This window comes from Viridibacillus sp. KH_047, from assembly GCF_057838945.1.
Window position 1 is genome coordinate 2,883,576 of the sequence record NZ_CM174479.1, and the last position, 57,671, is coordinate 2,941,246.

Annotated in this window: 52 protein-coding genes and 2 pseudogenes (2 of these 54 cut by a window edge); 12 read left to right on the forward strand and 42 right to left on the reverse strand. The window is 35.0% G+C overall.

All coding sequences use genetic code 11. The features are described 5' to 3' along the window. Positions 1-449, reverse strand: the 5' portion of a protein-coding gene (locus AC3IS5_RS14245; protein ID WP_489425016.1) for an N-acetylmuramoyl-L-alanine amidase. 274 nt of this gene lie to the left of the window's left edge; only the first 449 of its 723 coding nucleotides appear in the window; its start codon is at positions 447-449; its stop codon lies off the left edge, out of view. 338 nt (positions 450-787) lie between these two features. Next, complete coding sequence (locus AC3IS5_RS14250) at positions 788-1,978, reverse strand: hypothetical protein (protein ID WP_489425017.1); 1,191 nt, start codon at positions 1,976-1,978, stop codon at positions 788-790. A 297-nt stretch (positions 1,979-2,275) separates the two neighbouring features. Between AC3IS5_RS14250 and AC3IS5_RS14255 the strand changes: the two genes are divergently transcribed. Then, entirely contained in the window at positions 2,276-3,244 is a 969-nt protein-coding gene (locus AC3IS5_RS14255) for a carbohydrate kinase family protein (RefSeq protein WP_489425018.1), read from the forward strand. Between the two features lie 48 nt (positions 3,245-3,292). Here the strand turns inward: AC3IS5_RS14255 and AC3IS5_RS14260 are convergent, their stop codons facing one another. Beyond that, positions 3,293-3,709, reverse strand: coding sequence for a PH domain-containing protein (locus AC3IS5_RS14260; protein WP_489425019.1), 417 nt, complete (start codon positions 3,707-3,709; stop codon positions 3,293-3,295). Between the two features lie 140 nt (positions 3,710-3,849). Further along, complete coding sequence (locus AC3IS5_RS14265) at positions 3,850-4,425, reverse strand: GNAT family N-acetyltransferase (RefSeq protein WP_489425020.1); 576 nt, start codon at positions 4,423-4,425, stop codon at positions 3,850-3,852. Between the two features lie 388 nt (positions 4,426-4,813). Here AC3IS5_RS14265 and AC3IS5_RS14270 point away from each other — a divergent pair, with 388 nt between their 5' ends. Beyond that, positions 4,814-4,996, forward strand: a complete 183-nt coding sequence (locus tag AC3IS5_RS14270) for a hypothetical protein (RefSeq protein ID WP_489425021.1) — start codon at positions 4,814-4,816, stop codon at positions 4,994-4,996. 73 nt (positions 4,997-5,069) lie between these two features. Here AC3IS5_RS14270 and AC3IS5_RS14275 read toward each other — a convergent pair whose 3' ends face one another. The 11 genes from AC3IS5_RS14275 to AC3IS5_RS14325 all read right to left on the reverse strand — a co-directional run bounded on the left by AC3IS5_RS14275 (position 5,070) and on the right by AC3IS5_RS14325 (position 16,184). Next, positions 5,070-5,285 carry a hypothetical protein gene (locus AC3IS5_RS14275; protein WP_489425022.1) on the reverse strand — a complete coding sequence of 72 codons (216 nt, stop codon included), beginning with the start codon at positions 5,283-5,285 and terminating at the stop codon, positions 5,070-5,072. Between the two features lie 283 nt (positions 5,286-5,568). Continuing rightward, entirely contained in the window at positions 5,569-6,693 is a 1,125-nt protein-coding gene (locus tag AC3IS5_RS14280; protein ID WP_489425023.1) for a conserved virulence factor C family protein, read from the reverse strand. A 14-nt stretch (positions 6,694-6,707) separates the two neighbouring features. Next, positions 6,708-8,591: an ABC-F family ATP-binding cassette domain-containing protein gene (locus AC3IS5_RS14285; protein WP_489425024.1), complete on the reverse strand. Its 1,884-nt coding sequence runs from the start codon at positions 8,589-8,591 to the stop codon at positions 6,708-6,710. After that, positions 8,588-9,190, reverse strand: coding sequence for an HD domain-containing protein (locus AC3IS5_RS14290; protein ID WP_489427900.1), 603 nt, complete (start codon positions 9,188-9,190; stop codon positions 8,588-8,590). The genes AC3IS5_RS14285 and AC3IS5_RS14290 overlap by 4 nt, the downstream gene beginning before the upstream one ends. 100 nt (positions 9,191-9,290) lie before the next feature. Continuing rightward, positions 9,291-10,421, reverse strand: a complete 1,131-nt coding sequence (locus AC3IS5_RS14295) for a bifunctional cystathionine gamma-lyase/homocysteine desulfhydrase (protein ID WP_489425025.1) — start codon at positions 10,419-10,421, stop codon at positions 9,291-9,293. Continuing rightward, positions 10,422-11,357 carry a PLP-dependent cysteine synthase family protein gene (locus AC3IS5_RS14300; protein WP_489425026.1) on the reverse strand — a complete coding sequence of 312 codons (936 nt, stop codon included), beginning with the start codon at positions 11,355-11,357 and terminating at the stop codon, positions 10,422-10,424. Positions 11,358-11,389: 32 nt separating this feature from the next. Next, on the reverse strand, positions 11,390-12,028 hold the full coding sequence (locus AC3IS5_RS14305) for a class I SAM-dependent methyltransferase (RefSeq protein WP_489425027.1): 639 nt from the start codon (positions 12,026-12,028) through the stop codon (positions 11,390-11,392). A 210-nt stretch (positions 12,029-12,238) separates the two neighbouring features. Beyond that, a complete protein-coding gene (locus AC3IS5_RS14310) occupies positions 12,239-13,918 on the reverse strand; it encodes a formate--tetrahydrofolate ligase (RefSeq protein ID WP_489425028.1) in 1,680 nt (559 codons plus the stop codon). Between the two features lie 433 nt (positions 13,919-14,351). Continuing rightward, the gene (locus AC3IS5_RS14315) at positions 14,352-14,480 is read right to left on the reverse strand and encodes a hypothetical protein (RefSeq protein ID WP_489425029.1); all 129 of its coding nucleotides are present in this window, start codon (positions 14,478-14,480) and stop codon (positions 14,352-14,354) included. A 95-nt stretch (positions 14,481-14,575) separates the two neighbouring features. Beyond that, positions 14,576-15,289 (reverse strand): polysaccharide deacetylase family protein, encoded by a 714-nt coding sequence (locus AC3IS5_RS14320; protein ID WP_489427901.1) that lies wholly within the window; start codon positions 15,287-15,289, stop codon positions 14,576-14,578. A gap of 478 nt (positions 15,290-15,767) precedes the next feature. After that, complete coding sequence (locus tag AC3IS5_RS14325) at positions 15,768-16,184, reverse strand: hypothetical protein (RefSeq protein ID WP_489425030.1); 417 nt, start codon at positions 16,182-16,184, stop codon at positions 15,768-15,770. A 496-nt stretch (positions 16,185-16,680) separates the two neighbouring features. Here AC3IS5_RS14325 and AC3IS5_RS14330 point away from each other — a divergent pair, with 496 nt between their 5' ends. Further along, positions 16,681-17,103 (forward strand): helix-turn-helix domain-containing protein, encoded by a 423-nt coding sequence (locus tag AC3IS5_RS14330; protein WP_489425031.1) that lies wholly within the window; start codon positions 16,681-16,683, stop codon positions 17,101-17,103. A 91-nt stretch (positions 17,104-17,194) separates the two neighbouring features. Here AC3IS5_RS14330 and AC3IS5_RS14335 read toward each other — a convergent pair whose 3' ends face one another. The 4 genes from AC3IS5_RS14335 to AC3IS5_RS14350 form a co-directional block, all read right to left on the reverse strand. Next, positions 17,195-17,644: a helix-turn-helix domain-containing protein gene (locus tag AC3IS5_RS14335; RefSeq protein WP_489425032.1), complete on the reverse strand. Its 450-nt coding sequence runs from the start codon at positions 17,642-17,644 to the stop codon at positions 17,195-17,197. 289 nt (positions 17,645-17,933) lie between these two features. Continuing rightward, a complete protein-coding gene (locus AC3IS5_RS14340; protein ID WP_489425033.1) occupies positions 17,934-18,233 on the reverse strand; it encodes a hypothetical protein in 300 nt (99 codons plus the stop codon). Between the two features lie 127 nt (positions 18,234-18,360). Beyond that, positions 18,361-18,699: a hypothetical protein gene (locus AC3IS5_RS14345; protein WP_489425034.1), complete on the reverse strand. Its 339-nt coding sequence runs from the start codon at positions 18,697-18,699 to the stop codon at positions 18,361-18,363. A 242-nt stretch (positions 18,700-18,941) separates the two neighbouring features. Continuing rightward, positions 18,942-20,780 carry a DNA ligase D gene (locus tag AC3IS5_RS14350; RefSeq protein ID WP_489425035.1) on the reverse strand — a complete coding sequence of 613 codons (1,839 nt, stop codon included), beginning with the start codon at positions 20,778-20,780 and terminating at the stop codon, positions 18,942-18,944. Between the two features lie 109 nt (positions 20,781-20,889). On the opposite strand from AC3IS5_RS14350, the gene ku reads away from it, so the two are divergent. Continuing rightward, a complete protein-coding gene (gene ku, locus AC3IS5_RS14355) occupies positions 20,890-21,714 on the forward strand; it encodes a non-homologous end joining protein Ku (protein ID WP_489425036.1) in 825 nt (274 codons plus the stop codon). 360 nt (positions 21,715-22,074) lie between these two features. On the opposite strand, the gene AC3IS5_RS14360 is transcribed toward ku, so the two are convergent. Beyond that, complete coding sequence (locus AC3IS5_RS14360; RefSeq protein ID WP_489425037.1) at positions 22,075-23,400, reverse strand: alpha-glucosidase/alpha-galactosidase; 1,326 nt, start codon at positions 23,398-23,400, stop codon at positions 22,075-22,077. A gap of 179 nt (positions 23,401-23,579) precedes the next feature. Here AC3IS5_RS14360 and AC3IS5_RS14365 point away from each other — a divergent pair, with 179 nt between their 5' ends. Further along, complete coding sequence (locus AC3IS5_RS14365) at positions 23,580-24,485, forward strand: AraC family transcriptional regulator (RefSeq protein WP_489425038.1); 906 nt, start codon at positions 23,580-23,582, stop codon at positions 24,483-24,485. Positions 24,486-24,814: 329 nt separating this feature from the next. On the opposite strand, the gene AC3IS5_RS14370 is transcribed toward AC3IS5_RS14365, so the two are convergent. The 7 genes from AC3IS5_RS14370 to AC3IS5_RS14400 form a co-directional block, all read right to left on the reverse strand. Continuing rightward, positions 24,815-25,444, reverse strand: a complete 630-nt coding sequence (locus AC3IS5_RS14370) for a YesL family protein (protein ID WP_489425039.1) — start codon at positions 25,442-25,444, stop codon at positions 24,815-24,817. A 71-nt stretch (positions 25,445-25,515) separates the two neighbouring features. After that, positions 25,516-26,886 carry an MGH1-like glycoside hydrolase domain-containing protein gene (locus tag AC3IS5_RS14375; protein WP_489425040.1) on the reverse strand — a complete coding sequence of 457 codons (1,371 nt, stop codon included), beginning with the start codon at positions 26,884-26,886 and terminating at the stop codon, positions 25,516-25,518. Positions 26,887-26,968: 82 nt separating this feature from the next. After that, complete coding sequence (locus tag AC3IS5_RS14380; protein ID WP_489425041.1) at positions 26,969-28,012, reverse strand: LacI family DNA-binding transcriptional regulator; 1,044 nt, start codon at positions 28,010-28,012, stop codon at positions 26,969-26,971. Between the two features lie 92 nt (positions 28,013-28,104). Next, the gene (locus tag AC3IS5_RS14385; protein WP_489425042.1) at positions 28,105-29,871 is read right to left on the reverse strand and encodes a glycoside hydrolase family 36 protein; all 1,767 of its coding nucleotides are present in this window, start codon (positions 29,869-29,871) and stop codon (positions 28,105-28,107) included. Positions 29,872-29,946: 75 nt separating this feature from the next. Next, a complete protein-coding gene (locus tag AC3IS5_RS14390; RefSeq protein ID WP_489427902.1) occupies positions 29,947-30,777 on the reverse strand; it encodes a carbohydrate ABC transporter permease in 831 nt (276 codons plus the stop codon). Positions 30,778-30,859: 82 nt separating this feature from the next. Beyond that, entirely contained in the window at positions 30,860-31,840 is a 981-nt protein-coding gene (locus AC3IS5_RS14395) for an ABC transporter permease (RefSeq protein ID WP_489425043.1), read from the reverse strand. 84 nt (positions 31,841-31,924) lie between these two features. Further along, on the reverse strand, positions 31,925-33,568 hold the full coding sequence (locus AC3IS5_RS14400; RefSeq protein ID WP_489425044.1) for a type 2 periplasmic-binding domain-containing protein: 1,644 nt from the start codon (positions 33,566-33,568) through the stop codon (positions 31,925-31,927). Between the two features lie 475 nt (positions 33,569-34,043). Between AC3IS5_RS14400 and AC3IS5_RS14405 the strand changes: the two are divergent. Both AC3IS5_RS14405 and AC3IS5_RS14410 read left to right on the forward strand, forming a co-directional pair. Then, a pseudogene (locus AC3IS5_RS14405) lies at positions 34,044-34,238 on the forward strand (transposase); the annotation flags it as partial. A gap of 1,492 nt (positions 34,239-35,730) precedes the next feature. Then, positions 35,731-35,931, forward strand: coding sequence for a cold-shock protein (locus AC3IS5_RS14410; protein WP_053417169.1), 201 nt, complete (start codon positions 35,731-35,733; stop codon positions 35,929-35,931). Between the two features lie 231 nt (positions 35,932-36,162). On the opposite strand, the gene AC3IS5_RS14415 is transcribed toward AC3IS5_RS14410, so the two are convergent. The 3 genes from AC3IS5_RS14415 to AC3IS5_RS14425 form a co-directional block, all read right to left on the reverse strand. Beyond that, complete coding sequence (locus tag AC3IS5_RS14415) at positions 36,163-37,470, reverse strand: hemolysin family protein (protein ID WP_489425045.1); 1,308 nt, start codon at positions 37,468-37,470, stop codon at positions 36,163-36,165. Between the two features lie 376 nt (positions 37,471-37,846). Beyond that, positions 37,847-39,223 (reverse strand): aspartate kinase, encoded by a 1,377-nt coding sequence (locus AC3IS5_RS14420; RefSeq protein ID WP_489425046.1) that lies wholly within the window; start codon positions 39,221-39,223, stop codon positions 37,847-37,849. Positions 39,224-39,472: 249 nt separating this feature from the next. Then, entirely contained in the window at positions 39,473-39,664 is a 192-nt protein-coding gene (locus tag AC3IS5_RS14425) for a zinc-finger domain-containing protein (RefSeq protein ID WP_053417172.1), read from the reverse strand. Positions 39,665-39,854: 190 nt separating this feature from the next. On the opposite strand from AC3IS5_RS14425, the gene AC3IS5_RS14430 reads away from it, so the two are divergent. Further along, complete coding sequence (locus tag AC3IS5_RS14430) at positions 39,855-40,259, forward strand: ribonuclease HI family protein (protein WP_193738993.1); 405 nt, start codon at positions 39,855-39,857, stop codon at positions 40,257-40,259. Between the two features lie 17 nt (positions 40,260-40,276). Here AC3IS5_RS14430 and AC3IS5_RS14435 read toward each other — a convergent pair whose 3' ends face one another. From AC3IS5_RS14435 to AC3IS5_RS14460, 6 genes are all read right to left on the reverse strand, one after another. After that, positions 40,277-41,455 carry an MFS transporter gene (locus AC3IS5_RS14435; protein ID WP_489425047.1) on the reverse strand — a complete coding sequence of 393 codons (1,179 nt, stop codon included), beginning with the start codon at positions 41,453-41,455 and terminating at the stop codon, positions 40,277-40,279. After that, entirely contained in the window at positions 41,443-41,862 is a 420-nt protein-coding gene (locus tag AC3IS5_RS14440; RefSeq protein WP_489425048.1) for a MarR family winged helix-turn-helix transcriptional regulator, read from the reverse strand. Before AC3IS5_RS14440 ends, AC3IS5_RS14435 begins: the two co-directional genes overlap by 13 nt. A 337-nt stretch (positions 41,863-42,199) precedes the next feature. Continuing rightward, positions 42,200-43,036, reverse strand: coding sequence for a type II pantothenate kinase (gene coaW / locus AC3IS5_RS14445; protein WP_489425049.1), 837 nt, complete (start codon positions 43,034-43,036; stop codon positions 42,200-42,202). Between the two features lie 108 nt (positions 43,037-43,144). Then, on the reverse strand, positions 43,145-44,707 hold the full coding sequence (locus AC3IS5_RS14450; RefSeq protein ID WP_489425050.1) for an amidohydrolase: 1,563 nt from the start codon (positions 44,705-44,707) through the stop codon (positions 43,145-43,147). A 323-nt stretch (positions 44,708-45,030) separates the two neighbouring features. Continuing rightward, positions 45,031-45,450 (reverse strand): MarR family winged helix-turn-helix transcriptional regulator, encoded by a 420-nt coding sequence (locus AC3IS5_RS14455; protein ID WP_489425051.1) that lies wholly within the window; start codon positions 45,448-45,450, stop codon positions 45,031-45,033. A 24-nt stretch (positions 45,451-45,474) separates the two neighbouring features. Then, positions 45,475-46,209, reverse strand: coding sequence for an SDR family NAD(P)-dependent oxidoreductase (locus tag AC3IS5_RS14460; protein ID WP_489425052.1), 735 nt, complete (start codon positions 46,207-46,209; stop codon positions 45,475-45,477). Between the two features lie 218 nt (positions 46,210-46,427). Here AC3IS5_RS14460 and AC3IS5_RS14465 point away from each other — a divergent pair, with 218 nt between their 5' ends. Continuing rightward, a complete protein-coding gene (locus AC3IS5_RS14465; RefSeq protein ID WP_489425053.1) occupies positions 46,428-47,249 on the forward strand; it encodes a squalene/phytoene synthase family protein in 822 nt (273 codons plus the stop codon). Positions 47,250-47,340: 91 nt separating this feature from the next. Here the strand turns inward: AC3IS5_RS14465 and AC3IS5_RS14470 are convergent, their stop codons facing one another. From AC3IS5_RS14470 to AC3IS5_RS14480, 3 genes and pseudogenes are all read right to left on the reverse strand, one after another. Then, positions 47,341-48,372, reverse strand: coding sequence for a serine hydrolase domain-containing protein (locus tag AC3IS5_RS14470; protein ID WP_489425054.1), 1,032 nt, complete (start codon positions 48,370-48,372; stop codon positions 47,341-47,343). 83 nt (positions 48,373-48,455) lie between these two features. After that, positions 48,456-48,750 (reverse strand): annotated as a pseudogene (locus tag AC3IS5_RS14475) (D-serine ammonia-lyase); the annotation flags it as partial. A gap of 164 nt (positions 48,751-48,914) precedes the next feature. Next, entirely contained in the window at positions 48,915-49,364 is a 450-nt protein-coding gene (locus tag AC3IS5_RS14480) for a YaiI/YqxD family protein (protein ID WP_489425055.1), read from the reverse strand. A gap of 195 nt (positions 49,365-49,559) precedes the next feature. Here AC3IS5_RS14480 and gdhA point away from each other — a divergent pair, with 195 nt between their 5' ends. From gdhA to pepF, 3 genes are all read left to right on the forward strand, one after another. Continuing rightward, entirely contained in the window at positions 49,560-50,933 is a 1,374-nt protein-coding gene (gene gdhA / locus AC3IS5_RS14485; RefSeq protein WP_489425056.1) for an NADP-specific glutamate dehydrogenase, read from the forward strand. 165 nt (positions 50,934-51,098) lie between these two features. Next, positions 51,099-51,785: a phosphoribosylaminoimidazolesuccinocarboxamide synthase gene (locus AC3IS5_RS14490; RefSeq protein ID WP_489425057.1), complete on the forward strand. Its 687-nt coding sequence runs from the start codon at positions 51,099-51,101 to the stop codon at positions 51,783-51,785. A gap of 143 nt (positions 51,786-51,928) precedes the next feature. Beyond that, on the forward strand, positions 51,929-53,752 hold the full coding sequence (gene pepF / locus AC3IS5_RS14495; RefSeq protein WP_489425058.1) for an oligoendopeptidase F: 1,824 nt from the start codon (positions 51,929-51,931) through the stop codon (positions 53,750-53,752). Positions 53,753-54,253: 501 nt separating this feature from the next. On the opposite strand, the gene AC3IS5_RS14500 is transcribed toward pepF, so the two are convergent. The 3 genes from AC3IS5_RS14500 to AC3IS5_RS14510 form a co-directional block, all read right to left on the reverse strand. Next, positions 54,254-54,928: a TerC family protein gene (locus tag AC3IS5_RS14500; RefSeq protein ID WP_489425059.1), complete on the reverse strand. Its 675-nt coding sequence runs from the start codon at positions 54,926-54,928 to the stop codon at positions 54,254-54,256. A gap of 170 nt (positions 54,929-55,098) precedes the next feature. Continuing rightward, positions 55,099-55,920 (reverse strand): sulfurtransferase, encoded by an 822-nt coding sequence (locus AC3IS5_RS14505; RefSeq protein ID WP_489425060.1) that lies wholly within the window; start codon positions 55,918-55,920, stop codon positions 55,099-55,101. Further along, on the reverse strand, positions 55,920-57,671 hold the 3' portion of the coding sequence (locus AC3IS5_RS14510; RefSeq protein WP_489425061.1) for a dynamin family protein. Its footprint extends 1,869 nt past the window's final position; 1,752 of the gene's 3,621 nt are visible here — the last part of the coding sequence; the start codon falls outside the window, past its right edge; the stop codon is at positions 55,920-55,922. The genes AC3IS5_RS14505 and AC3IS5_RS14510 overlap by 1 nt, the downstream gene beginning before the upstream one ends.

A 57,671-nucleotide genomic window follows, 5' to 3' on the forward strand; every position in this document is an offset into this window, starting at 1 on the left:
GCTTTACCACTTCTCATTTTAGATGGACAGTTTTTACCACTCCAATGATTGTGTTGCACAACATTACTGATGGCGATTTTTTCGTCTTTCATAATTTTAGCAACTAGAATGGCAGTATTTTCTACTGCTTTTTTGTAATTTCCATCTTCATTTACACAAATTTCAATGTGAATGGAGTTTGCATTTCCATCGCCATTTCCATCCCCTGCAGCCCAACACTGTACGCTATGATCAAATGATTGTACAGCTTCCTTATCGTCTACTGTCCAGTGCCAAGAAGCAGCACGGCTATTTCCCATTGCTTGTAAACGAGCATGTGCATTTGCATTAGCAGTTTTTCTTGTATTATCTGTCTCGTGGATAGTAATCCATTTGCGACCGTTTCCTGTCCCACTTGTTACTTTATTTGTGACTGATTGTGAAACTAAGTGTTTTCTTATTATGACCATTTATCTTTCAGCTCCTTTGATATGGATTCTTGTCCCTAGTAAAAGATTAATTGCAGTGTCATTACTACATATTAAATGCTGAACCTATCACTTTTGTGAAAAATATGAGTTTGAAGCCTACTTTTAAACTTTTAATAGGTTAATTACTGGTAAAACAGTGGTCAAAATTTTCATACATGACACGGCATGCTTATTTTAGTAGTTAGAGATATCACGTAAGCATGACAAGTCACGATTTATTCTTATCCTCCTTTACTTGTTACATAGAGTTTACAAACTTAAAGAAAGAGTTTTTTCATAAAAAAAGACCCAAATGCATTGAAGCATCTGGGTGTTCTTTACGAATGTAATAATTCTAAATTATATAAGGTAAGTTCTTTCTTTTCTTGTTTTAGTATTTTATCCAAGTTTTCTACTTTTTGCTCTTCTATCATTTCACCAGTTACAAGATCGTATTTTTCAAGAAAATAAACGTCCTTTTTCCGGTTATTTAAATAAAATAGTGATTGTCCTCTAAAATCGACTTGCTCAAATTCTGGATGAAATGTACCAGTAGGTCGGTTAAGTCGAAACTTTTTTTGGATAACATCATTTGAAGTATTGTATGAATATACTTCCCCTAACCCGTTAATATAATATAATTCCTGATTATGAAGATGCGTTGAATTATCAAAGTTAAAAGGTAAAGAGTTCGATACAATTTCTTCACTTCGATACTCAACGAGGTTTTTTACACCTAAAGTGAATGTTCGTTTATTGATGGTTGCAAGCAAAATATCTTCTTTTGCATCGTCTTCAAAATATGATAGGACAATATAATAATTTTCCTTATCTTCTAAAATAGATGAGATTGGATCCAATTCTTCAGCATGTGGTAAAGGTACTGATGCTAATTGTCTTATATTTACCTTGTTTTTTAAAGTAACAGATTTCAAATCAAAGCTTCCTTTGACTAGATCTTGAGTTAAAACAATTATTTCATCTTTCATAGTACCTGCTGTTGCTACATAAAACGGTAAAGAAGCTGTTTTAAAGCCTGATGAACTGCCATATCGTACGCCAGTATCATAATCTGCATTTTCACTAAAACCAGTGTTATACAAACTAAAAAAGATTGCTTCTGAAGAAAGATATCCAGATAGCGTATTGCGAATTTCATCACGTTCCATCGGAAATTGCTGTGCGTTTTCCCCTAATAGATAAACACTTTTTTTGGCATCTAAGTATAATTGCTCACCATTGTACTTACTCGCTCCAAATTCCATTCCAGCCATTTCCATTGCAGAGGCAGATCCTTTTTTATCGATAAATATCGCCATACTTTTTCCAGTTCCTTTTTCTAGCTGTTCTGTCGGTGATGATGCATAAAGAATGGCTCTTTTATCTGCTAAGAATTTAGGTTCTTCCATTGTTTGTTGTTTGATAAATATGGATTTTTTTTGATTTGTAGCCGATACATGAAGAAATGCATATAGCCCTAAACCAATCACCATTAAACTTGTGATGGCTACTATCAACTGCTTTTTCATCTGGACCTCCTGTTTTGCTATGTATGAATTTTAAAATTGTAAAAAATAATAGCCGTAGTTTACTTAGATAATCATACTAAAATTTCTCACATTTTACTATAAATAGTGAACCAAAATGCACTTTATACATCTTTACTACTTTGAAATAATAATTAATTCAGACCGGTTCAGTATTAGTAACGGGAAAAAAAACATATACCCGCTATTCTTTACCTATTAGAAATCAACTTAAACATTGTTTTTCATTTCCAAATAAAATAAAGTGAATATATGGCATATTGAGGGTGAGGAACCTATATGAGAACACTTTATACAATTGGAGAAGTATTAATAGATTTCATCCCAGAACAACGAGGTATCCTGTTAAAAGACGTAGCTTCATTTAAAAAAATGGCGGGTGGAGCCCCTGCAAATGTAGCGGCAACTGTAGCCAAACTCGGAGGAAACGCTTCATTAATTAGCCAAGTAGGAGCAGACGCTTTCGGTCAATTCTTAATTGACGCATTACAGCAATTAGAGGTAAACACAAATTTAATAAAAGTAACAAAAGAGGCAAACACAGCCCTTGCATTTGTGTCTTTAACTGACGACGGAGAACGAGATTTTTCCTTTTATAGAAATCCATCTGCCGATTTGTTATATAAAGAAGAATACATAAAATCAGAATGGTTCACACCTGGTGACTTATTGCATTTTTGTTCTGTTGATTTAGTTGAAAGTCCTATGAAAAAAGCCCATAAAAAAGCTATTTCCTATGCGCGTGAAAATGGTACTTTGATTAGCTTTGATCCAAATGTTCGACTCCCTCTATGGGATTCAAAAGCAAATTGTAGAGAAACTATATTAACATTTTTACCTTTTACAGATATAGTGAAAATTTCAGATGAAGAATTAGATTTCATAACTGGTATCAATGAAGTAGAGACTGCTATTGAATCTTTGTTTATAGGTCATGTAAAAGTTGTGATCTATACAAAAGGTGCTAGTGGCGCGACTCTTTTCACAAAGGATTCATCCTTCAGCGTTCCAGGTTGTGATGTTAACGTGCAAGATACTACTGGGGCTGGTGACGCATTTATTGGTGCATTCTTATATAAGCTATTAACAAGTAATGTTGAGCTGAATGAATTAGTTAATTATTGTAGACAATCCGCTGACGAATTATTGACCTTTGCCAATCAGTGTGGGGCATTAACTACAACTAAACAAGGAGCATTTGCTGCTCTACCGACATTAGAGGATATTCAAAAACGCTTTAAAAAATAAGAATCGTGTAAAAAGAGATGGTTAAAGTGATTCATAAAATCACTTTTATTACACCTCTTTTAACTTATTATCCAACTCAATTTGAGGGTTAATCTTTTTTAAGTATGTTACAAATCCACTCTTATCCTTGGGAGAAACAAGTGCCATGCCATAATCAGTTCCATAACTAATTTCAATGCGATCAAATGACAGCGCAGAAGAAGCTAATGGATTCTTCGTTCTGGTAATCTTTTTAATATCCTTTATTGGAATTCTCTTTTTTAACGGTCCGCTTTGGATTATCAGTAGTTCGTTAGAGATTCTATATCCCGTAGTAAACCAACTCCATTCTAGAAAAAATGCTAGTGGAATAGTAAAAAATAGAGCTTCATAATCTCTTTGAATTGCTACGGGTAGAAAACAAGATAATATAACACCCCAATTAATAACTCCTACCCAAACATCTTTTTTAGATGGAAAATACATTCGACTCACCGCCCTTCATTAACTATTCTACGGGTGATATGAACTATTAGTTTCAAATAATTACAATTAACCACTTAATACCCTAATTCTATGTCTTCTTTCAATCAAAAAAACGACTCCTACATATAGGAATCGTTTTTTTAGTTATTCATAACTTTACCGTAATAATACTTTTCGTACCAAGCTAGGAAATCGTCTCTTTTAATAACATTTAAGACACATGGTGTTTTTTCTTGACGCTCCATTTTTATTAGTTCTTCAGGAAATTCTTCTTCAACTGACAATGTCATATAAGGGAGTTTAGCTTGGGCTTTTTGAGAGCGAATGTTTTCTACTCTAGCACCAGCAAATACATACTCTAACTTAAAATGATTAAACGCTATAAGTAGTATCTTTTCTTTTGCCTGCTCATTATATCCAAGGCCCCAAAAAGGATCCGCAATCCAAGTTCCGATATGGCATAACTTCTTTTCATGCTCTATATCTTTGAGTGTCGTAACACCTACAATTTCAGAAGTATCATTTATAATTACACGCGATAATTGTTGATTCTCTCTTTCTGCAAGTTGCATGCCACGAATAAAATTGAGTACTCCATTAACAGACGTTTGACAATCATTCATACCTAGTGCATTTTTCACTAATTCCGAACTGATTAATGATGATATTTTTTCAGCGTACATGACATCATGTGGTACAAGTCTAATTCTGTCCATAGACGATCTCCTTTCTAATATGCCATTTGTTATTTATAAATATATAAGATTTTTTAAGCCTTTACATTTACCATCTTTTTTAGGGTTGCTGAATTACTTTTTTCAAATTAATGATGAATTTTTTTTATTAGTACAATTATAAACAAATGTTCACAAATATTTCAATATTTTTTCGATATTTATATTGATATTCTTATTCAATCCATTAACCAATCATTTAATAGACATTCTTAACATTTTTAAATCTGCTTGTAGGATTTGAAAAAATGTCTATTCTTTGAATCATTTTGATTTTGACAATTAATTTTCATACTTAATGTATAGAACTTTTGTGATACGAGAAAAATAAATGAACAATCATATGAAGTATTCAAAAGGAGTTTTCTTGATGAAGGATTTCAATACAGCTGTATTCTTTATTGTTCTAAGCATTTCCCTTTTTGTATTTTCTATCGTAGCACCTATTCAGAGTTCTGTTGTTAGAGTTATCTTATTTCTGTTATGTATACAATTTATCTATCGTAGCATGCGTATATTCTCAGCAACTGAACATAAAAACGCAATGCACTAAACTAAAGATCATTAACACTAAAAAGGACTTCCAGTTTCAGAAGTCCTTTTACATTTACATATGAATTCTTTTATTAAATCTCTTCAAATGAAATATTATGTATACCTTGTAAATGACTGTTTTCTGTTGCATATCGTTGCAGCTCCATTCTAATAGAAGGCGCAATCCATACATCGCAGTCACAAAGGGATGCTGGTATATTTTGAATATGTAGTTCTCCACCGTTAAGCTTGAAATTTTGCACAACTAAAGCTGTTTTTTTTTCACAATCGCATTTCCCACAAATCATACAATCTCTCCTGTCATCATTTAACTACTCGAAAACCCTTGTAAAATCTACAAATCATTTTTCTGTTTCTTTTTACACAACCATATCATTATACTATAGAGAGACAAAAGTCACACTATAAATGTAAAATAAAATATAAAGGAACTAATTTTCAAAAATAATTGTTGTTAAAAATAACTTCTTTTGTATTTTTCAATTATCAATAAATAACTATAGAAATTTTAATAGTTAATAAAAAGACAGCACAGGATATTAATCCCAGCTGCCTTCTTCCTTTATATATTTATCCTTTTTTTGTAGCACGAGCTTCTGTCATCTGTTTCCATACTGAACCCTTTGCTTCCTCACCTTGCGAAATACGAGCAATTGCCATTTTCACTTGTAGTTTAACTTCAAATTCACTGTCATCACTTGCTTCTTCAAGAGATTTTAGAGAGGCTTCTGTACCCGTTTCATACAAGTACATGGCAGCACGCCAACGGACAAGCTTGTTGCGGTCTTTAAGAGACTCCATCATTGCAGATTCAAACTCTACAAAACCTAAATCACTAATGCAATCCCCTGCAGTTCTACGTACGGAAGAGCTCTTATCATTTAAAGCTTGTACTAACAAAGGTACAACTGCCACATCTTCGATCATACCTAAATAGATAGTTGCTAAACGACGAATAGACATCTTTTCATCTTGTAACGCTTTTTCAAGTAAAGGTAAATCTTCAATTTCTGGATCTGCCATTTGATCTAACAGTTGGAATCGAAGTTCCCAATCATCTACTAAAAATTCTTCTAAAGAAACTTTTCGTTTACGTGTTTCAACAACGTCTTTTTTCTCTTTACTAGCCAAGATCAATTCATCAATACGTTGTTGAGGGAAAGAAGCTTCCAGTTCTGCTACAACGCTATCACCAATCTCCTGTTTATCACCGTAACGAACACCATAGTCTACCCATTTACGTTCATAAATGTAGTTCTCATCTGTACTCATCGCCTCATTAAAAGCATTGATAAATCGATCTGCTAGTCCAAAACGTTTTTCCGCAATACTATCAAACACTTTGACTTGTAAAGGGATACCTTTAAACATTTGAACATGTACGTACACTTCTCCAAAATGTTCATCCATTTGTTGTTCACTTTTCTTTGCTTTTTCATCTTCACCAAATGCAATGCGAACAGCTGCTAATATACTTTCCCAGTCATATTTTGCAATACGTTCAACTGCTAGGAAATCTGCTACGTGATAGACACCTTTGACGCCTTCGATTGCTAGTATGTCCTGTACTTCTTTTGGCGCATCCGTTTTATTGGCTTCGTTATAGTTATGTGCTTTCCCAAATGGTAATTCATGATCTAGAACGATTTTCATTGTATTTGGACTTGGCGTTGGTTCTATTGTTAAAATTTTCATTTATAATCCCCCTCTTATTGGTTCACAATGTCCTGTAAGTATTCCCATCGTTCAATAAGGTGCTCATACTTTGCATTTAGTTCTTCCAATTCAGCTGTTAATTGTTGAAGCTTTGTGAAGTCCGAACCCGCTGTAGATACACCTTCTTCTGCATCCATAATCGCTTCTTCTAATTTTGCAATATCAACTTCTATTGTTTCCCATTCTTTTTGCTCTTTAAATGAAAGTTTTTTCTTTTGTGTTTTCACTTTTTGTTCTTTTGGTTTATCAACTTTTTCTTCTTTCACAGGTGCCGGTGTAGCTCCAAGTGCTGCCAAATATTCACTGTAGATGTCTAGACTTTCGTCAACTCCACCTTGTCCATCCAATATCCATAGCTTTTTCGCAATACGATCTAAGAAGAAACGGTCATGGGAAATGGTCACTACAACACCTGGGAATTGTTCGATAAAGTCTTCCAAAACAGAAAGCGTTTCGATATCTAAATCATTTGTAGGTTCATCTAGTAAAAGTACATTAGGTTGTTCCATTAACAATTTCAATAGATAAAGACGTTTTCGTTCTCCACCAGAGAGCTTTCCAATCGGTGTTCCATGTGTATGCAATGGGAATAAAAAGCGTTCTAACATCGAGGCAGCCGAATGATGTTCTCCTTCTGAATCTTGAATATCATTAGCTGACTCACGAATATACTCAATCATACGTTGATTGTCATTCATTTGTGGTAATTGTTGTGTAAAATGAGCAATACGGACTGTTGAACCCACTTCGATTCGACCTTGATCAGGTGCAATTTCACCAGCAAGCATTTTCAATAGTGTACTTTTCCCTGCTCCATTTGCACCGATAATACCTATGCGATCACCTTGCTGTAAAAGGAATGAAAAATCTTTAATGATATGACGTTCACCAAATGATTTTGTGACACTCTCTGCCTCCAACACTTTTTTACCTAGTCTTGATGTTGCTAAACCAAGCTCAAGACCACCATCATCTGAATTACGGTCAATATTATCAGATAGTTCTTCAAAGCGCTGGATACGGGCTTTTTGCTTAGTTGAACGGGCTTGTGCTCCGCGACGAATCCATTTCAACTCAGATCGATAACGGTTGCGCATTTTCGCTTGAGTAGCAACAGCCATTTCTTCGCGAATCGCTTTGGATTCTAAATAGTCACCATAATTACCTTTATGCTTGTACAATGTTTGATCTGCGAGTTCATAGATATGCGTGGAAATTTCATCAAGGAAATAACGATCATGGGTGATGAAAATGACTGCACCTTTTAAACGTAGTACCATCTCTTGTAGCCATTCAGTTGATTGCACATCCAAATGGTTGGTAGGCTCATCTAGTAAATATAGATCTGCAGGTTCAATTAGTACTTTCGCTAAAGCTACACGCTTTTGTTGACCACCAGATAGATTGGTTACTTGTTCATCAAACATTTCAATACCGAGCTTTGTCAGGGCTGTTTTCGCTAATGCATTGACGTCCCATGCTTGCTGTGTATCCATTTCTTGCTGTAAACGGAATAACTGCGTTTGTAGTTGTGATGATTCTGGATTTTTGCCGAGTAAAGAGAGTGTATCTTCATAATCACGGTTTAATTTTAAAATCGGTGAATCTCCCGAGAATACAGCTTGTAATACTGTTTCATCTTGAGCAAATTCTGGATTTTGAGGTAAATGTGCGATGCGATATTTGTTTGGATGATCTTTGTCAATTTGGTCTGCATCAAGGTCTCCAGCCAGTATAGACATAAGGGTCGATTTACCCGTGCCATTGATGCCAATTAAACCTGCACGCTCACCGCTATAAATAGTAAAGTCAATATTTTTGAATAGAGTTTTATCTCCGACCGTTTTTGTTAAGTTAGATATAATTAAATGGCTCATAATTCCCCGTCTCTTTCATTTTTAAGCTGTTTTAAAAAGCATACCATAAATTCATGTCGTTCTTTAGCCATCTGCTTACCTTTTGTTGTTGTCATTAGATCTTTTAGTAATAATAGCTTTTCGTAAAAGTGTGTGACAGAAGCTGTTTCCTTATTGCGATAGTCTTCAATAGACATATTTTCACGTGCCTCTTCTTGGTCATCATAGAGTTTACGACCTTTAGCCCCGCCGTAGGCAAATGTTCTTGCAATCCCTACCGCTCCGATAGCATCTAAGCGATCTGCATCACGTACGATTTGCGCTTCAATGGATGCGGCTTCTAATTGGTTGCCTCCATTGTATGATACAGAAGCAATGATTTCTCGAATTGTTTGTTGTCTTTTTTCTGAAATATTAAGCTGTTGTAATATTCGTAGTTCATTTTCTTTTGTATCTGTATATTTCGAATCACTTACATCGTGCAATAAAACTGCGAGTTCTACTAATTCAATATCAGCTGAAGGTTCTGTTTTTAATATTGCTTTTGCATTTTGCATAACTCGTTCAATATGTTGCCAATCATGACTTGCATCAAACTGATTATAAATATCTTTTACCATTAGCTCACATTGTTCTACTATTTTCAATTTTGTTCCTCCTAAATAAAACAGCTACCTTCTATTATAAAGGTAGCTAATCACTTTGTTTCTATTTATTTTATTATAATGCTTGTTCTAAGTCTTCTAGTAAATCTTCTACGTCTTCAATACCTACTGAAATGCGTACAAGTCCATCTACTATCCCCAGTTCAGCACGACGTTTTGCAGGAATAGAAGCATGTGTCATACGCGCTGGGATGGATATCAAGCTTTCTACTGCACCAAGACTTTCTGCTAATGTAAAATAACGTAACTTCGAGAGCATTTCTTCTGCTTTTTCTGCACTTCCTACATCAAAAGAAATCATACCTCCAAAGCCAGTTGCTTGTGTCTTTTGTAATTCATGACCTGGGTGATTTATTAATCCTGGGTAATATACTTTGCCTACCTTACTTTGTTGTTCCAAAAACTCTGCTATCCTTTGCGTATTTGAATTTACTTCTTCTACTCGAATTGGTAAAGTTTTTATTCCACGCATTAGTAACCACGAATCCTGAGGCCCTAATATTGCACCTACAGAGTTTTGAACAAAGTGTAATTGTTCTGCTAGTTCTGCATTATTTACAACAACAAGACCTGCTATTACATCACTATGTCCACCAATATACTTTGTTGCACTATGAAGAACAATATCTGCTCCAAGTGTGATTGGCTGTTGTAAATAAGGGGTTAAAAAAGTGTTATCTACAATCGTTAGTAGTTGGTACTGTTTTGCTAAAGTACTGATCTGCTTTATATCTGTTATTTTCAGCAATGGGTTTGTTGGAGTTTCAATATAGATAGCTTTTGTATTAGGTTGTATTGCATCTTCTACAGCCTGAATATTAGCTGTATCCACAAAAGTTGCCTCAATACCAAAACGATTTAAAACTTTTGTAAAAACTCTAAAAGTTCCTCCGTAGACATCATCAGTGACAATAATATGATCTCCTTGTTTTAAGAGCATAACTACTGAGCTTATAGCAGCCATTCCTGAACTAAAAGCAAATCCTGCATGTCCATTTTCAAGCTTACTAATCAAAACTTCTAATGCATGGCGTGTTGGATTTCCTGTTCGAGAGTATTCATAGCCACGAAATTTACCAACAGCATCTTGTTTATAGGTGCTTACTTGATAAATAGGGGTTGATACTGCACCAGTTGTTTCATCGCCAACAATACCAGCATGAATGAATTTTGTTTTTGCTCTCATTTAGACAGACCCCTCTTCAAATAATTCGTATATAGATTGACTTAAATAGCGTTCACTCGAGTCAGCAAAAACAGTAACAATATTACTTCCTGGTTTTGCTATTTGTGCTTCAAGTAGAACAGCGTGGAAAGCGGCTCCAGCTGAACTCCCTACAAGCAAGCCTTCTTTCTTGGCTAACTCTTTTAATGCGTGGAAAGCATCCTTATCTTGAATTGTATGAATGGCATCAAAATAAGATTTTTCCATATAATCAGGTAAAAACTCCATTCCAATCCCCTCTGTAACATGGGATGCTGCCCTTCCTCCATTTAATATGGAGCCAACTGGTTCTACAATGACTGTTTTCAAAGTGGCTTTTTGTCTTTTTAAGTAACGAGCTGTTCCCATGAAAGTACCACCAGAACCTGCCCCTGCTACAAACACATCAAGGTCACCATCTAAATCTTTCCAAATCTCAGGACCAAGTGTATATTCATATGTTGCAGGGTTTGCGGGATTGGAGAACTGTGATGGTGAAAAGGAATCCGGTATTTCTTCAAGCAGTTCATTTACCTTTTTAATAGCGCCATGCATTCCAAATGCTGTTGGTGTATTGATTATTACTGCACCTAAAGCTTTCATTAATGTTTGTTTTTCTTGACTGAATTTTTCAGGAACAACGAATATCACACGATAATTTTTTCCTATTGCAGCAAGTGCTAAACCGATTCCCGTATTGCCAGCAGTCGCCTCAATTATCGTACTACCTGGGCGTATTACACCTCGATTTTCCGCGTCCTCCAATAATGAAATACCAAGACGATCTTTGACACTTCCACCAGGATTTAAATACTCTAATTTCGCAAATATACGACAATTATTAGGAATCTTAATATGGGTAATCTCCATTAAAGGTGTATTGCCTATTAATTGTTGAACATTGTTATACAAAGCCATATTTAATCCACCTTTTAAACACTTTTTATAAATCATTTTTTGATTGCTTCCATATACCAAACATAATCGTTTAATTGTTCAAACTTAACGTCAAAACTTGCTTGTTGAAACATTATTTGTAGTTTTGGAATTGTTGTATAATACTCCCGTTCTAGATCATCAGCGACTTCATGGAAGCCACGAGCCCTCTCCTTAGTTATCATTGCTTGCTTATGCTCTTCAGTTGCAAATGCTGTATCTGCAAAAATTATTTTTCCTCCAGGTTTTAATAGCTTGGAATAGGATTTTAAAGCTTCTTGTTTTTCCTCATCCGTTAAATGATGAAACACGTAGGTACTAACGATTGAATCTATATGTTTAATTTCTATTTCGAAGTTTTGTAAATCACCGTCGATAAGATGAACATTTGGACATCTTTTCGTCGTAATTTCACGCATAGTCTCATGCGGTTCGATACCAATAACTTCTCTTCCTGCGGCCACCAATTTAAGCGTCAAATTTCCTGTGCCAGTTCCAAATTCAATTACGGTACCTGTTGAAGCATTCGCAACTTTTTCTAATATACTTTCATACCCTTCGAAAACATCTCGATATTCTTTATGCTGACCAGTTACGGATGCTTCGTATGACTTCGCCCATTCATCGAAGAGATAAATAAATTCCCTTCCCATTCTTTTTCCCCCAATCTTTATTAACCTTATATAAATACTTGGTATTAAGTTTATAGTTTACCTTCAAAATTAGTCATAATACTTTTCTCCACTATATGACTCACTAATCTTATTGGTGAAAACTTTTTTTAATGGAATACAAATAAAAAAAGAGTTGTCTAAAATTGATTTTAAATCAAAAATTAGACAACTCCTCATTCAACTCAATACTTAAAATAGTCCAACAGCATTTCCTTCAGCATCGACATCCATTTTCAATGCTGCTGGAGCTTTTGGTAAACCAGGCATAGTCATAATATCTCCTGTTAAACAAACGAGGAACTTGGCACCTAGTTTAGGGATAACTTCTCTTACTGTTACTGTAAAGTTTTCTGGACGACCTAATAAGGTTGGTTGGTCAGATAAAGAATACTGTGTTTTTGCCATACAAATCGGTAGTGTATCCCAACCGAATTTTTCGATTTGTGCTATTTGTTTTAGGGCTTTATCTGTAAAGTGAACATCCATTCCCCCGTATACCTTTTGAACAATTGTGCGGACTTTTTGTTCAATTGGTGCCGAGACATCGTAAAGTGGCGTGAAGTTATTTTCTTCGTTAATAACAGATAGTACTTGTTTAGCTAATTCAATACCACCTTTGCCGCCTTCTTCCCAGACATTCGTACGTGCTATTTTCACATTGTTTTCTCTACACCAATTTAAAATAACAGAAAGTTCTTCTTCTGTATCTGTGATGAAGCGATTTAATGCGATTATAGGTTCAACACCGAAGTTACGAATTGTATCCACATGCTTAGCTAAATTTTCAATCCCTTTAGTAATAGCTTCTACATTTTCTGCTTTCAATTCGGTTTTAAGTGCTCCTCCGTGCATTTTCAATGCACGAGCTGTGGCAACAATTACAACTGTACTAGGTTTGAATCCACCTTGCATTGCTTTAATATTCATAAATTTCTCAGCACCTAAATCTGCGCCAAATCCCGCTTCTGTAACGACTATGTCCGCTAACTTACGTGCTGTATTTGTTGCCGCTATCGAATTACATCCGTGTGCAATATTAGCAAATGGTCCACCATGAATAATAGCTGGGGTCCCTTCTATTGTTTGAACCAAATTAGGCTTAAACGCATCTCTTAACAATAATGTTAGGGCACCTTCTACTCCTAAATCACGAACAAACACTGGTTCACGCTGATACGTGTAGCCAATGACAATATCAGAAATACGTTTTTTTAAATCTTGTAAATCTTTTGCTAAACAGAAGATAGCCATAATCTCTGAAGCTACAGTTATATCAAAGCCATCTTCTCGTGGTGTTCCTTGCACAGGACCACCTAAACCAATAACAATATTACGAAGTGCTCGATCATTCATATCTAAGCATCTTTTCCAAATAATTCGTCGTGGGTCTATTTGCAACACGTTACCTTGATGGATATGATTATCTATTAATGCAGCAAGGGCATTATTTGCAGTAGTAATTGCATGGATGTCTCCAGTGAAATGAAGATTGATATCATCCATCGGCAATACTTGAGCGTAGCCACCACCAGTTGCCCCGCCCTTCATACCCATTATCGGACCAAGTGAAGGTTCTCGTAATGCAACGATAACTTTTTCATTTAGTTGGTTAAGTGCATCAGCAAGTCCTACGGTCACAGTTGATTTACCTTCGCCTGCAGGTGTAGGGCTAATCGCTGTTACAAGAACGACTTTAGCTGAAGATGTGTTTTTGTTTAGTTTTAATGGATTGATTTTCGCTTTATAGTTTCCGTAAAGTTCCAGTGCTTCTTGTGGAATACCTGCTATTTCTGCAATCTCCGTAATAGGGCGCATTGTAGCATTTTGTGCAATTTCTAAATCTGATAAAGGTTGAGCGGTTTTAGACACAGCAGATCCCTCTTTCGTTTACATTACTCATTTTCTAGTGTTGAAGGTAATGAGATGTAAATCTTATAATTTTCTATCTAAGACTATTATAAAATACTTTCCCCAACAAAACATTTGCTTATTCGACAATCAATTGACAATTTTTATCAAGAGCAACGGCTATGAACTGCACCCCAAATTTTAGACAAAATCTAAAATTTGAAGTGCTTTTATTTTGATTAAATTTACAATCGAATAAAAATTAATGAAATATCACGCTACTTAAATTTTCAATTCTTTTCTCTCTAGAGGCATCATCTTTCGGGAAAGCCATTACTCGTTCTCCTTTTGAAAAGTTTAATTTAGGAGAGATCTCTTCAATTGTTCCTACTACATCCAACTCAAGCATTAAATGAAAATTACCTTTCCCTTTATTCCCTCTACGTTTCGTTTTTTAATATCTGCATAACACTCGAATATGCTGCTTTATCAACACTTCATTTTTACCTATTTTCGGAAAAGCAACACCTGTATATGTAAAGACACTAGCATCACCAAATTCATTTTGAATTAAAACTTTCATTTTCTGTCCCCCTTCCAACAATTTCAAGCCGCTCACATTTATATCAACAAGAAAATTCAATGGGAGTTTGCATCGTTAACAAAAGTAGCGTCTTTTTATTTTTCTTTTGCTTTTTGCACCTCAAGTAACTCTGAAATAGTTACAAATTTATATCCCTTATTTTTGAGTTTTGGTAGGATTTCTTCCAATGCTTTTATAGTTTGTTCTCGATTTCCACCTCCATCATGAAAAAGGACTATATTTCCTTCCTTTGCACCTTTTAACACAGTATCTACAATTTTATTAACACCAGGATTTTTCCAATCCATTGTATCTTGATGCCAAGACCACATAACCACTTTATACCCTTCCTTTACAATTGCCTCTATCATCCCATCAGTGTATTGTCCTTCGACAGGTCTGAATAATACGGGAGAATAGCCACTAATTCCATAAATCGTTTCATGTGTTTGTTTTATTTCTTTCAATAAATTCGGTATATTAGTTTTTAACGGATGTGTATATGTGTGAATTGCTAATTCATGCCCATCTTCATACATTCGTAAAACGACTTCGGGATTCTTTTCTGCATTTTCACCCACAATAAAAAATGTTGCTTTTGCATTGTATTTGGCAAGTAAATCTAAAATCTCAGGCGTGTATTTTTTATGAGGGCCATCATCAAACGTCAAGGCAATAATTTTTTTTTCCGTATTTATTTCCCAAACAATCTGCCCTGCTTGTTCGTAGTACTTTCTTCCTTTATCCGCGGAAGTATTCAATGTGAAATAAAATATCGAGATAAAAATAACACATACTGACAAAATCATAATAGTTCGTTTCAATTTTTTTCACTCCCACAATAATTTCTTTATTTATTATTTGTGAATCTAACAAAAAAATACATTGAATAAGTCATAAAGCGAAGGAAAAATCGGGAAAATTCGGCTTTCTTCATGTCGAAATTTGCTTAGCGTATGTTTTGTACTTTTTGTTGGTAATTCAGGCATTGTTGCAACAATAAAAGGAACATGTTCAGCCGCGAATCCAATTTTTTGTGCAACCACAACAACAATTCCCTTGTTAATCAATGCAATATTACTTTGCTAATGGTGTGTCATCCACTATCCTATTTGCCCTAAAGCACCCGTTCGTATTTTAAGGTAAGCCAGAGAGATCTGGTTGACTATTTTCAAAATGCATATAATCCACTTCAAGCACTTCTGCAATTGAGGTTGACCTTGCATTGTGACAGGTAGGTAAAATAAAAAGGAGCTGATTTCTCAGCCCCTCATGTATAAACTGTATTCATTCTCTAAAGTCATATGTTGATAACTCTTTTACATCCCCTAATGTAGCTAGTATACTATGACTTGTAAATATATCAGTATTAACCTCAGTATTATTATCCTCCTGTATTATTACAACTGGAATACCAAGAGAAAAGCAGTACCCATAAATCCAACCTTTAGATAGATGAACATCAGACTTATCATTTAAAAATACTACTCTATCTGCTTTCTCTATACTGCTAACAAAATATTCAAAGAAGTGAGATGCCCAATCATAATCAGGACTAGCACTCACAAACATATTATATAATCCCTGTCTCAAAGGTATAATACTGTGTACAGTAGGATTAGAAAGTACTACCTGCTCAACAGTCTCTAATTTCTTGCGACCTTCCTCAGTCATCATATTTCCAGCAACCAACACTTGCAACATTGCCACCTCCAAATTAAGCCTAACTAACTTAGTATAAATTAGTATGAATGCTATTCAAGAGGTATAAAATGGCACAATAAAGAAGAACTATCTCTTGATTTCTTATGTAATTCCTTTAGTCAGTATCAGCTCAATAACTTCCTCTAACTGATTGTAATATAATTCACTTCCCATTATGTCATAGTATACTTATTATAATTGCTGTAAAGAAAACCACAAACTTAGTAGTTTTAAAATGATTTATGTTTGTTGTTAATTCATGTGTGATTATCTCAGAGACTCTATCTTCACTTTCACTCCCCACCTATAAAACACCTATTAAAACAGACTTATTTCGCTTCATATTAGTTACTTACCACCTATTAAAGAATGAGTACTTTTCCTCTCTACTCTAATTAGAATCAGGCTTGTATGTGTGACAGGATACTGATATTATGGTATTGAGTTATATGGAAAAGAGGTATATCTTACCATCAGCATCCTTAGGAGGATTATTGTGAAGAAAATAAGAATTGAAAATGTATTAGAGTTTTCCCATTCTTTAATGAATGATGTGGTAGTGAATACAGCTAGAGAATTAAATGATGCTTATTTTATTATAAAAGTAGATGACCTATTAAAAGAGAGAAATTTAACTCAAAAAGATTTAGCTAATATGACAGGAATGAGAATTGGAACTATATCAGAGATAATAAACGGTAAGGGTATTAGTATAAATAAAGTACAAATAATGGCTATAATGGTTGCGCTTAGAGTGACTAACCTTTCAGATATAATAGAGATAAGATTACCTGAGGCATTGACCTCTACATACTTAGAAGAATCTCAGGATTGGACAGAATCAAAGACTATGCCTGAATCAGTTAAAGAAATGTATAAAGAGAACGTATTGAAAGCTAATTTGGGAAATAAATATTAAAAAAAAGCTGTCCAAAAAGTCGGTGAAAACAGACTTTTGAGGGCAGTCTTTTTTTGTGATGGCAGTTTTTTGTCATAAAAAAAGGAGGAGCTTATTGCTTCCCCTGTTCTTGCTCATATTTTTTTAACTTTCTATAGAATGTAGCCTTGCTGATGCCTACCTTTTTAAGAATTTCAGGTACTGCCATTTTTTGATTGATGTATAAGTCAATTGCTGTGTCTATTGTTTCCTTAGGAATGTCTCTACTGAGTCCTGCCTTGTTCACATAACTGTATATAGTAGGTTTTGAACATCCAACAGTATCCATGATTTCCTCAACTGTCATTCCTTCTTGATACAGCTTAACAATGTCCTCTTTTTGCTCTGCTGTAAGTCTCTTGCTTGCTTGTTCATTCTTTGCTTTTGCTCCAATTCTCACTAGGATTCTATGGATGGTAGCAATATGTAATCCCATGACCTCTGCAATCTCTTTTGGAGCCATTTTTGCATCCCATAATTCCCTGATTGCTTTCGTTTTTATTGTTTCTGTAGGTTTCAACATAATTCCTCCTGAGCTTTCTTTGTATATACTATCAAGATTTTCTGACCGCTCTCTGAAGATGTGCTACAAATGTAAGAAACATGTTGATTCCTTTCCTCCTCTATAACAGCCCCTGAGATCCAGTCATTAAGCTACCTCTTTAATCTTTTAATAGATAGTAGCCCTGCTAACACCTATGATTCCCTTAATCTCTTTTACTGTACGTTTTCCTTCACTATACAACTCCAAAGCATAATATTTACTAACTGGACTCCCTGATTCAGCAAAAAACAGATAGAGCCTAAGCTAATTATTTATCTACACTTATCCAAGTAGTACCTGATACATGATAATAAGTAGTTACTGAGACGAGCTCTAGAGAGTATCTGTAGTAATCAAAATTATCAACTAATACTCTAGGAGCATCACGGAAGATCCCTCTCTCATCAGCTACCTGAATTGCTAAGTCCGTCATTGAGCGACATCCAGTGTAGATGTGAACATAATTTCTTATGAATGTTATTACATCATCAATTTCATCAATGAACCCTTCATTGTAAAGTGTATTAGCAATTGATTTTTCGATTTCTGTCATTCTTATAACTTCCAAAATAATGACCTCCAATGATATTGGTAGAGAGTAATCCTTACCACGCTTATTACATACACCTCTAACAAAATACAATATTATATATAAACAAAGAGAAAAAGCTGTTTTCTTAGCCTTTCCTTTTACACTATTCTACAAATATTATTTCTTTTACATCTTTCTCAATCAGGCTATTAATAACCTCAATCAACATATCGCAATATACACCTTTTACAGTATTAAGAACTTTGATTGAATCACCTGAGACTCTAGTAATCTCAATATCATATGTATCTAAGCTGATTAGCTTTATTGATACTCTAACACCTCTTTTATATAGTGGAGTTTTGATTCTAAACTGTAACCCACTATCTATTACAAGGTATTCTCTTGCTCCCCATTCAGGTAGTGCCATTCTATCCTGAGCAATAATCTGTTTTAGGATGATATTTGCGACTTCCAAGCTGTACTCTAATGATGTTTTCATATTGCGTAACTCCTTTAATGCTGTTTTCCTCATCACTTTCACTATATCACCATTCTGTATTACAGTAAACTGTAATACATCTAAATATTTACTTAATACTATTCCGACAACTTAAGCAATGCATAAAAAAAGAGAGCTGTGTTTAAACAGCCTCTCTAAAGTTATCTGTATTTGTAGAGATAAGCACTAATGATGCTCCATCAGCATTATTTGCAATAAAAAGAAAATGATAGTTTATGATGTTATTTTTCTAAGAGTCCTTTTAATTGATTAAGTACAGCTGTAAACTTTTGATCGTTTTCACTTTGACGAAAACTAAAAAAAGGATTTCCCACTCTATTAATACGTTCTAAAACAGAAGAAATAGTAAACATACTCGGATTCAACGTCTCGTTTACTTCATCCCAGAATAACGGCGTTGCAATAAAACCTTCTTCATTTCCCCTCGGTGAGTATGGGGCAATTATTGTCTTCCCCTCACGATGTTGTACATAATCCAGGTACAATTTATTATTTCTATTTTTCTTTAAGCGCTCAGTCGTAAACCATTGTGGATTCTGTTCAATTAAAAAGTCGCAAACAAACTTAGTGAATATACCAGTCTCTTCATATGAAAATTCATCTAAAGGCAATGGAATATATATTTGCATTCCCTTTCCCCCAGAGGTCTTTACAAAAGAAATTAATTCGAATTGATCAAAGATAGCTTTCATATGCAATGCAGCTTTGACTGCTAAATGAAATTCATTTACAGATGGTGGGTCTAAATCAAATACAATTTCAGTTGGTTTATCTGTTTGGATAGGTTGAAATGGAATGTGGAATTCTAATGCTAATTGATTTCCCAACCATAGAAGGGTTTCGACGTTATTACAAATAATGAAGTTTGTATCTCCTATTTGTTTGGTTGTAACAAAATCAGGTACATTATCCGGACTACTTTTCTGGTAAAAGCTTCCTCCTGGCACCCCGTGTGGATAGCGAATAATCGTTAAATTTCGCTCACGTAAAAATGGTAGCATATAAGGAGAAACATTTTGTAGATACAATAAGTAATCATCTTTTAAGATGTTGCTTGCAGGCCATATAGACTTATCCGGATGTGTAACTTGAACAGATTCAGGGATTGGGTATAGCTGACGTTGCATATATTGCCAAGCACATTCATCAGGGTTCATCTCCAGCTTAAAGGAATTGAATATGGGTTCTCTTAATGTTTCGCCCAAAAAATCAATGCACGCTATTTCTACGCAAATAGACGGTTCAAGTTCCCAAATACTTTCTGAAATCTTTATCCCATTCGTTTGAAATAGCGCAATTAAAGTAGTTGATTCTTCCTCTTTAAGACCATGTTTAAAAGTAACTACTTCGACAAGATGATTATCTTGATAAATAGCACCATGAAAAAAACCATTACTTTTATTGTATTTCGTAAGAATAGTAGTAACATATCTCCAATTTTTAATTTTTAACCAGTTAGCTGTTCGCTTATCACTAATCCATTTACTGGTCTTTCGTTTTGCTATAATCCCCTCACCATTACTGACTAATATTCTCTTCCACAATTCAATACTATTATTAAACACGTCTATTGCCTGTAGCCGATTGATTATGTCTTCATTATTTATTGAAGTTGGAAGACCGAGTGTTTCGAATAACTTTTGTAAAACCTCTTTGCGCTTTATTAAATATGAGTTTGTCTGACTCTTACCTTTATATTTCAAACAATCAAACACGACAAAATGACATGAGAACTTTTCTACATGTTTCTTGATAGTATTTTGACTACGCATTCGACCTCTTGTCTGTACTACTGCAAAATTACTTTGAAAGTTATTTCTTAAAAAAACTAATTCACCATCTAAAGTAAGTGGTAGAAATGAATTTATTTGTTCTTTAATTTCAAGGCAAAATTCAATGATCTCAGGAAAATTTTGATTAAGTATATTTCCACTTCTACTTATTAAAATAGGTTCTTCATCCCAAACAAGCATACATCTGAAACCGTCATACTTCGTTTCATAAAACCAATCATCTCCGACTGGAATTTCTGTTGCTGCAGTTAAGAGCATTGGCTTCAATTTCTCTCCTACTTTCATCTGGTTTACATTTAGTTTTTGATTATTTCTCCTATTGATACATAAAAAAAGACGAATGTTTGCATAGTAAGAAGAAAACGAGGTGAAAGTAATGCATACAGTTTGGAAAGGTAACATTAGTTTTGGATTGGTTAATATACCAGTTAAGCTCCATACTGCAACTGAAAATAAAGATATTAAGCTAAGACAATTACACAAAGAATGTAATACACCGATTAGCTATAAAAAGGTATGCGAAGGTTGTAATAAAGAAGTTAAAGAAGAGGATATTGTAAAAGCATATGAATATGCGAAGAATAAGTTTGTAGTATTAGATGATGAGGAACTTGAAAACTTAAGAAAAGAAAATGAAGATAAGGCAGTAGAAATAATCGATTTTGTGAAGATAGAAGAAATTGATCCCATCTATTTTGACCGTTCTTATTTTTTATCGCCAGACACAACTGGCAGTAAAGCGTATTCCCTATTAAGAAAAACATTAGAGGAATCAGGAAAAATAGGCGTTGCAAAAATCATTATAAGGTCTAAGGAACAATTGGCAATAGTTCGTGTATATAAGGATTCGTTAGTCATGGAAACAATTCATTTTCCCGATGAGGTAAGGGATGTTGCTGATGTACCTAATATTCCGAGTGAACAAATAGTAGTTCAGAAAGAGCTTGATACAGCTCTAATGTTAGTTGACCAACTAACAACAGTATTTGAGCCCACAAAATATACTGACGAGTATCGCACTGCTTTAATGGAATTAATCGAAGAGAAAAAAGCTTCTAATACTGTAACAGCAAGCGATAAACAGCCAGTTCCAAATAACGTTACTGATTTGATGACAGCACTTCAAGCTTCGTTAGATAGGACTAAGACTACAAAGAAGAAACCAACTACGAGAAAGAGAGCTACAAAAAAGACTTCATAATAAATAGCCCTATCCAATTAAGGACAGGGCTATTTTTGTTTCATTTATTAGAAGAGAAATTACAATATCAAACATCACCTAATTCAAATTTATATTTCATTTCTAATTTTTGATATTGATCTAATATAGAGTGTTTTATATCAGTTCTTCCATTACCAATCCAACTTAAGAACCATTCTTCCTTTCTACTGTAATAAGAATCTTCTCCGCATAATCGAAAAGCAACTTCAGTAATGGATGGCGGGTCTACCCAGTTATATCAAGGCATATTTGCCAATTTCACTGTGTGAAAGTTGAGTAATTAAACATAAATGAATGAAAAAAAGAGCTAAAACCGGCGACGGGTTTTAGCTCTTTTTGTTATGCGAACGAAATGGTTTTGCGATCTTCGAATTTTGGAATCCAGTCACCGTGTGCTTCAATTAAATCATCGCACATCGCAATGATGTCGTCCATCGATAATTCAGCGGCCGTATGAGGGTCAAGCATTGCTGCCTGATAGATGTGTTCTCTCTTTCCGCTGACGGCTGCTTCAATTGTTAAAAGCTGTGTATTAATATTTGTACGGTTAAGGGCCGCCAATTGTTCTGGAAGATCTCCTACATAGCAAGGAGTGATTCCGCTGCGGTCAGCAACACATGAAACTTCAACAACCGCTTTTTCCGGCAAATTACTAATTAAACGTCCCGTATTTAAAATGTTGCCGCCAAATTTGAATGGAACATTCGTCTCAATCGCTTCAATAATATGGGAACCATATTCACGAGTACGAGTATGGGTAAGCTGAGCATCGTTAACAATCTCGTTACGCATTTTTTCCCAGCGTTCAATTTGCTCTACACAACGACGCGGGTACTCATCAAGAGGGATATTGAATTTCTCGATTAGGTCCGGATAATTGCGTTTAATGAAGTACGGATGGTACTCGGCATTATGCTCAGATGACTCCGTCACGTAAAATCCGAATTTATCCATTAACTCAAAGCGGACCATATCATTATGTTTTGATTGTTGTTTTTCTTTTGCACGACGTTTAATTTCCGGATATAAATCTTTGCCGTCACGCTTGATTTCAAGGAGCCAGGCCATATGGTTAATACCAGCGATTTTTTCTTCGACGCCCTCATGATCCATTCCTAAAGATTTTAAAAGGTGCTCGCTGCAAACTTGTACGCTGTGACATAATCCGACTGTTTTGACATTTGTATAGCGCAGCATTGCTCCTGTTAATGTTGCCATCGGATTTGTGTAGTTTAAAAACAGGGCATCCGGACAAACTTCTTCAATATCCTTGGCAAAATCCCACAAAACTGGAATGGTACGAAGCGAACGAAAAATCCCGCCAATCCCGATTGTATCGGCAATTGTTTGGCGAAGGCCGTATTTTTTAGGAATTTCAAAATCTATTACTGTACTTGGTTTATAGCCGCCGACTTGAATCGCATTTATAACGTATTTTGCTCCTCTTAAAGCTTCTTTGCGATCTGCATAGGCTTTCACTACAACGTTTGCCTGTATACTTTGTTTTAAATTGTTTAACATATTTTCGGAATCTTTTAAACGTTGCTCATCAATATCAAATAATGCGAACTCGAACCCAGCTAATGCCGGAACAAACATGCAGTCACCCAGAACATTTTTTGCAAAAATAGTACTTCCTGCTCCAATAAACGTAATTTTCGACATACATTTACCTCCTGAAAAGTGAAACAGAGACCGTCAATCTTTTAAACGAGGATAAAAAATTGCTTTTTAAAAAAGATGATTGTCTTGTATTCAACTTTAATTTATTTGTTGTTATAATAATGATAAAACGTTTACATGCTAACTACAATGGTAAGTTATTGTGATAGGGGGGTATAATATTGTCTTTTACTCACGAGAGAAAAAATTTGAAGGATTATGGAACGTACGGTTTTCGTTTTCAAGAACCTTTTCCCAACAATGTGGTAAACATTTCAGTGCTCGGCGTGGAAACGAAAATGCTCGGTGAAGTGTATGATTGGAACGGATTAAAGCGAAGAGATGTCGGCACCTATGTGTTTCAATATACTCTGTCAGGATTGGGAAGGCTTGATATAGGGGGTAACAGTTTTTCATTGGAGGCGGGGGACGCATTCATTGTCGAGATCCCAAGCGATCATCGTTATTTTCTTCCAAAGGATAGCAAAGGATGGGAGTTTGTATTTATTACGTTAGTAGGAAAAGAAGCAGCCGATTGCTGGCGGTTTATGAAAGAACAGAGTGGCCCTGTCTTAAAAATCCCTCCAGACTCCAAGCTAATTCAGCTCTTGCTGAAAATCTATCAAGACACATATGACCAAAAGATTACAGACGCATATTATGCCTCTGCAAAAGCTTATGAATTTATTATGGAGTGTTACCGTTTTACAAGGAACATCGAAAAAGCATCGAAAGGTTTCTCTCCTCAGATTACAAAAGCCCTATCCTTTATTCAAACACATTATCATGAACCGCTTACACTCGACGAAATAGCTGCCATATCTGGTTTCTCAAGATATTATTTTATTAAGCAGTTTCAGCATCAACTGAATATGACGCCTGTTCAATACCTTACTAAAATCAGGATTCAAAAAGCAGCGGAACTTCTTCGTTCAACGAGCCTCGCTGTTAAGGACATTGCTGATCAAGTAGGTTATTCAAATGCCAACTATTTCAACAAAGTGTTCCGTAAAGCAATCGGTGTGTCCGCCGGGACATTTCGTTCCAGCAAAGACTTTGTCGAGATTAATCATTTGATCATTGATTAGGCTCATGGCAATACAAAAGAAGTAGGTCAATAAAAAAAGTTAAATTTAGATGGATTTTCTTCAACAAATAGGCGCTTTTCTAGAGTTTCGCATCTATGTGTTCATCACAAAGACCAGCTACTATCATAACAAGATAGTAGCTGGTCTTTTGTCACCTATCAAAAAAATGAAAACTACAACACTTATGGCCAATTCCAAATCTGCTCTTTCGATTGCAAGTCTGAATCACCCTACCCATCTTGGCGGCAATCTGCTTGATTGATAATTGAACATGCAGCTAAAAAGGATCTTCGATTGAAGATCCTTTTTTCAATGCCGATCATGCTTCATTACGTTAACGATCCCATATGTTGCGTTTTTTTTGAAAACACCCGATAGCTGATTGAGATTATTAAAACACTTAGCGGACCAACACTAAGGACAGGAAGTAGCCCTGGTATGGTTGTAACAACGAAATAAATAATTACTGTCCCAACAATCATTAATATCGAGTGCATAGGATAAGACACGGCATATAGGAATGAATACTTAATATATTGAAAAACCTTGAATTCATAATGAACTAATAATGGAAAAAGATAAAAACAAGCAGCAAAATAAATCAATAAAACACCCATTAGAATAAAAGAAATAACATAGGAAATGATATTTTCCATTTGTTGAAATAATCGAATATCAATATACAATAAAAAACCGATGAGAAGCATAAAAAATGTCACTAGATTCGCTTTAATAAATCCCTTCCGATATGTATCCCAAAAAACAGAAAAAATTGGAGTATCTTCTTTGCCCATTACCCATTTTCTTGAGATTGCAAACATAGCTGCGGAAGCTGGAGCTGCACCAAAAACAATGAAACCGAGCAAGGTAAAAAAAATCCAAAGTATATTTATATAAGCAAATCGCATGATCCATTCACAAATGCGATAAATCCCTCCTATTAGACCTTCCACTCCCATTTTTTCCACCTAGTTATTTCTATACTATAATGAATTTATAAATATAGATAACTAAGCTTTCACCTCCATCCCTATATAGCACTTGCACATATCGTTTCCCCTTCATTCACCGTTACGATAGCAAAAGAAGTTACTACTCCATCCAAACCATATTCATGTTGTAGATCAACCGTTACGTTGTTAATCAAACATTGCTCCTTTTTACATGAAAACTGGACTTTCCATGTTAAAGGATTACCGGAACGATTCGTTAAACGTGTTTCTTTATTAGAGTGATGGGAAATATCAAGTACATTATTTAAAATAGGCACATTCCTCATTATTGCCCACTCTAGTTCATTAGGTAATCTAGACATAGTTGTAATTTCAGTGTCACCATTTGCTGAAATCCCCATCATCCCAGTTGCAATCGAACCAATCACGGCATAAGAAACCTCTGGATATTCTCTTCTATTTAAACTAGGGTCTATTAATTCTAGCAATATAGCATAAGCTTCCTCATTCTCCCCATTTTTATAATAAATCTCTGGGAAATAGGATTTTCCTTCTACATTAACAACACCATTCTGTTTTACGTCTTTTACCGCAAGTTTTAATTTTTCCTTATCAGAAACAAGTCCAAAATAAAGCGGTAAAAAATTGGCTATATCATAATAAGGCTCATAAAATTCTCCATTTTGTAACAGTGCACCATAGAATCTGGATGATTTTTCATTCCACCAATCGTTCTGATATATTTTTTGCAACTGTGCCGCTTTTTCTTTATAAACTTTTGCCAATTGATGGTTGCCTTTTAACTCATTAATTTTCCAAAAAGCACTATAACCTGCATATTGTGCAGCAATTAAATCTCCTGCAATAAGCGGCTGTAACCCATCTTCATTATAAGAGGCAATACCACGTCTTCCATACTCAGGATAATGTTCCATTAACCCATCATGATCTTTATCCCAAGCTTGTACATATTCATTAATTGTTTTCTCATAAAATGTTATGAATTTAGGATTATTGAGGTACTCTGAATCGCCTGTCCAAAGGAATTGCCGATAACATGCGTCTAAAATATCAAAATTAGCGGGAAGATTATACCAAAAGTCAGAATCACATCGATAATCTACAGAGGCTGGGGTATTTTCCTTATTAATTTCCCAATAACTGCACCAATCTCTCTCACTAGAAATTCCCGCTGCAAATTTAGATAACATATTCTTTGTATGATTCTGAAGTCCTAGAATGGAAGCACCTGTACTTTGATGTGCTACATCACGCATACAAAATGCAGCTCTTCCTGGTAAAGCAGCTTCATACCACAATCCAACAGTATCTTCACCATTATGGGCATAGGAAAGCGCTTCTTGTTTTGCCCACGTAAATCCTTTATTTAGAAAAGAAGAAGAAGATTCGAATTCTACCTTTCCTATTGAGTTTTCCATATTATTCATTTATAGTCCAACTTTCTTAGTAAGAAGTCAAATGCGGTAAATTTCTGACTGCCTAACCTAATTCGGGTGGTTAGAAAAAATCCTATCTATTATTTTCAAATTTATTTACAGTGCTTTGCCGAATAATAAGCTTTGTAGGGACGACTAATTTCATGGAAACTTCCCTCCCATTTAACTTTTCATCCAATAGTCTAACTGCTGCTTTTCCCATTTCATTAGAATATACTTTTATTGTTGTTAGTGGAGGAGTCATATATTGGGCAATTGTAATATCATCAAATCCTACGATGGACACTTCATTTGGGATACTTATGCCAGCCTCCTCAAGAGCTCTGTATGCACCAATAGCCATTGGATCACTCGCTATAATAAACGCAGTAGGCAGACAATTATTGCTTATGGCTTTTTTCATTAACTCATAACCAGTTTGTGTAGTAAAATTGTCCCCAATATAAAGATGGTCTTCATTAAACAACCCTTTGCTTTCCATATATTTTTGGAAACCTTTTAGTCGTTTATCCATCTGCTTTGACCCAGCTTTTGACCCGAATTGATGTAAAAAAACCGTCCCCCCGATAAACCCTATTGACGCATGGCCATTTTCCAGCAGATGGTCTAGTGCTTTATATGTCGCTTTTTCAAAATCAACAATCACAGAATCAAACATTTCATCATTTGGGGAATAATCAACAAATACGATATTTTTTATTTGTACGAAAAACGGATTTAAAAAATCAAAATCTATTTTTCCAATCACAATTAAAGAATCTAAACCATTCAAGCTTTCATATGAATCATAATTAATCCATCGAATAACCTTTGAAATTTCTAAACCATAATGATATAATTCCTGCTCAACACCTTGACGTATAGATAAGAAATAAGGATCTTCATCTTCTAGCTTTTCTGAACAATAAATGATCAGACCAATTTTCATATCTTTAAGTTCATGCTGCTTTCTAACGCTCTTTCTTTGAGGTAAAGTATATTGAAGCTTTTCTGCAACTTCGTTCACTTTTTTTCTTGTTTCTTCTGTTACGGATAAGGAAGAATCGTTGTTAAGTACTCGTGATACAGTAGATGTTGAAACATTAGATAACTTAGCAATGTCTTTAATTGTCGCCATCCAAAAACCTCTTTCTCTTTATAGCCCATAATTTCAGTTAATCATTACTGAATTAATTACTATCATAGCAAAGGCCTGATGAATCGACAATTTTATCCTTTTTTTATCATAAGGATGCCTGATTTCTGCACATGCAACCGATTTAAACCAGCGGGTAATGATAGGGATTGTTTCTTTACTAAATGACCACAGCAATCATATATTTCTAAAGTGTGATCCATAATGTCTTCTTCTAAGTCCAGTACAAGTTCTTCATTTAAAGTGCCATTCACAATAATTAAATTTGACACACTTGATTTTCCGCTTTTTACAACAACATCCCCATAGACAGCAATAATCTTTGTCACATCATTTTCTGCACTTACTATAGGATATAATAGTTCTGGTGCTTCGGCTTTTAATTTACCGTTCAATAATACATCTCGGTGTTCCTTCCAAAAACCTAACCAATATTTAGCCATCTCTAAATGACTATGAGATAAGTTTTCAAAGCGCATCGAAAATTGCGGAACACCGAATAAGACATTGATTAGCTGTAAAGCAGCACTTTCTACGGTATCCTTTTTATTCCACATAATCGGGTCGGAATGAACCGCTGTACTCCCGGAGAATAAACGCAAATCAATAACACCAACACGATTAGTAATGGCATCATTAGGACAATCCATTACACGGAAAATATTACCGTAATTTCTCATATGTGGGCCAATATATCTTTGTCTAAACTCAATCATAATACTTGGTTTGATGACTCGTAGCCTTTCCATAACATCTGTTAACAACCGATCTACAGCTTCTTGAACAGATTCAAAATCCCGATTTTCATCTGGCTCTAAAGCCTTTTCATTTGCTCTTCTTACGTCGAAGTTATCTATAAAATCAAATTTAAACCCGTCAATATTCCATTCCTTTAAAGCAGTTTCATAAACGGAAATGAGATATTCTCTTACTTCTGGATATCTAGGATCAAGCACCCCTGCTTGGAGAGATTCCTGAAAATATAAAATTTTATCGCTAAACTGATCCCAGACTTTAGCATGCTTCCCGACAAATGGGACACTGTACCACAATAAATATTTCATCCCCATAGCATGTACTTTCTCGACATGTTCCTTCATATTAGGTATTTTACTTGCTGCAACCTCCCAATCACCACAATAAGCATACCCACGCTGATTGTCTTCGGTTTGCCACCCATCATCAACAATAACAGCTTCACATCCAAACTGTTTAGCAAGCCGGGACTGTTCTTCAATATCGTGATCCGTTACATTTTGGTGAAAACTATACCATGTACAATACATAGGGAGTTTAGATTCTTCTGGAACAATAGATGGTTTATTATTTTCGATCGTTTCATACCATTTGGACATCTCCTTAATTGCTTCATAATAAGGAATGTCCCTTGTGTCAATTCGAATCGTTGCATGATATTGCTTCATTTTTTTTGTCTGTTCAGTGAATAATGTAATTTGACATTTAATTGTCCCATTTTCTTCATGTACTCCAAGATTAAAACCCACTGTTTCCATCGCTTTAGAATAAGCAACCGAGAGACGATTTTTCCCATCCTGGCTATAAAAGCAACCAACAGGTGCAGAAACGGTTCCTTTTGAGGAAAATCCACCATCCCAATCTACTCCAAACCTTTTACTGCGACCTGAACCAGGATGCCAATACGATTGAATATCTATAATGGGATAATGCCAAATAAGATCGACTTTCGGAAAATGAATGAATTCCTTTGCATCAATTTGAACATTCACATAGGTAATATCATTTATTTTATATTCCTCTAGTTTTACATCCACAATCGGATCACAAACTGCTTCTATTTTAATATTTTGTTGTGTAAGCATAGCGCTCCCTCTTTTCTGTTAAATTTATTTTTTTACGAATTAAAAAACTAAGAATATTTTTTATGCTATATCTAATTATTCTTTTACTGACCCTAATGTAATGCCCCCAACGAAATATTTTTGTGCAAATGGATAAACAAAAACAATAGGCAAGGTAACAAGAACCGTAGTTGCTGCTCTTAAGGTAATCGGAGAGATATTTCGGTATTTTGAATAAGCTAACTGTAAATCTTGAACTTGTTGAATGGCTTCTACCTCTAATAGTAATCTACGTAAATAAACTTGTAAGGTATCCCATTCTCCACTTGGGTTATAGATAAGAACATCAAACCATGAGTTCCAATGACCCACTGCACTAAATACCGCAATGGCAGCAAAAACGGGAATCGACATTGGTATCAAAATCTGAAAGTAAATCCGCAATTCACTACAGCCATCCATTCTTGCAGACTCAAATATGGAATCCGGAAGGTTTTGTATATACGAAGCCATAAGCAGCATAAAAAATGGACTAAAAAGAGCTGGCAGCCAATATACTGTAAATGTATTAGATAAGCCTAATTTCATGAAAAGTAAATAAGTTGGGATTAACCCTCCGCTAAAAAACATCGTGAAAACAAATAATAGTCTCATAAACTTACGACCTGAAAAATGCTTAACCGTGACGATATAAGCTAACAGTCCCGTACATAAAACACCTGTAACGGTCCCCACTACAACACGTAAGATAGATATGCCAAACCCTTTAAGTAAATCTTCATTTTGAAACAATACCTTATATGAATCTAACGAAAATTCTCGTGGCCATAAATAAATACCGCCTCTTGCAGCATCTACACCATCGTTCAGAGATAGTGCAATTAAATTAAGAAAAGGAAATAACATTATAGATGCAAAGCCGATCATCAATACTAGATTCACCTTATCAAAAATCTTGCTTCCTATGCTTTCTTTAATAAACCCTTGCCTCACGCTCTCACCAGCTTTCTTAGTACACTGAAGTATCAAAAAACTTTTTACAGAATTTATTTGCGCCAACTAATAAGATAAGCCCGATAATTGACTTAAATAATCCTACGGCTGTCGCATAGGAATAGTTACCTAACTGAATTCCATATCGGTAGGAATAAGTATCAAAAACTTCCCAATATTCCCTCGTTTGAACATTCCCAATTAACAATTGCTGTTCAAAACCAGCATTCAAAATTCCACTAATTCCTAAAATCATCAAAATGACAATAGTAGGTCTTATGCCTGGGATAATGACATGCCAAATCAGACCAAACCGCCCAAGTCCATCCATTTTTCCCGCCTCGTACAACTGAGAGTCAACACCAGCAATGGCAGATAAATAAATAATGCTTGACCAGCCTATCCCTTTCCATATATCAGCTCCAGTAATGACACCCCAGAAATATTTCCCTTCTCCAAGAAAAGAGACAGGACTATCAATTATTCCTATACTCATTAGAAATTGGTTAAAAACCCCTTCATTTCCTAATGTAACAAAAACAATACTTGCTACCACTACCCAAGACATAAAGTGCGGCAAATAGGATACGGTTTGTACAAATTTTTTAAACCGAGTATATTTTAATTCATGTAATAACAAAGCTAATAAAATCGGTGCAGGGAAACCAAAAACAATTCCAAGCCCACTTATAACTAATGTATTTCTTAACACCATCCAAAAATCCGGCGATTGGAAAAATTCAATGAAATATTTGAAGCCTACCCAATCACTGTCAAGAATAGCTCTCCCTGGTTCATAATCGATAAATGCCATGATCAATCCATACATTGGATAATAGGCAAATAACAGCACCCACAATATAATTGGAATACAAATCAACCAGAGCTGTTTTTCTCGAAGAAAGGTATTTTTAATTCTCTTTACGCCCGCCATCTTTTTTTCACTAGATATGTTGGATTTTGGAACCGTTTCGCCTTTTTCTGGCATTATGTTCATACTATCCCCCCCGGTGTCACTTTTTATCAATCTCAATTTTTGTTTGAGAGATAAAGAGGCCAATACCTCCTTATCTCTCTATTTTCACTTCCAATTCTTCAGTCTTTCCTTGTAAACTTTTGTCTTGTACTCTTCAACCTCATTTAAACCAGCCTTATTTACTTTTTCACGTAAATCTATAAATATTTTTTCAGCCATTTCTGGACTATTCGCCTGAACTGCCTTTGATATTCCTGTGTTAATTAACGTATTAATTTGTTCTTCTTTTACTGCAAGCGGATCATTAAGAGGGACGCTAATTGCTTTTAGCGTATTATCGAAAATAGTATCTTTTAAGTTTTCGTTTAAATCCCTTTTCCATTCAGCTTCATTATTAAAGTTTTGATCATACCACCAGTTTGTTTCATCTTCCATCATCCCTTGGTAGGCAACTATTGCATATTCACCTTGACCAGTCAAAAAACCTTTATCATAATCATATTTTCCGTTTATCAGCTCATTCTTTCTCTCTTCTACCCAGGTCCATTCTCCGGACTTATTGCCCCAAATAGAAAGTTCCTCGTTCGGAACACCCCAACCCAATAGCTTATTTCCCATATCACTAAATGCAAAATTAAGGAATTTAATAATTTTTTCAGGATCCTTAGCCTTATCTGTAATAATTGTTCTAGAGGAACCAATCGTATTCTTTGGTGATAGGTAGGCTTGATCAACACCAGGTGCCTTTAGGCCAATTTGTACATAATGGTCTTCAGTTTTCCAATTTTTATCTGTTTTCTGCCATACCTCGTGTCCTGCATTCCAAGAATGCCACCAAGGTCCAATAGACCCGAAAACTCTCTTATTTGAAAACATTTCTTTCCATTGGTCAAAATCATTTATAAAACTATTAGGGTCTAATAACCCCTCAACTTGAAATTTGTTTAAATACTTGGTTAGTTCAATACCTTCTGGTGTATTGATCCAGTGAGTCAAGTTACCATTCTCATCTTCTTTAAAGCCATCTTTTAAGCCCCATGCACCGGCTAAAACTTTATAGATATAGCCAGTTTTCCAATTCTCACCAGATAATGCATATGTTTTTTGTCCATTTTGATTTACTGGTGTTTTAGCTTGCATCTCTTTCAGTAGATCAAAATACTCTTCAGTAGATATTGTTTTAGGCTTTCCTATTTCTACCCACTTTTCATACGGAATATTAGCTGAATAATCCGGAATAGGTAGATACCCCCAGTAATTTGGCAGTCCATATAATTTACCATCCTTATCTAAGTAACGTTTATACGTATCTCCTAATTTCTCTTTAATAGTAGGGGCATACTTATCAATATATTCTGTTAAATCAATCGCCCGTTTTTGATTTTTCCATTTTTCAACTTCTGCAGTTGATAATCCGGTAATCACTTCAGGGTAATCATTCGAAGCAAGCATGAGATTAAGACGTTCCTTAGGGTCTGTTTCTGTTACTTTCTTATTAATTTTCACATTAAACTGCTCTAGAAGAAATTCATTTAATAGTTTTGTATTTTTTTCTACATCTTTAGGATTTAATTGGCCAGCATAATATGAGAATTCTAATGTATACTTTGGCACAGTCCAACCAAACTCATTTTCCTTTCCAGCATTTGGATGCGGCTCTCCAGAGGAAGCCGTCTCATTATTATTACACCCTGCTACTATTGAAATAAATAATAGACCAACAAGAAACAAAGGAAAGTATTTTTTCATTTCTACACCTCTTTAGTAATAGTAAAAATCTCTCTAAAAATTTCCGTTTATCCTAGGCAAAAGTAATCAACGACTAAAAGTGGGTCATAGCAAGAATTTATCTCCCTCTTTTTACCTGAAAAATCATCCTGCTTAAATTAAAATAGTATAATCATTCATTTTTTATTTTTATATTACCTTCTTTCTCTAGTAGGAATAAAGAGCGCTTACATTTCCAAAATAGAATTTCTAATTTCCATCATGATGTTTAGTAAACTAACTTGAATAATTTCAGGAAACTTTAGTAAATTATATTCTATGGATATATTATCAGGAAAATTCTGAAATTTCAATATACTTTCTCTTACCAATCCATTAAATTCTTTGGAGGAGGACCAAGGGGACGGTTCTGGTGGCTTTTTGTTCTATTGATAATTACACTAAATCCTCATCAATCGGCGCTCTTGAGGGCCGTGAGAACCGTCCTTGTGGCCAACGAAATGCAACGGATTTTCAAGCCCTTTTGCACATTCTGAATCAACTTCATGAAAAAGATTCATTTGAAATGACCTCCTATTGTTTAATGACCAATCATAATCACCTGCAGATTCGTTCCCCCGAAATTCCTTTTTCAAAACTTATGTCTTTTATCAACAAACGGTATGCAAAGTACCGATTAACAGGGCATGTTAGAGGGTAGTCGCTACATCCATCTAAATCAATCTCCGCCAACCTTCTTTTGATTGGTAATGCCAAAGAATGTGTCGGATTAATTAGCCGATGTGTAGCAAGCAACTAGCATTAGCGGACATAATAGCATGAAGGTTAGGCTTTTATGTCCGCTAATACTTATTGCGTTAAATTTGAGTAGCCTCTTATTCATTAAGAATAAGGAACCAAGGTAGAGCCTGAAACAAATCAAGATTCTGGCCCATGTGGAAATGTATTTGATGTAGAATACCCACATTAATTATTTACTCAACTTTCGCAGAGTGGAATTAAAGGTGTCTGTCCCCCAGTCTATTAAAGCGTTCAAAATCGCCGAGGGTTAGGCACCCGTTTAAAAGAAATAGTGTACACTGGTTCATACAATTCGCCTATACAGATTTTCTCTACGGGGTCTCGACAAAGTGTCGAGTTTGAGAATGGCAAACAAAAAAGCAGCGAGAGAACAGTTGGAATGGAAAATGAACCTTATTCCTCCAAGAAGAATCCCAAAAAAGGTGCATGATGGTGACATATTAGCTAGGGATTCCGTTTGAAGTTAAATAAAACTGGCCTATGATACAAAAAAGGAGTGCAGGAATATTAACCAGTAGCAATAATTGCTGATACGGAAAATCCCCTATCCACGAACTACTCCCCAATTGTTAGACACAACTAACTATTGGAGGTGTAGTTTTTTAAGGAGAAATTTTCATTTGAAAATGTTAGCATTTCACTTTCACCTTACAGATCCTCATTATCTTTTGAAAAAAGCAGGATATTTCTTCAGTTTCAACACGCTTACATGGACGGGAATGTGTTTAGGTGGGTTATTAGTTTAAAAATGGTCCGATATCGATTATAATAATGCTACAATAAGAATTTCGAAAACTCTGTATAATCCGAATAGAAGTACTCTTATAAATGAAATTACGACACCAAACACCAAAGGATCTATAAGAGTTATCGACATTGAGCCAGAACTTATTGTGTTATTAAAAAGCATTATGGAGTGCAAAATCGCTTGAAATCGACAATTGATTTAATTATTACGAATTAGATTTTGAGATCACTAAGTTAGGTCCTTCATACTTTGGCAATCCTTATCATTTGAAAACTGTGAATACTAGAATGCAATCAATACTTAGAATAATGAACACGATTAAAAAGCTTTTAATATCACCTTCTTTTAGACATACTCACACTTCTTTATTAGCTAAGGCTAAAGTTCCACTCAACCTAATTATGGCTCAATTAGGGCATGAATCTGATGAAACTACAAAAGAAAGTGGCTTCAAAAAAATTCAGTGAGAAATCTTTAAGCTACATGATAATTTTCATTATAGGCATCAATACTTTAATAATATTCTTAAAAACCTTGTCATATCAAGGTTTAATGAATACTCTTCCATCAAATCGCATATAATATGTGATGGATTTCATGCTTGAACATTCTGTTTCATTTGGGAGGAACCTACATGCAACAAGGAAAAGTAAAATGGTTCAATAACGAAAAAGGTTATGGTTTTATTGAGTACAATGATGGTGAAGATGTATTCGTCCATTTCACAGGCATCCAAGAGGAAGGTTTCCGCACATTAGAAGAGGGACAAGATGTTAGCTTCGAGATTATTGAAGGTAATCGAGGCCCACAAGCAGCAAACGTAAATAAACTATAGTGAGTACAGCTATTCTACAAGTTTAACTTGAGAATAGCTTTTTTTATTGTGTGTAATTTAAGAACCTCTTTTATTGGATTCAGAAAGTTTGAATTTGATATTTATTTAATAGTAACTTTATTATGTCTTTTTACATATTTGATATTACGCTGTAGTAACAGTTTTAAAATATCTTTAGGCAAAATAAAAAGGCGTATCTAAGTATTAAAAAAACTTAGATACGCCTTGACTTTATAAAGCTACTTTTTTCACTTCAAGTCTTACAATTTGATGCATATTGATGTCTTGAATGGTAAATTCATAGCCTTCAGCTTCATGTTTCTCACCTTTTAAGATGCGATCATGATTTGTCATGAACCAGCCTCCAATTGTATCGATGTCTTCGTCATTAATATCGATATTTAAGAGTGCCTCTACTTCTTCCAGTCTAAGCTTAGCATCAAGATTATAATGATTTTCTGCTATTTTCTGTACTTCAGGTAACTCATCATAGTCAAATTCATCCTTGATATCACCGACAATTTCTTCAATAATATCTTCGATTGTTACAAGACCAGATGTACCACCATACTCATCCATTAGAATTGCCATATGAATGCGCTTTAATTGAAATTTAAGTAATAAATCACTAATTGGAACCGTTTCAATAATACGAATAACAGGTTGCATAAAGTGAGTTATCTGTTTTAAAGCATTCTTTTCATCTAAAATAAACGCTGTTAACAGCTGTTTCATATTAACAATACCAATAATATGATCCTTATCCCCATCGACGACAGGATAACGCGTATATTGCTCCACATTAATCACATCAAATACTTCTTTAAGGCTTAAATGTTGATCAAGGCTAACAATTTCCGTTCTAGGGACCATAATTTCTTTTGCAATACGATCATCGAATTCAAAAATACGGTTCACAAAACTATATTCAGAGCGATTAATCTCACCGCTTTTATAACTATCTGACAAAATCATCCGTAACTCTTCTTCACTATGAGCAGCATCTGATTCTGACTGCATTTTCAAACCAAATAATGCGGTTAAGCCTCTTGCAGAACCATTTAAAAGTTTAATGACTGGATACATAATATTGTGGAATAAAATAAGTGATCCAGCTGTTTGCAGTGTAACGGTTTCAGCTTGTTGAATTGCTAATGTTTTTGGTGCAAGCTCTCCGACTACAACATGCAAAAAAGTTACGATTGAGAACGCAATAATAAATGATACCACCGAAGAAATACGAGCATCTAAGCTAAATATCTCAAACAATGGTCTCAGGATAGCTTCAATAGTCGGTTTCCCTAACCATCCAAGCCCTAATGCCGTAATCGTAATGCCAAGCTGGCAAGCTGATAAATATTCATCTAAATTATTCGTAACCTTTTTTGCTCTTAAAGCCTTTTTATTGCCTTCAAGGACAAGCTGGTCTATTCTAGTTGATCTCACCTTTACTATCGCAAATTCCGCTGCTACGAAAAACGCAGTAAGTGCAATTAGTATTACGAAAACAACTAACTTAATGGCTATATCATTGTCCAATCATGTTCTTTATATCTGATCTGATCCTTATTTCAGATTCAGAATAAAGAATTCACCTCCTGTAAAATAAGTTACTATTACTAATCTATATGAAAGTATATGTAAATTGCAATTAAGAAGATGATTATTTTTAAATTTTTTTCATTTATCTGAACTTTTTCTGATTTATTTAATTTACAGAAGTTTTTTCCTATTAAACTATTTTTTTTATTTTCTCAAAATATCTAATTTATCATAGTAAAAATCATCCCCTCGTACTGATATCGGATTATGCTTTACTATAAATATTTTATTGGTTTGAAACGGTTGCTTTTAGCTCAGAAAGTAAAAAAGCGCGCCTATAAATCGTTTTTTCGACTTAAAGGCGCTACTTCAGTTATTTATAGGTTGTTGCTGATAGAGCGAAAAATTCATTGTACAGTGCTTGTAAAATTTTGTTCTCAAATTCTTTACGAACACCAAATACAAGGCTGACTTCTGAGGATCCTTGATTAATCATTTCAATGTTGGCACCTGTTTTTGAAATGGCTGTTGCCGCACGAGCTGCTAGACCTGTATTGTTATTCATACCTTCTCCTACGATTACAATCATTGAAAAATCATGACGGAAATGTACGTCGTCTGCCTGCAATTCTGTTTCAACACGTTTTACGATACGATCTTCTTTTTCAGGAGATAACTGGTGACTTCGAATAATAACAGAGATATCATCTAAACCGGATGGTGTATGCTCATATGAAATATTCTCATCTTCTAATATTTGAAGTAATTTACGACCAAAACCGATTTCACGGTTCATTAAATATTTACTTACGTATAAAATCGAGAAACCACTGTCAGCTGAAATACCAGTTACTGGACTATTATTTGATTCACGAACAGACACTATTCTCGTTCCTGGTGCAGATGGATTATTTGTATTTTTGATACAAACTGGAATACCAATTTTATAAACCGGCATTAGTGCTTCATCATGGAAAACCGAGAAACCCGCATATGATAATTCACGCATTTCACGATATGTAATCTCTTGTATTTCAACTGGACAATTTACGACTTTAGGATTTGCACAGAATACGGAATCAACATCAGTAAAGTTTTCATATAACTCAGCTTTTACCGCTGCAGCTAAAATTGACCCTGTAATATCTGAACCCCCGCGATCAAATGTACGTAATACGCCCTCTTCTGTATAACCAAAGAACCCAGGGAATACGATGATTTCTTGAGAATCTTTTAAGACACTCAAATTATCGTATGCTTTTGGCAACGCTTGTGCTCGAGCAGGCAGATCATTAACGATTAAACCAGCTTCAAAGGGACTCATGTATTTTGCTTTTAGTCCAATACTATTGAAATAAGCTGCAATCATTTTCGCATTATTGTCTTCTCCACTCGCCTTTAAGCTATCCATCAACAGTTCATCCGTAACCGAACCCGCTTCTGCAATACGTTTACGTAAGTCTGCCTCAATGACTTCACAAATGACACGATCTAAACCAAGTCCATTTGCATTGCTTTCATAGCGCTTTACAACATTTTTTAGTTTTTCTTCTACCGCATCTTGTTGGTGCAATGCAGCATTCGCCAACTCAATTAATAAATCTGTTACTTTTATGTCATCATTAAACCGTTTACCCGGAGCTGAAACGACAATCAAGCGTCTTATAGGATCTGATTGTACAATTGTTGCTACCTTTTTGATTTGTTCTGCACTTGCAACAGACGTTCCACCAAATTTACATACTTTCATTTCATCAAATCCTTACATTGTTTATTTACTCATTTGTATTCCCAATAAAAACATTTGTTTATTCACAGTGTACAAACACTAACTGGCGTAGTCAATAAATTTTTACAACTCTATACAAAGAGTTGTTGCAATTGAACAATTATTATTATAATTCAGTAATTGTTATCATATTACTAGCATCTGCCTGTTATTTCAACAACAAAAAACACCAAGAGACAAAACTCAAGGTGTTTTTAACATTGAAGTAGGTTATTTTGTATAAACTTTTAAAAGTTCTTCGCCTAAAAAGTGTAATTGCTCCCCAATCGTACATGACTCGATACAAAATCGGTGGGCACCAGACTTCCCTCGGTCTTTACGAAGTTGATTTTTAACGAAGCAACCTTCACAATAATTTTCCATCATTTCGTCAATTTCTTTTATGACGGTTACTTTGTCCATCAAATCGATTCACCTCTAAATTTCAATAATTTTTATTTTACTACTTGAAGCATTTAGTTACAATTATTAGCTTTCTACAATTGCTTTTAGTTTACGCTATTCAAACTAATCCTATTCCTCGTCTGCACCTTTTCATATTTCTCTATATCAAATATACTAAAGTAATAAATATGATGTAGCAGGTGACTAAATGATTGAATTATATATTGATGCAGCAACTGCTGGAAATCCTGGTCCTAGCGCAATAGGAATATTCATCAAAGGTGAAGGTCAATTAATTAAAATTGGTGAAGCTATAGGGGAAAATGATAATCATACTACAGAATTCATCGCACTTGTTCGCGGTTTAACAGAAGCATTAAAATTATCTACCGGTATGATCTCTGTTCGTTCTGATTCTAAAATAGTAGTCGCATCTATCGAAAAGGAATATGTAAAAAACGAAGCATATAAACCTTATTTAGAAGAAGCACTCGAACTTTCAAAAAAATTCGATTTATTTTTCATTAAATGGATTCCTAGTTCTGAAAATCGTGCAGCAGATACACTTGCAAGAGAAGCATTGCGTTCATATCAAAAAAAGCAAACTCGTTAATGGAGTTTGCTTTTTTGCTATTTCACATCAGTTAATTGCTTTTTCAATTGCGTTACCATAAATGCTATTGCTCCAATGGTAACAACAAATGCTGCAGCAAGATAAACCTCTACATATCCATACTGTGTGGCAATAATACCAAGAAGCCATGACCCTAAGGCAATCCCTACATCAAATAACGTAAAGAATGTAGCAGTAGCATAGCCAGTACGTCTAGGATCTGTGGATTGAATCGTCATTGATTGGAAACTTGGTACAAGTCCTCCGTAACCAAGTCCAATTAATACACCCGCGAGCATGAATAACACCGGTCCATTGACATAAGCTAGCGCAATTAAACCTAAGATAAAAAGGATAAAACCTGGAATAATAACAAATTTAGGTCCTTTTTGATCATATAAGCGACCTGTAAATGGACGTGTTAACAGCATAGCTGCTGCATAAACGGCATAAAATAAACTTGCAACTTCCATCAAATCCTTTTGTTTTGCGTAAACAGATAAGAAAGATAATACGCTAGCATAAGCAATTGCAACAAAACATGCTAATGCAGCGGTTGGTAATGCCTTCTTCTCGAATAGATCTGAAAGGGCTATCGAGAATTTTTGTTGCTTAGCCACTTGTGGAATATCATCTAATTTAATCGATAGCGCTGCAATACCTCCGATTAAAATAACTGCACTCATAATAATGAACAAAATTTCGAAATTTAAATACTGAATGACCAAAAGACCAACAAAAGGTCCAAGTACTACCGCTAAATTTAGTGACATTGTAAAATACCCAAGTCCTGCACCCTTACGAGATGCTGGAATTATATCTGCAGCTATAGAATTATTGGCCGTCGTTACAATACTGAAGAAAATCCCTTGTATAAAGCGCAGTAATAATAGAAGTGCAAACGGCTTAAAGAATAAATACAGTACGGTACATACAAAGTAACCGATTAAGCTAATATAAAGCAGCTTACGCTTACCAAAATGCTCTAAAACTTTCCCCGTAAATGGTCGTGTAATAATTGCAGATAGCAAGAAGATAGATAATAATAAACCTGCATCACTATCAGAACGGTTTAAATCTTCAGTTGCATAAAGTGGTAACACGGAAACTAATCCGTAAAAAACAAAAAACACGGCCATATTCGTACAAAAAATACTAATAAACCGTTTCGTCCAAATTTTTTCTAACTTTTCCAATGATTAACTCTCCCCTTCAACTTACATATCAGCTCTAGTAGCTGCTGTTGTTCTTCATCATTAAATGTTTCTATCAAGCCCTCCTCAAATTGCAATACAGAAGATAAAACAGCAGGAAATTTTTTCTTACCTTCTTCGGAAAAGGATACTATTTTTTCTCGACGATCTTCCCCTTCTGTTCGCACAATCCAATCAAGCTGCTCTAGTCTTGCAACAGTTCGTGTCACAGTAGGTGCCTCAACTTTTAAATACTTCCAGATATCTGTCAATGACATTGGTCCATTTTTATTAATCGTATAGAGAATCGTCCACTGACTGCTAAAAAGGTCATGTTCTTTTAAACAACTATTTAATTTATTTGTAATATCTCTAGTAGTTTGAAAGATTTCGTGAAATAAAGGATTCATTTGCTTACCTCCGAATTTTATTTACCTAGGTAAATAATAATTTAATTTTATTCCTACTAATATCGTTTGTAAAGAGGGATTTATATTCGAAATTAAAAAAGAGACTACTTTTCTGTTGATTTCCCAACGCAGAATAGTCTCTCATATTATTAAAATTATAAACTTATTTAGGACAACAAAATACTAAAACAGATAAGTTTGACTAAGACCTAGATTAAACATATTAATCACTACTCCAACAAAAAACCGTAAGAGTAATTTCACTCTTACGGTTTACTATAAATAATATAATTTTCAATTTTGAAGTTTATGTTAAACATATTAACTTTAAGTTTTTTTAGCTCTTCTGATTGACTGTTATATTTAAAAAGGCACCTATTGCACCACTAAAGCCATGGTCTTCTAAGAAGATAGGCGTTTTCTTTTTTAAAATTGTGTAGTTGGCGATAACTTTTTTTAATGCGTCGTTTTCGTTTAGAGTTGTACCTATATATATAATATGTTCGACTTGATTTTGTTCTGCTAGCTGGATACTTAATGTTGTGATGACTTCCCCTACTAAACCTTGTACTGTTGCTAAAATATTTTCAATAGGGTGGTTCTTCGTTTCATCAATTCCCATTTTACCAAAGTTACTTGCCGTTAACGTTCCTGCAATCGGAGTATCCATCCCTTGATAAATATCTTGGACTAGAAGATCAATTTCTTGTCTTTCACCATACTGTGCCTTTTTTATAATTTCATGATAGTCGTATATTCCTGTCGTTAATGCTGCCAGTCCGACTAGGGTTCCTCCACCAATACCAGTACCACCAACACGATTATGTGTTTCACCATCCATAAAATGAATGGATGTACCTGTACCAACATTTGTAATGATGCTGCGGTCAAATTGATGACCATGCTGAATTAGTTGATATCGAACCCCTTTTAATGTCGCTTCAAATTCAACTATGTAATGGATGGATTTTACTTCTTTTAGTAAATGTTTAACTTGCTCAGCTCTTCCGCCTGTTAAGCCAATCTCTTCAATCTCAGGGTGATTGCTAATCCAGTCCGTTACAGCTTGTAAGTCGTTCGAAGGGAAATGCTCTAACACTAGCTCGCCAAATTCATTTTCATAAGCTAATTTTGTTAGTGTACCCCCTGCGTCTATTCCAATTGCCTTCGTCATACCATTCTCCTTTGTGATCGCCCAATCTAAACTTTACTGCTATGTGCAGTTTTGTGCAATGATTTCCTACGATGTTATCATTTTTTCTAATTTTCTAGTGAATTATTTTTAAAAAACTATATTCCCTGCAACAACTGTCTTAAGTGCAATGGCGTTTGGAATTTCATCTAATTCGCACTCAAATAAGTCTTTGTCGAAAATCGAAAAGTCCGCATCATATCCCGGCTGTATGGTACCCCTTACCTGTTCCTTGCCAATTACCTTTGCGCTACCGGTTGTATAGAGAGAAATCGCCTCAAAACGTGTAAGTTTTTCTGTTGGAATATATCCTTCATGGCTTTCTTGGTGCTTTTTGCGAGCGATGGCAGCATGGATACCAAGTAAAGGATTCGCATCTTCAATTGGTGCATCGGAACCTCCTGCACATATCAATCCTTTTTCTAAAAAACGTTTAAATGGATATGTCAATTCAGCTCGCTTTGGACCGATTTTATCTACAACCCACGGGAAATCAGAAAGGATGAATTGTGGTTGAATATCTAAAATAACGGGCAATTTACTCATTCGTTCAATCAGTAAATCATTAACGACACTGCAATGAATAAGCCTATCTTTTTTTCCATTCGTTAGAGGATTAGCTTCGATGGCTGTTAATACTTGTTCAAGAGCGGCATCACCGATAATATGGACAGCCACAGCTTCACCATAAGAACGTGCCAATTTTACAAGCTGATCAAGTTGGTTAGAGGTGTGGATGAATAACCCTTTATTTTGTGGCTGATTTTCATATGGTTCAAGTAATGCAGCTGTTGCACCACCAAGTGCCCCATCAGAGAAAATCTTCATAGCACCGGGTTCTACAAATGGCTCAGTATAAGTTGCGTTTGAGGCCATCATTTGTTCGAACGCTAGATGATGCCTTAATAAATGTGCCCTGAAATTTTTCCTTTTACCGATAATTTCATTAAAAGCATTCAGCGGATTGGAAAAATGCCCATAATAACTCATATCTTCAGTATGTCCACCAGTTAAACCAAGTGACAGCAAATGATTGACGGCTAACTCTAATGTATTTGATAATGAATATTCTTGCTCTACAGGTATTTGATCTAAAACTTTGTAAAGCGCTTGATCATATAATAGACCTGTTAATAGACCATTTTCATCCCGGCCTATTTCACCGCCTTCTGGATTTGGCGTTTCTTGAGTAATATTACCAGCAGCCATTGCTGAAGTATTCGCAAGAACGACATGTCTGCATATACGTTTTAGGACGATCGGTTCTTGACGAATAGCATCCAATTCTTGAACAGTTGGAATACGTATATCGTTAAATTGATTTTCATCCCAACCTTCAGCGATTAACCATTCATCACTGGAACAATTAGCAGCTGCTTGTTTAATAACATTTAGCAACTCATCAGAAGATTTTACATTTGTTAAATCCAACCTTAACAGCTTTTCCCCGTAGCCAATCATATGTAAATGACTATCAACAAAACCAGGATACATCACGGCTCCTTGCAAATCAATAACCTTTTCTGCTTGGGTTTTAAGTTCCTCGTACACCCCTACTTTTTTCACCTTACCATCCTCAACAAGTACCGCTTCAACTGTTTCCCCGTCCCGTTGCATCGTGTAAATTGTACCACCAAACCATAATTGTCCCATTTCCCCCGTCCTTCCCCTATATTAGTTTTTCAAAATATTCTTATTATATCATTTTGAACAAAAAAGAAGTATTAATAAGGTAGGTAATCCAGACGTCAATTCTCATTATTATTAAATAAAACTCAATAGATTCATTGATTATTCTCATTGTTTTTTTCTTTTGATAAGCTTCACCCTTTATTGAATATTTAGTAATAAACGTAACTTTTAAATGCATCGCAAACAAAATACATAAATTGTGAATTTTACTTTGTTTTTTTACTTTTATGTACAAAAAAGAAGGACGAACAAAATTCGCCCTTCTTAACACAATTCAACATTAATTATTGACTTGTTAATTTTGTATATATTGAGAAAAGTTTTTGGATTTCATCTTCTGAAAGAATTTTAAAATATTCATGTCGCATTTCAGCACCTAATGAACTAGCTTCCTCTAAGATTTCTAGCCCCAGTGGTGTAATTTGAATATAAGAAATTCTTCTATCAAGTGAATCCTGACATCGAACACAATATTGATTGTGAATTAGTTTTTCTGCTAAATGTGTTAAAGATGGCGGTGCAAACTCAAGGTATTTTGCAATATCCGTGGGTTTACTTTTACCATGTTCTCTTAAATAGCTCAATACTAATATATGTGATATCCCTATATTAACTTTAAATAACTTTTTCCAAGCTAAAATCATATTCTCGTTTGCTTTATCAAGCACATGGATAAGGTCAAATAGGGTAGGATTATTTTTCAATGGCATCCAACTCCATATACAAAATTATTGTGCTGAGAATCCACCATCGATTACAAGTTCAGAACCAGTAACAAATGAAGCTTCATCAGATGCTAAGAAGATTGCAGCATTTGCAATATCAGCTGGTTGTCCAAGACGAGAAAGTGGAGTCGCTTTAACCATAGCTTCTACGTATGCAGCAGAATCTTTTAATACAGCAGTCATTGGTGTTTCGATAATTCCTGGGAATACTGCGTTTACGCGTACGCCGAATTTACCGAATGCAGTTGCAGCAGCTTTAGAGATAGCACGAACAGAACCTTTAGAAGCAGAGTATGCATTTAAGCCCATACCAATTTGTGCTGTGAATGAAGAAATGTTAACGATTGAACCATTTCCATTTTCTTTCATTACTGCAGAAACGTGTTTCATACCTAAGAAAGGTCCGAATGCGTTAATATTGTGCATTAATGACCAGTCATCAACTGTAATAGCTTCCATTGGTTTTTCTGATGAAATTCCAGCGTTATTAACAAGGACATCAATTTTACCGAATTTTTCAACGATATTTTCAACTAGCTCTTTCCAGTTTGCATCATCCATAACATTTAATTTCATTCCGAAAATGTTTTTTCCGTTGTCGATTGCAGCGATTGCAGCATCGTTAATATCAGCTGCAATAACAATTGCGCCTTCTTTAGCAAATAATTCTACCATTTTTGCTCCAATACCTGATGCTCCACCTGTTATGATTGTTACTTTATTATCTAATCTACCCATTATAAAAACTCCTTTAAAAGAAAATATTTAGATGTCTAAGGATTTATGTAAACCGAAACTTATTAGACAACTAAATATTATCACGTTTAAATATTTAACACAAAACATTTATTTTATTTCTATAAGATTTATTTGTTTATACGGATTTAGTTGTATCTTTTTCACTATTTGATATACGATAGTATGGAAGATTTTTTGATTGATCGGAGGAAGACAAAATGTCAGAACAAAAAGCACTCTATAAAGAAGCGATGAGCGTTTTAAAAGCAACAAGTCGTACTTTTTTTATTCCTATTACATTTTTGCAAAAAGAAATGAAAACAACCGTTGCAACGGCATATTTATGCATGCGTGCTATTGATGAAATTGAAGACCATGAGGATTTAGATATCGCTGTTAAAAGCGATCTTTTGCGTCAAGTAAGTGCTATGTTATTAAAACCATTTGATAATGATGCTTACTTGTCATTACTAAAACCATATGAGAATATACTACCTGAAGTAACAATGCGACTTGGTGATTGGCTAGCACTTTGTCCTGAAGATATTCGCGAAACAATCGCTGCTTCTACAAGTGAAATGGCTGAAGGAATGGCTAAGTGGGCAGACAAAAATTGGGTTGTTAAAACTAGAGAAGATTTAGATGACTACACATACTACGTAGCAGGTCTTGTTGGGACAATGCTATCTGATATTTGGCGTTGGGGTGCTGGCATTGAAACAGACCGTGAATTAGCAATCGGCTATGGACGTGGTTTACAAGCGGTTAACATTTTACGCAACCAAGAAGAGGACGATGAACGTGGTGTAAGCTTCATGCCTGATGGGTGGACACGCGATGATCTATTCAAATACGCTGAGGAAAACTTGGCAAAAGGCGATTTGTATAATAAAAGCATTAAAAAACGTAGCATCTTAATGTTCTGTAAAATTCCTTTGGCACTTGCACATAAAACACTACAAGCTATGCGTAACGGTCATGAGAAAATGACGCGTCAAGAGGTTGAACAAACTGTTGAGGAAGTAACTAAGGCAGATTAACCTATACTATTGTACTAAAAGAAATATACAATACAAAAAATGAGCCGAGTAGAATACTTATTCTACTTCGGCTTTTCTTATTTCAAAATATTTAAGTTTTAGAGAAAAGAAGTACTTCCTCAATCCCAGAAATCATATCATACGCGCCTTCTGAAGTATTTGCGCAGACAACGATTTTGAGATTTTGCTTAGGATAAAATGCAGCATGGAAATTAACCCCCGGATCATACCCCATTAACAAATACTTAGATACTTCTTCATCGTTGGTTTCAATCCAAATTCCGTAGCCATATGATAATCTGTCCTCTTCATTGACATGTGGTGTCAACATTAGCTTTGTCATGTGCTCACTCAAAAGATCATAATTTGTTAACGCTTCCCATAATTTCATCATATCTGCTGTTGTTACATAAGCTCCGCCATCGGCCCCTCCCTTTACAGGAAGAGAATATATATTCGTTTTCCATGTACCATCAGAAAGATCAATATAGCCAATCGCTGTTTTTGCAGGCAAAGCATCCAATTCAAAATATCCAGAGTCAAGCATCCCAGCACATTGGAAAATATTCGTTTCAACATATTCGCTAAAACTTAGACCACTTACATGTTCAATTATTAAACCTAGCAATATATATCCCGAATTATTATATTGGAATTTTGCACCTGCAGGATACTTCATTTCCTCATTTTGAAACAATGGTAAGAAATCTTGTAATTTTCTTATATGGTACATAGGTGTCGTAATCCATAGTTCTTCAAAATCGTTCATTACTTCTTCATCAAAATAATCAGGAACACCAGAAGTATGCGTAAGTAAATGGTGAACTGTAATAGTTTCATCAAAATGCGGAAATTCAATTTTTAGACAATCTTGTAATTTCGATTCAAAGGAGAGCTCTCCTTTTTCAATAAGCTGACAAATGGCGATAGCTGTGAAAACTTTACAACCTGAGGCGATACCGTATTTTGTATCTACTTCATTTTCAATTTTATCACTTCGATTAGCGTAGCCGAAACTTACACTAGCTAGTGACTCTGTGCCCTGCTTAGTAAATATGGCACCTGAAAATTGGGTCTCTTTTTGAACAGATTCCATCTTCTGTAACAGATTTTCTTGTCTCATATAGGTTTCCCCCTGCATAGAAGGTTTAAATCTATTTTAATCTCCTTACTTCAACATAACATAAAAAGGGATTTATCGGTATATTTTTCCATCATTTTAGCGTCAGCTGACATATGTACAGTTACTTGAAAGCCGAGTTTTGATGTCAATACTCAGCCCTAAATTCCCCGGAGATCCGACGGCAATAGAATATTTTGACAACAGTGCATGTGCCTCTTCAGAAGTGAGCAATACGTATGAATCTTCTATCGTCAGAAAACCTACTTCTAAAGCTATTTTTTCTGCATGCTTTAAAACTTCTTAAATGCTTCCACGCGCTTTAATCGAACCTGAAATAGGCAATGCATTATCGCATTTTAATAGTAGTTTTCCATCAATAGCATCTCACCCTATTTCATAATCAGTATTACTCAACTCAGAATGTGGGCTGAATTTTTCGTTTAACTAAAGTATTTCTTGAAGTGTTTTACCCCTCTTTAATTGCGGAAAAGCATTCACCAAATTATCAAATTCAATTGAAATCATTTTCATTTCCTCCAAGTTCACGATTTTGTCAAAATTTCTTTGCATAAACGGCGGAAAGCTTCGGCAAATTCCAAATTAGCCTCTTTGGAACGTTTTTTTGGCCCCTTAGTTCTACCACCAGCTTGCCTTATTTTCTGACCTAAATGTCGTGTGAAAAGTAATTGTTCTATATTACTCGATGTGTAATTTCTTCCATTTTGATCAATAGCATAACCCGATTTTGCCAATACCATAGCTGCCAAACCATAATCTTGAGTAACTACTATGTCACCTTTTTGTAAGCGGTTAACTAGTACAAAATCAACGGCATCGCTCCCTTTCGATACCATGACCGTATCCGCACCTTCTCGTTCAATTTGATGAGCAGTATCACAAAAAATGGTTACTTTCAATTGGAATTCCTTCGCTATTTTTATTATTAAATCTACAACTGGACAGCCATCTGCATCTATCAAGATTCTAGTCACATTTATAACCTCATTTACATTTTATTTACAAACTATTAAAACTTATATAATAATTCAAAATTATCATTTTTGATACCGTTTAAATGTATAATAATTCGGTTTTAATGAATATTTATAAAAATTATAATATTGAATTATCAGAAAAATAGAGCTACTATATTATAATAGGTCAAATATTACTGGGGGGTATTCACAATGGTCACAATTACAACAGAATCACAGCAAAATGCAACACAGTATATCGATGATGTGTTTAACAATTTGAAAAAACTCCACTCACATGAGCCTGAGTTTTTACAAGCTGTTAAAGAAATCATTTATTCATTAACTCCTGTTTTTGCTAAACGTCCTGAATTAATGGCGGCAAGTCTATTAGAACGCATCACCGAACCAGAACGTGTAGTAAAATTCCGTGTTTCATGGGTAGACGATAGTGGTAAGGTACAAGTTAACCGTGGTTATCGTGTACAATACAGCAGTGCAATTGGACCTTACAAAGGTGGACTTCGTTTCCATCCATCGGTAAACGAAAGTATTATTAAATTCCTAGGTTTTGAACAAATTTTCAAAAACTCGTTAACTGGCCAACCTATTGGGGGTGCAAAAGGTGGCTCGGATTTCGACCCTAAAGGAAAATCAGATGCTGAAATTATGCGCTTCTGTCAAGCATTCATGACAGAATTACATAAATATATTGGACCAGATGTTGATGTACCTGCTGGTGATATCGGCGTAGGAGCTCGAGAAATCGGCTTCCTATTTGGTCAGTACAACAGAATTCGCGGTGCTTATGAAGCAGGTGTTATTACGGGTAAAATGCCGCGCTTTGGTGGTAGTTTAGCACGTAAAGAAGCAACTGGCTATGGTACAGTTTATTTCGTTCAAGAAATGCTAAAAGAAATTAATGCTACATTTCAAGACGCTACAGTTGTAGTTTCTGGTTCTGGTAACGTTTCAGTTTACGCTATTGAAAAAGCACAACAACTAGGTGCAAAAGTTGTAGCATGTAGCGACTCAAACGGCTATATCTATGATCCAAACGGTATTAACTTAGATACTGTTAAACAAATTAAGGAAATTGAGCATGGCCGTATTAAAGAATATGTGGAACGTCATCCTGAGGCTACTTTTACTGAAGGTTGTTCTGGTATTTGGACAATTCCATGTGACATTGCTCTACCGTGTGCTACACAAAATGAAATTGATGAAGAATCTGCTAAAACACTCGTTACAAACGGTGTAAAAGCTGTCGGTGAAGGTGCGAACATGCCTTCAACTCTTAAAGCAATTCAAATTTACCTAGAAAACAAAATTCTTTTTGCACCTGCTAAAGCAGCAAATGCAGGCGGTGTTGCAGTTTCAGCTCTTGAAATGGCTCAAAATAGCATGCGTATATTCTGGACTTTTGAAGAAGTCGACGAAAAATTACATGATATTATGAAGTCAATTTATTGTAACAGCGTAGATGCTGCAAAAGAATATGGTTATGAAGGTAATTTACTAATTGGTGCGAATATCGCAGGTTTCTTAAAAGTAGCAGATGCAATGATTGCTCAAGGTGTTATTTAATTTTAACACTTTCTATAGTAAAGCTTCAAAGCAGTAAATCCGAATGGGTTTACTGCTTTTCAGATGAATATTCGTCTTTTTTACATAGATTTCCCTTTATTATGAAAAAAACTATCATTTATACGCTAAATAACTTACAATAGCAATGAAACGGAGGCTGAATGTATGGAACTTGTATATCAAGGAAAAACAAAAGATGTGTATCAATTAGAGGATGGTCCTCTATTATTAAAATTCAAAGATGATGTAACGGGTGAAAACGGTGTGTTTGATCCGGGTGCGAATACTGTTGGCTTAACAATTGATGGTGCAGGTCGTGCAGGTTTAAGTCTTACTACATTCTTTTATAAAAAGTTAAATGCAATTGAAGTCCCTACTCATTTCATTTCTTCTGATATAGAAAATGCGACAATGACTGTAAAGCCAGCAACTGTCTTTGGTAAAGGACTTGAAGTTATTTGCCGTTTCCGTGCTGTTGGTAGCTTTTTACGACGCTACGGCGCATATGTAGAAGAAGGACAAAAACTAGAGTCTTTCGTTGAAGTTACAATTAAGGATGATGATCGTTTAGATCCACCTATCTCGGCTGATGCATTAGCTGAACTTCAAATTCTTTCTCTAGAAGAATATGAAACTTTAAAACAACGTACTGTAGAAATTTCAAACTTCGTTAAAGCTGAACTAGCTAAAAAAGGTTTGGAACTTTATGATATTAAATTAGAATTTGGTCGCGATGCTGAAACTGGCGAAATTTTATTAATCGATGAAATTTCTGGTGGAAATATGCGCGCTTACAAAGGTTCAGACTATATTGAACCACTTCAACTTGAAAAAATTATGCTTTCAAAATAAGCAATCTTCAAAGCTAGCCGATCTATTGGCTAGCTTTTTTTAATACATAATAAACTATTTATAATGAATTGTTTTACTTTACCGAATATTTTCAATATAATGAAGATTATTCGAGATTCGTAATTTCAAAGGAGAGATTAGTAATGAAAAAGAGTTTTGCACCACGTCATTTAATACCTGTCGAACAAACTTGGGACTTATCACCTCTTATTGATTCAATTGAGACATACAACGCTGGAATTGCTCAAATTGAAAAAGACGCACTATTATTTAATCAAAAATACACAGGTAATATTATTGATTCTTCGTCTGTCGTACAAGTATTGACAGACTATGAGAAATTAAATGAGAAATTCGTTCCTTTTGGTGCATATGCTAGCCTATCATTAGAAGTAGATCAAACGAATGACGAAGCACAGATGCGTGCAAGTAAGTTTGGATCAATAGCTTCTAAAATTGGCAGCCAATTATCATTCGTACATAGTGATCTTTCAGCACTATCTACTGAAATCTTAGAAGAAGCGGCTACAATTGCTCCTCAATTTGAAAACTATATTAAAGAAATAATCAAGAAAAAAGCGCATCAGTTACATCCAGAAGTCGAAAAAACATTAGCAGCACTTAGCTCTTCTTTAGATGCCCCATACGAGCTTTATAACACGACAAAACTGGTTGATATGAAATTCGACAACTTTACAGCAAACGGAGAATCTTTCCCATTAAACTACAGCTTATTTGAAGGCGACTGGGAATTAGAATCTGACGTTAATATTCGTCGTGCAGCTTTTGAAGCTTTTTCAAAAAAACTTCGTGAGTATCAACATACAACTGCCAAAACGTATAATACGCATGTCACGACTGAAAAAACCCTTTCGGAATTGAGAGGATATGAATCTGTAACAGATTACTTACTATTTGATCAAGAGGTCGACCGTACATTATATAACCGACAAATTGATTTAATTACTACAGAATTAGCACCTCATATGCGCCGTTATGCAAAGCTGTTACAAAAAGTACATGGTTTAGAAAAAATGACGTTTGCTGATTTGAAAATTCCATTAGATCCAGAATTTGAGCCTATGATTACAGTTGAAGAATCAAAGAATTATATTGAAAATGCTCTTAAAGTTATGGGTGATGATTATATGGAAATGATTGAGAAGTCATACAGTGAACGCTGGATTGACTTTGCTCAAAATGAAGGGAAATCAACAGGAGCATTTTGCTCTAGTCCTTATGGATTCCATCCTTATATTTTGATCTCTTGGACTAGTCGTATGAACGAAGTATTTGTTTTAGCTCATGAACTTGGCCATGCAGGACACTTTGTCAATGCACATAAGAAGCAATCATTATTCAACAGTCGTCCTTCAACTTATTTTATCGAGGCTCCTTCTACGATGAATGAGATGTTGATGGCAAATTACTTATTGAAAACAGCAGAAGATACTCGCTTTAAACGTTGGGTTACTGCATCAATTATCTCACGTACTTATTACCATAATTTTGTTACACATTTATTAGAAGCTGCATATCAACGTAAAGTGTATGACAAAGTTGACGCAGGTGAGAGTGTAAATGCAAATGTATTAAATCAATTAAAACGTGAAGTATTGGAAGATTTCTGGGGTGATGCAGTTGAAATCACTGAAGGAGCAGAATTAACTTGGATGCGCCAACCTCACTATTATATGGGCTTATATCCATATACTTATAGTGCCGGCTTAACCATCTCTACACAGGTATCTCAACGTATTTTAAATGAAGGTCAACCCGCTGTTGAAGACTGGTTAAAAGTGTTACAAGCTGGTGGTACTAAGACGCCTGTTGAGCTTGCTCAAATGGCCGGAGTGGATATTACGACTGATGAACCATTGTTAAATACCATTGCTTATATCGGTGGTTTAATCGACCAATTAGAAGTACTAACTGAGGAACTAGACGCAATAATTATAGATAAATAATCTCTTCACCATTCGACTTCTGACTGGCAGTACCAACTGTCTTTCGGAAGTTTTTTATGCTAATATTCTAAATTTTCCGCAGGATTATTACATAATATGTCGAATACACAAAAAACTTGTTATTAATTTCCCCAATGATTCTTTACTACTGTTAAAACTATTTAATCATAAATAGATTTTTACATAGTTTGTTCGTTTGCCTTTTTAAGGAGGAATTCCTAAATGCCGTTTCAAAAAAACTATGAAACTAACTTTAGATAAACTATAGTCAACACAAACCTTTGGATGTTACAAAGGGCACTTTCAAAACCACATTCTCAAAAATATTATTAAGAAGCGTTGCATCCAGTGCACATGAACAAATTGCAAGACTACATTATGATTTTGAAATTGCATCAAACATGCTCTTTCAGAGGAGTTTTCTGCAAATAAAAACGCGACTTAATAATAAAAATTAAAAAGTCGCATCTATTGCCTATGTAATTATTTTATTATACAGGCTTATCTAGAAATATATTTTGTTTGTCGATTTTTTATCCAAACACCCCATACCACCAATAGAATCATACTAGCAGCAGGAATGACATAAGCCATCTGAGGGAATGTTTGTTCAACAAAGCGCTCTCCGTACTTGTCTGCTACAATCATATGCCCCGCTGTATAAGCAATCATTAAAGCACCTATCCAAATAAGAATCGGGAATTTTTCCATTAATTTAATGATTAACTGACTACCAAATACTATGAGTGGAATACTTACAGCAAGTCCAAGTATAACTAAACCCATATGTCCATCTGCAACACCAGCTACTGCTAATACATTATCTAAACTCATAACGAAGTCTGCGATGATAATCGTGCGGATAGCTGCAAATATTGAGCTACCACTTTTTAAGTTAGGATCTTCGCCTTCAGATTTTAATAAATCCAGTGCAATATAAAATAATAATAGACCACCAACTAATTTAACTAATGGAATTTGTAATAACCATACAGCAGCGAATGTAAGTACTACGCGTAAAATAATGGCACCTGCAGTACCAATGAATATGGCTTTTTTCCGTTGTCTTTTTGGTAAGTTACGACATGCTAATGCAATGACGACTGCGTTATCACCACTTAAGACAATGTCTAGTAAAATAATGGATAAGATTTTTGTTATGAAAACTGCATCCATTTTTTCTCCTTCTTTCTAGTTAGATATCGTTTACTATTCTACTCTTATATAAATAAATGAAAAGTAAAAAACATAGGACAGACTCTAGCATATGTGAAAATGGAGATAATTATGTAATGAATGCGTAAAAAGCGAGCAAAATCATGATTTTGCTCGCTTTTTTATTTAGCTTATTTCTTTGAAATTCCTTTTTCAGGTGCATATTCTGTAATCCAATCACTATAACTACCTGTATACAATTGTACGTTAGAATACCCGTCTTCTTTTAAAATGGCGAATAATGGTGACGCCGTTACACCACTACCACAATAAACAACAATTTGCTCATCTTGCTGTACAACATCATGCAGCTTCTGATTTGTTGTTAATACTCCATCTGCTTTTAATTGCTCCCAATCAAAATTACGTGCTCCAGGAATATGACCTGCTACTTTATCCAATGGCTCTATTTCCCCTAAATATCTCGCTTTAGCACGCGCATCTAGTAGTACTTTTTTTACTTTCCCATCAACTATATCTTTGACACCTGTACGATTAACATAAAGGTCGTCATGCCATCTTGGTTTAAGAGTAGTAGTTGACACTGCTTCCTCACCTGATTGAACAGCAATACCCACTTCTTTTATAGCAGTGTAGCCTTCTTTTACTATTTTGACATTTTTAAACCCACCATATTGAAGCATCCACCATGCACGTGTTGCAAAGGGTGAAGCCCCTTGATCGTAGATTGCAATTATTTTGTCCGTATCATATTGTAAACCACTTCTTTCAAACAGCGACAGTAATTGTTCTTTGTCGGGCATTGGATGACGTCCCTCATCTTTTGTCATATCTGAAAGGTCTTTTTCTAAATCCCAGTATACTGCACCTTTAACGTGTTCTTGATTATAAAGGTTTCGTCCTTCTTCTGCATTTTGCAGGTTATAACGCGCATCAATCCAGATAGTATTATTCACGTCTAAATCTTTGATAGAAATAAATACGCTCCCCATTACTTCACAACTCCTTCAAATAAAGATGAGTAGATTTTTTTCCATTCAGCAAGCTTGCTTTCTTCTTGTAAAAGCTCCCGTTCTGTTGCAATTTGCTCTGTTGCTTGAGCACTTAAATGATGACGTAAACTTTCCGCTTCAGTAATAATAAGTGATTCAGACCAATTATTTAAACGTTTTGCTTCAGTGTTCAAATATTGTTGTGCGTCGGGTTTAGTCAATTCTTCTAATGCTTCTCTTAATTTCAAGCGATCTCCTTTTTCAAAAAATGCTTTATTATTTTTAAAATGAGATTTAACAGATTCATACGGTGCAGTTTGTTCAAATGGCCCTACAAATTCCAGTATTGCTGGCTCTTCTGTTTCAAATGGCGTAAATGAGAAACTATCATTTACATCTTTTAATTTTCTTACATCTTCAATATAACGCTCAGTCATCTTTTTATGGATAAACTTCGCAATACGGAAGTTTGTAACACGCATTTCTTGTTCTAGATCAAAGCTTAAGCTTTGTAATAATTCTTTTAATGCTAATTGTAATGCCGTTGTTGATGATTTACCTGCGAATGTTGCAGGATTATACGCTTCATTATAAAAATCTGCAAAACGATAATAAACTCGCTGTAATACATAGTACATTAGCTCTGATAATTCTTGCTCAACATCTTTTTTAATAACGGCTGCACCTGATTTTTCAAAACGAGTATGAATAAATTGCTCAAGTTTCGTCAGTTCCACAAGTCGTTCGTCTTTACGTTGCATATTGTCTTCAGTTTGCTTAATAAGTGAAGCGAGACGGTTTTGTGTTTTCTCCGTTTCTTCTACTAAAGCTTGAACAGCTAAAGAGCTCAACTCTTCAGATAGGAAATGGTGGAATGCATCTTCAAATGGCAGCATTCCTGATTCAAAATCATTTTTTTCTACTTTTTCTTTTAATGCAAGTAAACTAGACACACCAAATAATCGGGGTTTTCGAATACCGAAGCGTTGCAACTCTTGCTGTACATAAGTTTTAACTTCTCCCTCTTCTTCCTTATTTGATGCAAGATCAATAGCATTTACGATGAAGAACATCTTATCAAGCTCAAAAGCATCTTTTACACGACCTAATTGAATCAAGAATTCACGATCTGCTCGAGCGAATGCATGATTATAATACGTAATAAACAGAATGGCATCAGCATTTCTAATATAATCAAATGCAACACCTGTATGACGGGCGTTAATAGAGTCAGCCCCCGGGGTATCTACTAATGTAACACCCATTCTTGTTAATTCACAATCAAAATAGAAATCAATGGAATCAACAAAACAGCTACGTTTTTCTTCTGCGACAAACTTTTCAAAATCCTCTCGATTTGTACGTAAAGTCGTTCCTAACTGCTCTTTAAATTCTTCATATCCTTGTGCGAAGGCACGAATGAAAGACTTATGGACATGTAATCTCTCATCTTCTAATTCCATTTGCAATCCTTCAGTAACTTTATTGAATGCTTCTTCTAAAGATGTCACGTGCATACCAATCGCCTCGTATGACGAGATAATATCAGCTTGTAATTGGTCAGTTGTTTTTAATCGAACATCTGCCGTTTCATGAGGATGCTCTGGTGAGACGGGTCGAATTTTATTAATTGCAGCTGTCGTTGGATTTGGTGAAACAGGTAAAACTTGTTGACCCATTAGCGCATTAGAAAATGATGATTTACCCGCACTAAATGCTCCAAATAACGCAATTGTAAAATCCTTTTTCTG

Coding starts and splice junctions, on each gene's coding strand:
- AC3IS5_RS14380 (WP_489425041.1), bottom strand. CDS start 28,012: ATGGCGACAATTAAAGACATTGCTAAGTTATCTAATGTTTCAACATCT.
- AC3IS5_RS14305 (WP_489425027.1), bottom strand. CDS start 12,028: ATGGGAAGGGAATTTATTTATCTCTTCGATGAATGGGCGAAGTCATAC.
- AC3IS5_RS14335 (WP_489425032.1), bottom strand. CDS start 17,644: ATGTTGAAACCTACAGAAACAATAAAAACGAAAGCAATCAGGGAATTA.
- AC3IS5_RS14360 (WP_489425037.1), bottom strand. CDS start 23,400: ATGTCGAAAATTACGTTTATTGGAGCAGGAAGTACTATTTTTGCAAAA.
- AC3IS5_RS14375 (WP_489425040.1), bottom strand. CDS start 26,886: ATGAATAATATGGAAAACTCAATAGGAAAGGTAGAATTCGAATCTTCT.
- AC3IS5_RS14390 (WP_489427902.1), bottom strand. CDS start 30,777: ATGATCGGCTTTGCATCTATAATGTTATTTCCTTTTCTTAATTTAATT.
- AC3IS5_RS14400 (WP_489425044.1), bottom strand. CDS start 33,568: ATGAAAAAATACTTTCCTTTGTTTCTTGTTGGTCTATTATTTATTTCA.
- AC3IS5_RS14460 (WP_489425052.1), bottom strand. CDS start 46,209: ATGGGTAGATTAGATAATAAAGTAACAATCATAACAGGTGGAGCATCA.
- AC3IS5_RS14490 (WP_489425057.1), top strand. CDS start 51,099: ATGGAACTTGTATATCAAGGAAAAACAAAAGATGTGTATCAATTAGAG.
- AC3IS5_RS14290 (WP_489427900.1), bottom strand. CDS start 9,190: ATGGTAAAAGATATTTATAATCAGTTTGATGCAAGTCATGATTGGCAA.
- AC3IS5_RS14465 (WP_489425053.1), top strand. CDS start 46,428: ATGTCAGAACAAAAAGCACTCTATAAAGAAGCGATGAGCGTTTTAAAA.
- AC3IS5_RS14505 (WP_489425060.1), bottom strand. CDS start 55,920: ATGGGGAGCGTATTTATTTCTATCAAAGATTTAGACGTGAATAATACT.
- AC3IS5_RS14345 (WP_489425034.1), bottom strand. CDS start 18,699: ATGAAAACATCATTAGAGTACAGCTTGGAAGTCGCAAATATCATCCTA.
- AC3IS5_RS14250 (WP_489425017.1), bottom strand. CDS start 1,978: ATGAAAAAGCAGTTGATAGTAGCCATCACAAGTTTAATGGTGATTGGT.
- coaW (WP_489425049.1), bottom strand. CDS start 43,036: ATGACGAAGGCAATTGGAATAGACGCAGGGGGTACACTAACAAAATTA.
- ku (WP_489425036.1), top strand. CDS start 20,890: ATGCATACAGTTTGGAAAGGTAACATTAGTTTTGGATTGGTTAATATA.
- gdhA (WP_489425056.1), top strand. CDS start 49,560: ATGGTCACAATTACAACAGAATCACAGCAAAATGCAACACAGTATATC.
- AC3IS5_RS14370 (WP_489425039.1), bottom strand. CDS start 25,444: ATGGGAGTGGAAGGTCTAATAGGAGGGATTTATCGCATTTGTGAATGG.
- AC3IS5_RS14425 (WP_053417172.1), bottom strand. CDS start 39,664: ATGGACAAAGTAACCGTCATAAAAGAAATTGACGAAATGATGGAAAAT.
- AC3IS5_RS14500 (WP_489425059.1), bottom strand. CDS start 54,928: ATGGATGCAGTTTTCATAACAAAAATCTTATCCATTATTTTACTAGAC.
- AC3IS5_RS14275 (WP_489425022.1), bottom strand. CDS start 5,285: ATGATTTGTGGGAAATGCGATTGTGAAAAAAAAACAGCTTTAGTTGTG.
- AC3IS5_RS14285 (WP_489425024.1), bottom strand. CDS start 8,591: ATGAGCCATTTAATTATATCTAACTTAACAAAAACGGTCGGAGATAAA.
- AC3IS5_RS14320 (WP_489427901.1), bottom strand. CDS start 15,289: ATGATTTTGTCAGTATGTGTTATTTTTATCTCGATATTTTATTTCACA.
- AC3IS5_RS14255 (WP_489425018.1), top strand. CDS start 2,276: ATGAGAACACTTTATACAATTGGAGAAGTATTAATAGATTTCATCCCA.
- AC3IS5_RS14385 (WP_489425042.1), bottom strand. CDS start 29,871: ATGCTTACACAACAAAATATTAAAATAGAAGCAGTTTGTGATCCGATT.
- AC3IS5_RS14470 (WP_489425054.1), bottom strand. CDS start 48,372: ATGAGACAAGAAAATCTGTTACAGAAGATGGAATCTGTTCAAAAAGAG.
- AC3IS5_RS14395 (WP_489425043.1), bottom strand. CDS start 31,840: ATGAACATAATGCCAGAAAAAGGCGAAACGGTTCCAAAATCCAACATA.
- AC3IS5_RS14270 (WP_489425021.1), top strand. CDS start 4,814: ATGAAGGATTTCAATACAGCTGTATTCTTTATTGTTCTAAGCATTTCC.
- AC3IS5_RS14430 (WP_193738993.1), top strand. CDS start 39,855: ATGATTGAATTATATATTGATGCAGCAACTGCTGGAAATCCTGGTCCT.
- AC3IS5_RS14280 (WP_489425023.1), bottom strand. CDS start 6,693: ATGAAAATTTTAACAATAGAACCAACGCCAAGTCCAAATACAATGAAA.
- pepF (WP_489425058.1), top strand. CDS start 51,929: ATGAAAAAGAGTTTTGCACCACGTCATTTAATACCTGTCGAACAAACT.
- AC3IS5_RS14450 (WP_489425050.1), bottom strand. CDS start 44,707: ATGGGACAATTATGGTTTGGTGGTACAATTTACACGATGCAACGGGAC.
- AC3IS5_RS14440 (WP_489425048.1), bottom strand. CDS start 41,862: ATGAATCCTTTATTTCACGAAATCTTTCAAACTACTAGAGATATTACA.
- AC3IS5_RS14260 (WP_489425019.1), bottom strand. CDS start 3,709: ATGTATTTTCCATCTAAAAAAGATGTTTGGGTAGGAGTTATTAATTGG.
- AC3IS5_RS14325 (WP_489425030.1), bottom strand. CDS start 16,184: ATGTTGCAAGTGTTGGTTGCTGGAAATATGATGACTGAGGAAGGTCGC.
- AC3IS5_RS14315 (WP_489425029.1), bottom strand. CDS start 14,480: ATGAAAGTTTTAATTCAAAATGAATTTGGTGATGCTAGTGTCTTTACA.
- AC3IS5_RS14300 (WP_489425026.1), bottom strand. CDS start 11,357: ATGGCTTTGTATAACAATGTTCAACAATTAATAGGCAATACACCTTTA.
- AC3IS5_RS14420 (WP_489425046.1), bottom strand. CDS start 39,223: ATGAAAGTATGTAAATTTGGTGGAACGTCTGTTGCAAGTGCAGAACAA.
- AC3IS5_RS14410 (WP_053417169.1), top strand. CDS start 35,731: ATGCAACAAGGAAAAGTAAAATGGTTCAATAACGAAAAAGGTTATGGT.
- AC3IS5_RS14265 (WP_489425020.1), bottom strand. CDS start 4,425: ATGGACAGAATTAGACTTGTACCACATGATGTCATGTACGCTGAAAAA.
- AC3IS5_RS14295 (WP_489425025.1), bottom strand. CDS start 10,421: ATGAGAGCAAAAACAAAATTCATTCATGCTGGTATTGTTGGCGATGAA.